69 protein-coding genes and 1 pseudogene (1 of these 70 running past the window's edge) are annotated in these 53,891 nt (G+C 64.8%); 37 read left to right on the top strand and 33 right to left on the bottom strand.

All coding sequences use genetic code 11. The features are described from left to right. The 12 genes and pseudogenes from AWB94_RS07235 to AWB94_RS07180 form a co-directional block, all read right to left on the bottom strand. Positions 1-3,168 carry the 5' portion of a helicase-related protein gene (locus tag AWB94_RS07235; protein WP_062656851.1) on the bottom strand. Its footprint begins 135 nt before the window's first position, so only the first 3,168 of its 3,303 coding nucleotides appear in the window; its start codon is at positions 3,166-3,168; the stop codon falls past the left edge of the window. A gap of 87 nt (positions 3,169-3,255) precedes the next feature. Continuing rightward, complete coding sequence (locus AWB94_RS07230) at positions 3,256-3,669, bottom strand: hypothetical protein (RefSeq protein ID WP_062656850.1); 414 nt, start codon at positions 3,667-3,669, stop codon at positions 3,256-3,258. Further along, entirely contained in the window at positions 3,666-5,810 is a 2,145-nt protein-coding gene (locus tag AWB94_RS07225) for a hypothetical protein (protein WP_062656849.1), read from the bottom strand. Before AWB94_RS07225 ends, AWB94_RS07230 begins: the two co-directional genes overlap by 4 nt. Further along, positions 5,807-7,465 (bottom strand): hypothetical protein, encoded by a 1,659-nt coding sequence (locus tag AWB94_RS07220; protein WP_234811650.1) that lies wholly within the window; start codon positions 7,463-7,465, stop codon positions 5,807-5,809. The genes AWB94_RS07225 and AWB94_RS07220 overlap by 4 nt, the downstream gene beginning before the upstream one ends. A 165-nt stretch (positions 7,466-7,630) precedes the next feature. Then, entirely contained in the window at positions 7,631-9,118 is a 1,488-nt protein-coding gene (locus AWB94_RS07215) for a site-specific integrase (RefSeq protein WP_234789552.1), read from the bottom strand. 37 nt (positions 9,119-9,155) lie between these two features. Further along, a pseudogene (locus tag AWB94_RS07210) lies at positions 9,156-10,001 on the bottom strand (type I restriction-modification system subunit M); the annotation flags it as partial. Positions 10,002-10,156: 155 nt separating this feature from the next. Then, positions 10,157-10,459 carry a hypothetical protein gene (locus AWB94_RS07205; protein WP_036372498.1) on the bottom strand — a complete coding sequence of 101 codons (303 nt, stop codon included), beginning with the start codon at positions 10,457-10,459 and terminating at the stop codon, positions 10,157-10,159. Between the two features lie 39 nt (positions 10,460-10,498). Then, positions 10,499-10,798: a hypothetical protein gene (locus AWB94_RS07200; protein WP_036372500.1), complete on the bottom strand. Its 300-nt coding sequence runs from the start codon at positions 10,796-10,798 to the stop codon at positions 10,499-10,501. 64 nt (positions 10,799-10,862) lie between these two features. After that, positions 10,863-12,167 (bottom strand): hypothetical protein, encoded by a 1,305-nt coding sequence (locus AWB94_RS07195; protein ID WP_051558470.1) that lies wholly within the window; start codon positions 12,165-12,167, stop codon positions 10,863-10,865. A gap of 62 nt (positions 12,168-12,229) precedes the next feature. After that, positions 12,230-14,482 (bottom strand): hypothetical protein, encoded by a 2,253-nt coding sequence (locus AWB94_RS07190; protein ID WP_165605326.1) that lies wholly within the window; start codon positions 14,480-14,482, stop codon positions 12,230-12,232. 462 nt (positions 14,483-14,944) lie between these two features. Further along, positions 14,945-15,184 carry a hypothetical protein gene (locus AWB94_RS07185; RefSeq protein WP_036372503.1) on the bottom strand — a complete coding sequence of 80 codons (240 nt, stop codon included), beginning with the start codon at positions 15,182-15,184 and terminating at the stop codon, positions 14,945-14,947. A gap of 2 nt (positions 15,185-15,186) precedes the next feature. Beyond that, positions 15,187-16,272: a transglycosylase SLT domain-containing protein gene (locus AWB94_RS07180; RefSeq protein ID WP_230022537.1), complete on the bottom strand. Its 1,086-nt coding sequence runs from the start codon at positions 16,270-16,272 to the stop codon at positions 15,187-15,189. A gap of 230 nt (positions 16,273-16,502) precedes the next feature. Between AWB94_RS07180 and AWB94_RS35715 the strand changes: the two genes are divergently transcribed. Beyond that, positions 16,503-17,267, top strand: coding sequence for a chymotrypsin family serine protease (locus AWB94_RS35715; protein ID WP_230022535.1), 765 nt, complete (start codon positions 16,503-16,505; stop codon positions 17,265-17,267). After that, positions 17,264-17,866: a hypothetical protein gene (locus tag AWB94_RS07170; protein ID WP_062656845.1), complete on the top strand. Its 603-nt coding sequence runs from the start codon at positions 17,264-17,266 to the stop codon at positions 17,864-17,866. Before AWB94_RS35715 ends, AWB94_RS07170 begins: the two co-directional genes overlap by 4 nt. Positions 17,867-18,276: 410 nt before the next feature. Here the strand turns inward: AWB94_RS07170 and AWB94_RS07165 are convergent, their stop codons facing one another. From AWB94_RS07165 to AWB94_RS35710, 3 genes are all read right to left on the bottom strand, one after another. Continuing rightward, the gene (locus tag AWB94_RS07165) at positions 18,277-18,747 is read right to left on the bottom strand and encodes a hypothetical protein (RefSeq protein ID WP_062656844.1); all 471 of its coding nucleotides are present in this window, start codon (positions 18,745-18,747) and stop codon (positions 18,277-18,279) included. Positions 18,748-18,886: 139 nt separating this feature from the next. Beyond that, complete coding sequence (locus AWB94_RS07160; protein ID WP_133058213.1) at positions 18,887-19,603, bottom strand: hypothetical protein; 717 nt, start codon at positions 19,601-19,603, stop codon at positions 18,887-18,889. A gap of 46 nt (positions 19,604-19,649) precedes the next feature. Further along, positions 19,650-20,282, bottom strand: coding sequence for a molecular chaperone DnaJ (locus AWB94_RS35710; RefSeq protein ID WP_230022531.1), 633 nt, complete (start codon positions 20,280-20,282; stop codon positions 19,650-19,652). Between the two features lie 501 nt (positions 20,283-20,783). Here AWB94_RS35710 and AWB94_RS07150 point away from each other — a divergent pair. Further along, on the top strand, positions 20,784-21,122 hold the full coding sequence (locus tag AWB94_RS07150) for a DUF732 domain-containing protein (RefSeq protein WP_062656842.1): 339 nt from the start codon (positions 20,784-20,786) through the stop codon (positions 21,120-21,122). A gap of 69 nt (positions 21,123-21,191) precedes the next feature. On the opposite strand, the gene AWB94_RS07145 is transcribed toward AWB94_RS07150, so the two are convergent. Continuing rightward, a complete protein-coding gene (locus AWB94_RS07145; protein ID WP_230022529.1) occupies positions 21,192-21,764 on the bottom strand; it encodes a 5' nucleotidase, NT5C type in 573 nt (190 codons plus the stop codon). Between the two features lie 129 nt (positions 21,765-21,893). On the opposite strand from AWB94_RS07145, the gene AWB94_RS07140 reads away from it, so the two are divergent. From AWB94_RS07140 to AWB94_RS07095, 11 genes are all read left to right on the top strand, one after another. Continuing rightward, the gene (locus AWB94_RS07140; RefSeq protein ID WP_062656841.1) at positions 21,894-22,241 is read left to right on the top strand and encodes a hypothetical protein; all 348 of its coding nucleotides are present in this window, start codon (positions 21,894-21,896) and stop codon (positions 22,239-22,241) included. Continuing rightward, complete coding sequence (locus AWB94_RS07135) at positions 22,238-22,615, top strand: hypothetical protein (protein ID WP_062656840.1); 378 nt, start codon at positions 22,238-22,240, stop codon at positions 22,613-22,615. The genes AWB94_RS07140 and AWB94_RS07135 overlap by 4 nt, the downstream gene beginning before the upstream one ends. After that, a complete protein-coding gene (locus tag AWB94_RS07130) occupies positions 22,612-23,148 on the top strand; it encodes a DUF262 domain-containing protein (protein ID WP_062656839.1) in 537 nt (178 codons plus the stop codon). The genes AWB94_RS07135 and AWB94_RS07130 overlap by 4 nt, the downstream gene beginning before the upstream one ends. Further along, on the top strand, positions 23,145-23,342 hold the full coding sequence (locus tag AWB94_RS07125; RefSeq protein WP_131805291.1) for a hypothetical protein: 198 nt from the start codon (positions 23,145-23,147) through the stop codon (positions 23,340-23,342). The genes AWB94_RS07130 and AWB94_RS07125 overlap by 4 nt, the downstream gene beginning before the upstream one ends. Beyond that, positions 23,339-23,764, top strand: coding sequence for a hypothetical protein (locus AWB94_RS07120; protein ID WP_062656837.1), 426 nt, complete (start codon positions 23,339-23,341; stop codon positions 23,762-23,764). The genes AWB94_RS07125 and AWB94_RS07120 overlap by 4 nt, the downstream gene beginning before the upstream one ends. A 39-nt stretch (positions 23,765-23,803) precedes the next feature. After that, entirely contained in the window at positions 23,804-23,941 is a 138-nt protein-coding gene (locus tag AWB94_RS35055) for a hypothetical protein (protein ID WP_165605325.1), read from the top strand. Between the two features lie 109 nt (positions 23,942-24,050). Further along, the gene (locus AWB94_RS07115) at positions 24,051-24,485 is read left to right on the top strand and encodes a hypothetical protein (RefSeq protein ID WP_062656836.1); all 435 of its coding nucleotides are present in this window, start codon (positions 24,051-24,053) and stop codon (positions 24,483-24,485) included. Beyond that, a complete protein-coding gene (locus tag AWB94_RS07110) occupies positions 24,482-24,721 on the top strand; it encodes a hypothetical protein (RefSeq protein ID WP_062656835.1) in 240 nt (79 codons plus the stop codon). Before AWB94_RS07115 ends, AWB94_RS07110 begins: the two co-directional genes overlap by 4 nt. Before the next feature lie 15 nt (positions 24,722-24,736). Further along, a complete protein-coding gene (locus AWB94_RS07105; RefSeq protein WP_062656834.1) occupies positions 24,737-24,955 on the top strand; it encodes a hypothetical protein in 219 nt (72 codons plus the stop codon). After that, positions 24,955-25,167 carry a hypothetical protein gene (locus tag AWB94_RS07100; RefSeq protein WP_062656833.1) on the top strand — a complete coding sequence of 71 codons (213 nt, stop codon included), beginning with the start codon at positions 24,955-24,957 and terminating at the stop codon, positions 25,165-25,167. Before AWB94_RS07105 ends, AWB94_RS07100 begins: the two co-directional genes overlap by 1 nt. Positions 25,168-25,219: 52 nt before the next feature. Beyond that, on the top strand, positions 25,220-25,618 hold the full coding sequence (locus AWB94_RS07095; protein ID WP_062656832.1) for a hypothetical protein: 399 nt from the start codon (positions 25,220-25,222) through the stop codon (positions 25,616-25,618). Positions 25,619-25,646: 28 nt separating this feature from the next. Here the strand turns inward: AWB94_RS07095 and AWB94_RS35050 are convergent, their stop codons facing one another. Next, a complete protein-coding gene (locus AWB94_RS35050; RefSeq protein WP_158498027.1) occupies positions 25,647-25,805 on the bottom strand; it encodes a hypothetical protein in 159 nt (52 codons plus the stop codon). Between the two features lie 898 nt (positions 25,806-26,703). Between AWB94_RS35050 and AWB94_RS35045 the strand changes: the two genes are divergently transcribed. The 10 genes from AWB94_RS35045 to AWB94_RS07045 all read left to right on the top strand — a co-directional run bounded on the left by AWB94_RS35045 (position 26,704) and on the right by AWB94_RS07045 (position 35,954). Then, positions 26,704-27,270: a hypothetical protein gene (locus AWB94_RS35045; protein ID WP_165605324.1), complete on the top strand. Its 567-nt coding sequence runs from the start codon at positions 26,704-26,706 to the stop codon at positions 27,268-27,270. 64 nt (positions 27,271-27,334) lie between these two features. Next, entirely contained in the window at positions 27,335-28,003 is a 669-nt protein-coding gene (locus AWB94_RS07085) for a helicase associated domain-containing protein (protein WP_165605323.1), read from the top strand. After that, positions 28,000-31,200: a DEAD/DEAH box helicase gene (locus tag AWB94_RS07080; protein WP_062656829.1), complete on the top strand. Its 3,201-nt coding sequence runs from the start codon at positions 28,000-28,002 to the stop codon at positions 31,198-31,200. Before AWB94_RS07085 ends, AWB94_RS07080 begins: the two co-directional genes overlap by 4 nt. A 41-nt stretch (positions 31,201-31,241) precedes the next feature. Beyond that, positions 31,242-31,991 (top strand): hypothetical protein, encoded by a 750-nt coding sequence (locus AWB94_RS07075; protein WP_062656828.1) that lies wholly within the window; start codon positions 31,242-31,244, stop codon positions 31,989-31,991. A 116-nt stretch (positions 31,992-32,107) separates the two neighbouring features. After that, a complete protein-coding gene (locus AWB94_RS07070; protein ID WP_062656866.1) occupies positions 32,108-32,404 on the top strand; it encodes a DUF6247 family protein in 297 nt (98 codons plus the stop codon). 91 nt (positions 32,405-32,495) lie between these two features. After that, on the top strand, positions 32,496-33,266 hold the full coding sequence (locus AWB94_RS07065) for a metallophosphoesterase family protein (protein WP_062656827.1): 771 nt from the start codon (positions 32,496-32,498) through the stop codon (positions 33,264-33,266). Between the two features lie 199 nt (positions 33,267-33,465). Beyond that, positions 33,466-34,095, top strand: coding sequence for a 3'-5' exonuclease family protein (locus AWB94_RS07060; protein ID WP_062656826.1), 630 nt, complete (start codon positions 33,466-33,468; stop codon positions 34,093-34,095). 61 nt (positions 34,096-34,156) lie between these two features. Then, positions 34,157-35,152 (top strand): nucleotidyltransferase domain-containing protein, encoded by a 996-nt coding sequence (locus tag AWB94_RS35500; protein WP_084395152.1) that lies wholly within the window; start codon positions 34,157-34,159, stop codon positions 35,150-35,152. Then, positions 35,153-35,551 carry a HepT-like ribonuclease domain-containing protein gene (locus AWB94_RS07050; RefSeq protein ID WP_084395151.1) on the top strand — a complete coding sequence of 133 codons (399 nt, stop codon included), beginning with the start codon at positions 35,153-35,155 and terminating at the stop codon, positions 35,549-35,551. Between the two features lie 13 nt (positions 35,552-35,564). Beyond that, positions 35,565-35,954 carry a hypothetical protein gene (locus tag AWB94_RS07045; RefSeq protein ID WP_062656824.1) on the top strand — a complete coding sequence of 130 codons (390 nt, stop codon included), beginning with the start codon at positions 35,565-35,567 and terminating at the stop codon, positions 35,952-35,954. A 41-nt stretch (positions 35,955-35,995) separates the two neighbouring features. Here the strand turns inward: AWB94_RS07045 and AWB94_RS07040 are convergent, their stop codons facing one another. The 4 genes from AWB94_RS07040 to AWB94_RS07030 form a co-directional block, all read right to left on the bottom strand. Continuing rightward, complete coding sequence (locus AWB94_RS07040; protein ID WP_131805289.1) at positions 35,996-36,283, bottom strand: hypothetical protein; 288 nt, start codon at positions 36,281-36,283, stop codon at positions 35,996-35,998. Next, entirely contained in the window at positions 36,276-36,581 is a 306-nt protein-coding gene (locus tag AWB94_RS07035; RefSeq protein WP_062656822.1) for a hypothetical protein, read from the bottom strand. Before AWB94_RS07035 ends, AWB94_RS07040 begins: the two co-directional genes overlap by 8 nt. After that, complete coding sequence (locus AWB94_RS34555; protein ID WP_131805288.1) at positions 36,578-36,787, bottom strand: hypothetical protein; 210 nt, start codon at positions 36,785-36,787, stop codon at positions 36,578-36,580. The genes AWB94_RS07035 and AWB94_RS34555 overlap by 4 nt, the downstream gene beginning before the upstream one ends. A 105-nt stretch (positions 36,788-36,892) precedes the next feature. Continuing rightward, positions 36,893-37,531 carry a hypothetical protein gene (locus AWB94_RS07030; protein WP_131805287.1) on the bottom strand — a complete coding sequence of 213 codons (639 nt, stop codon included), beginning with the start codon at positions 37,529-37,531 and terminating at the stop codon, positions 36,893-36,895. Positions 37,532-37,754: 223 nt separating this feature from the next. On the opposite strand from AWB94_RS07030, the gene AWB94_RS07025 reads away from it, so the two are divergent. After that, positions 37,755-38,219, top strand: coding sequence for a hypothetical protein (locus tag AWB94_RS07025; protein WP_131524833.1), 465 nt, complete (start codon positions 37,755-37,757; stop codon positions 38,217-38,219). Between the two features lie 234 nt (positions 38,220-38,453). Here AWB94_RS07025 and AWB94_RS07020 read toward each other — a convergent pair whose 3' ends face one another. Genes AWB94_RS07020 through AWB94_RS07010 form a run of 3 tightly spaced genes read right to left on the bottom strand, consistent with a single transcriptional unit; the run spans position 38,454 to position 39,109 of the window. After that, on the bottom strand, positions 38,454-38,639 hold the full coding sequence (locus AWB94_RS07020) for a hypothetical protein (RefSeq protein ID WP_036439645.1): 186 nt from the start codon (positions 38,637-38,639) through the stop codon (positions 38,454-38,456). A 6-nt stretch (positions 38,640-38,645) separates the two neighbouring features. Continuing rightward, a complete protein-coding gene (locus AWB94_RS07015) occupies positions 38,646-38,855 on the bottom strand; it encodes a hypothetical protein (RefSeq protein WP_036439648.1) in 210 nt (69 codons plus the stop codon). Further along, positions 38,855-39,109: a hypothetical protein gene (locus AWB94_RS07010; RefSeq protein WP_036439650.1), complete on the bottom strand. Its 255-nt coding sequence runs from the start codon at positions 39,107-39,109 to the stop codon at positions 38,855-38,857. The genes AWB94_RS07015 and AWB94_RS07010 overlap by 1 nt, the downstream gene beginning before the upstream one ends. Before the next feature lie 182 nt (positions 39,110-39,291). Here AWB94_RS07010 and AWB94_RS35040 point away from each other — a divergent pair, with 182 nt between their 5' ends. From AWB94_RS35040 to AWB94_RS07000, 3 genes are read left to right on the top strand one after another with little or no spacing between them, the layout of a single operon-like run. Then, positions 39,292-39,447: a hypothetical protein gene (locus tag AWB94_RS35040; RefSeq protein ID WP_163642400.1), complete on the top strand. Its 156-nt coding sequence runs from the start codon at positions 39,292-39,294 to the stop codon at positions 39,445-39,447. 18 nt (positions 39,448-39,465) lie between these two features. Continuing rightward, the gene (locus tag AWB94_RS07005) at positions 39,466-39,648 is read left to right on the top strand and encodes a hypothetical protein (protein WP_036439652.1); all 183 of its coding nucleotides are present in this window, start codon (positions 39,466-39,468) and stop codon (positions 39,646-39,648) included. Positions 39,649-39,656: 8 nt separating this feature from the next. Then, positions 39,657-40,226 carry a putative endonuclease domain-containing protein gene (locus AWB94_RS07000; protein WP_036439654.1) on the top strand — a complete coding sequence of 190 codons (570 nt, stop codon included), beginning with the start codon at positions 39,657-39,659 and terminating at the stop codon, positions 40,224-40,226. Positions 40,227-40,422: 196 nt separating this feature from the next. Here the strand turns inward: AWB94_RS07000 and AWB94_RS06995 are convergent, their stop codons facing one another. After that, a complete protein-coding gene (locus AWB94_RS06995) occupies positions 40,423-40,764 on the bottom strand; it encodes a hypothetical protein (protein ID WP_036439656.1) in 342 nt (113 codons plus the stop codon). Positions 40,765-40,931: 167 nt separating this feature from the next. Between AWB94_RS06995 and AWB94_RS06990 the strand changes: the two genes are divergently transcribed. Beyond that, complete coding sequence (locus AWB94_RS06990) at positions 40,932-41,180, top strand: hypothetical protein (RefSeq protein ID WP_036439658.1); 249 nt, start codon at positions 40,932-40,934, stop codon at positions 41,178-41,180. Between the two features lie 85 nt (positions 41,181-41,265). Here the strand turns inward: AWB94_RS06990 and AWB94_RS06985 are convergent, their stop codons facing one another. Beyond that, positions 41,266-41,466 carry a hypothetical protein gene (locus tag AWB94_RS06985; RefSeq protein ID WP_036439659.1) on the bottom strand — a complete coding sequence of 67 codons (201 nt, stop codon included), beginning with the start codon at positions 41,464-41,466 and terminating at the stop codon, positions 41,266-41,268. A gap of 134 nt (positions 41,467-41,600) precedes the next feature. Between AWB94_RS06985 and AWB94_RS06980 the strand changes: the two genes are divergently transcribed. Then, positions 41,601-41,891, top strand: a complete 291-nt coding sequence (locus tag AWB94_RS06980; RefSeq protein WP_051579172.1) for a hypothetical protein — start codon at positions 41,601-41,603, stop codon at positions 41,889-41,891. 7 nt (positions 41,892-41,898) lie between these two features. Here the strand turns inward: AWB94_RS06980 and AWB94_RS06975 are convergent, their stop codons facing one another. From AWB94_RS06975 to AWB94_RS06965, 3 genes are all read right to left on the bottom strand, one after another. Then, positions 41,899-42,339, bottom strand: coding sequence for a MerR family DNA-binding transcriptional regulator (locus tag AWB94_RS06975; protein ID WP_036439661.1), 441 nt, complete (start codon positions 42,337-42,339; stop codon positions 41,899-41,901). Between the two features lie 652 nt (positions 42,340-42,991). Beyond that, positions 42,992-44,182 (bottom strand): tyrosine-type recombinase/integrase, encoded by a 1,191-nt coding sequence (locus AWB94_RS06970; RefSeq protein ID WP_234811649.1) that lies wholly within the window; start codon positions 44,180-44,182, stop codon positions 42,992-42,994. Next, positions 44,128-44,760 carry a hypothetical protein gene (locus AWB94_RS06965; protein WP_062656820.1) on the bottom strand — a complete coding sequence of 211 codons (633 nt, stop codon included), beginning with the start codon at positions 44,758-44,760 and terminating at the stop codon, positions 44,128-44,130. Before AWB94_RS06965 ends, AWB94_RS06970 begins: the two co-directional genes overlap by 55 nt. Before the next feature lie 124 nt (positions 44,761-44,884). Here AWB94_RS06965 and AWB94_RS06960 point away from each other — a divergent pair, with 124 nt between their 5' ends. From AWB94_RS06960 to AWB94_RS06935, 5 genes are all read left to right on the top strand, one after another. Beyond that, positions 44,885-45,076, top strand: coding sequence for a helix-turn-helix domain-containing protein (locus tag AWB94_RS06960; protein WP_234811648.1), 192 nt, complete (start codon positions 44,885-44,887; stop codon positions 45,074-45,076). Between the two features lie 523 nt (positions 45,077-45,599). Beyond that, positions 45,600-46,835, top strand: a complete 1,236-nt coding sequence (locus AWB94_RS06950; protein WP_084395149.1) for an AAA family ATPase — start codon at positions 45,600-45,602, stop codon at positions 46,833-46,835. Next, complete coding sequence (locus AWB94_RS36250) at positions 46,808-47,236, top strand: helix-turn-helix domain-containing protein (RefSeq protein ID WP_084395148.1); 429 nt, start codon at positions 46,808-46,810, stop codon at positions 47,234-47,236. Before AWB94_RS06950 ends, AWB94_RS36250 begins: the two co-directional genes overlap by 28 nt. A gap of 12 nt (positions 47,237-47,248) precedes the next feature. Further along, on the top strand, positions 47,249-47,890 hold the full coding sequence (locus tag AWB94_RS06940) for a hypothetical protein (RefSeq protein ID WP_234811647.1): 642 nt from the start codon (positions 47,249-47,251) through the stop codon (positions 47,888-47,890). Between the two features lie 226 nt (positions 47,891-48,116). Further along, a complete protein-coding gene (locus tag AWB94_RS06935) occupies positions 48,117-48,368 on the top strand; it encodes a hypothetical protein (protein ID WP_062656816.1) in 252 nt (83 codons plus the stop codon). Here AWB94_RS06935 and AWB94_RS34550 read toward each other — a convergent pair. The 3 genes from AWB94_RS34550 to AWB94_RS06925 form a co-directional block, all read right to left on the bottom strand. Beyond that, a complete protein-coding gene (locus tag AWB94_RS34550) occupies positions 48,357-48,980 on the bottom strand; it encodes a hypothetical protein (RefSeq protein WP_131805286.1) in 624 nt (207 codons plus the stop codon). The two genes, AWB94_RS06935 and AWB94_RS34550, sit on opposite strands and share 12 nt — an antisense overlap. A gap of 43 nt (positions 48,981-49,023) precedes the next feature. Further along, the gene (locus tag AWB94_RS34545) at positions 49,024-50,214 is read right to left on the bottom strand and encodes a hypothetical protein (RefSeq protein ID WP_131805285.1); all 1,191 of its coding nucleotides are present in this window, start codon (positions 50,212-50,214) and stop codon (positions 49,024-49,026) included. 75 nt (positions 50,215-50,289) lie between these two features. After that, complete coding sequence (locus AWB94_RS06925; protein ID WP_165605321.1) at positions 50,290-52,044, bottom strand: DUF4209 domain-containing protein; 1,755 nt, start codon at positions 52,042-52,044, stop codon at positions 50,290-50,292. Positions 52,045-52,380: 336 nt separating this feature from the next. On the opposite strand from AWB94_RS06925, the gene AWB94_RS06920 reads away from it, so the two are divergent. Continuing rightward, complete coding sequence (locus AWB94_RS06920) at positions 52,381-52,965, top strand: hypothetical protein (RefSeq protein WP_062656813.1); 585 nt, start codon at positions 52,381-52,383, stop codon at positions 52,963-52,965. Beyond that, positions 52,958-53,095, top strand: coding sequence for a hypothetical protein (locus AWB94_RS35035; protein ID WP_165605320.1), 138 nt, complete (start codon positions 52,958-52,960; stop codon positions 53,093-53,095). Before AWB94_RS06920 ends, AWB94_RS35035 begins: the two co-directional genes overlap by 8 nt. A gap of 278 nt (positions 53,096-53,373) precedes the next feature. On the opposite strand, the gene AWB94_RS06915 is transcribed toward AWB94_RS35035, so the two are convergent. Continuing rightward, on the bottom strand, positions 53,374-53,891 hold a 518-nt coding region (locus AWB94_RS06915), incomplete at its 5' end, for a DUF4352 domain-containing protein (protein WP_207626219.1).

The following is a 53,891-nucleotide window of genomic DNA, read 5'->3' as shown; positions in this document are numbered from 1 at the left end:
GGCCTGGCTGAGCCGCATTGTTGCGTGCTCGGTGAGCGGCTGTGCGTGTAGCGCGTTAAGCGCGTCAGTTGCCTTCTGGGCGAACAATGTTCCAGCGAGGCGTTCCCACACCCACTTTCGGATTCCTTTGAGATTTCCGGCCGCGATCGCCTCAATCGTGAGGGGCCCGTGGACGAGTGCCGTTTGCCGGTCGAAATGATCGGGCCGGAGTTCCGCTGTCAGCGTGTCGATTTGGGCACGGAAGGTGCGCATCGCTTCCAGTGGCGTGAGTAGTCTCTCTGCGGTTGAGCCGTCGGGGTTCGTGGTCGAAGCAGCGAATGCGTCGACGCCGGACTCCGTACTGACAAAGCACGTGACGCTGCCAGCGTTCTCGTCGATGTATTGCTCGCGGGTACTGTGGACCATGTCTTGCATGCCGAGAACCTTTTTGGCGATCTGCGGGTGTTTGGTCTGTGCGTTGGACCAGACGACCCATGCCTCGCTGACGGCATCGGCCTCGTTGTCGGCTTCGTCAGCATCGTCGCTCACCTTGCCCTTGTAGAAGTCGTCGAGGATCTTGATTTCGGTGTCTCCGCCGAAGAACTGTTCGTCGGCACCGAATGCCTCGGCCGCGGCACCCAGCCGTGCGCGGATGCGCTGTCGGAGGTTGATCTGGGCTTCAACGTTCTCGTGGCTGATGAGGTAGACGAAGACTTGGTCTGACTTCTGGCCGACGCGGTCGACACGGCCGGCACGTTGGATGAGTCGGATGATCGCCCACGGCAGGTCGTAGTTGACGACGATGTGGGAGTCCTGGAGATTTTGGCCTTCGGAGAGCACGTCGGTCGCGACGAGCACGTCGATGGGGTCCGCTGGGTCTACTTCAGGAAGTTCTTCCTGCCCTGGGATCCGGTTGGAGTGCGGTGAGAATCGGCGGGCAATATCGGCGGGGTCGTCGGTGTTTCCTGAGACTACGGCAACCTTTTCCACGGTGGCTTCCTGTAGTGCTTGGGCAACGTATTCGGCAGTATCCACGTACTCGGTGAAAACGAGAACCTTCTCGCCGGGGTGGTCGTTGCGGAGCAGGTCGACCAATGCGTTGATTTTGGAGTCTCGGGTCGAGTCCCAGCTGCCAAACCGATCGAGCATCGTCGTGAGCATCTGGTTGTCGCGTTCGAGATCCTTGCGCAGCGTCGTCTTGAAGACTGTGGAGTTGACCCATTTCGTCTTTGCCGGGAGGTTTTTGCGGAGCTCCTCGTAGCGGCTTGCGAGCGAGCCGTGCGGTGTTGGGTCATCCTCGACGTCTTCATCGCTGACCGCGAACTGCTTGTCGGTGAACGACCCAATGGGGATGGGGAGCTCGTTGTCGATCGCATGCAGGAACAGCTCGTTGCGTGCCCGTTGGCGCTGCAACGACACGATGAACGAGTGCCCGGACGAGGACAACCGCTTGAACAATCCGGTGCGGACAAACCCGCTGACGTTTCCACGCCCGGAGCGAATGTCATCGAGGACCTTCGTGTCTGAGTCTGTGTGCGGTGCGCGTGGGTTGTCGTAGTCGGCTAGCCGGTAGCGTGGCAGCGCCAAAGTGCTCACGGCGTTGAGCGTGTCGTTGTCTTCCATGAGTCTTGCGGGATCGTCGTCGGCGAAGTCGTGGCTAAGCGGGCGGGCGATCCGGGTTGGGAAGTGGAACTTCTCACCGTTCGCAAACTGGAGGTACGGCTGTTGCTCGGTGGTTCCGTCGGGCAGGGTGACAGGTTCTGTCTTCGCCGTTCGCTTGATGAAGCTGCGGGTTCGCCGCACAAGGTGGTCGCTCATCAGCCGGCGCCAGTCCTCTGCGTGGTCGGAGCGTCGGAAGGCGGCGAGTGTGTTGATCTTCCCGTCGACTTTGTCGCGGAGCCCGGGCTCTGCGGCGAGTGCTGCTGTGGGGACGATGCCGAGGTCTTCGTCGTCATCGATATACAGCGCGATCTGGCTGGCGACGTCCTGGAACGCGAGGTTGTAGGGGGTTGCGGTAAGAAGCAACACCTTGGAGCTGTTGCGGCGGATGTACTCGTGGATGGCTTCGTAGGCAATGGTGCTGCTGTTGCGCAGGTTGTGCGACTCATCGCAGATGACCAGATTGAATCGTTTGAGCTCAGGAAGCACTCTGTCGGCCATCGAGTACGGGACCACACGCCCGTTGATCTCATACTTGTCGAGGTGCTTGGTCCACATGAGTTCGAGATTCTTCGGACACAACACCAGCGTCGAATAGTCCTCGGCGGACTGGAGCATCAACGCAGTCGCGATGGCCGTCAGCGTCTTGCCGAGACCAACAACGTCGCCCAGCATAGTTCCGCCTCGGCGAACAATGCGTCGAGCGAGCGTGCGGACTGCACTCTCCTGATAGTCGAGCAGCAGGTTCTGCATCGATGTGGGCAAGACGTAGCCGAGTCCATCCCGGGCATCTTGGGACAGTGCGTGGCAGACCTTGAGATAGACCTCAAATGGGGTGGGCTGTACGCCAGCCGCCCACGATTCGGAGATCAGCTGGATGATCTCAGCGGTGATAGGCAGCGAGAACCGGTCGGTCCACCGTGCTTCGAACCACTCGGCGATCTTGCTGTTGGCGTCGGAGTCTTGGACATCGATGTTCAGCTCTAGATTCGTCGTCAATCCGGCGTGAGTGAGGTTCGACGACCCGACGTAAGCCCATCGTGAGCCGTGGCTCTTTCCCGGGGCGTGAAACAGGTAGGTCTTTCCGTGCAGTGGCTTCTCGGTGAAGACCTTCATCTGCACTGCGCCGTCCTCCAACTGCCGCTTCAGCGCCTGGAGGGTCCGCTGTCCTTCGACGGTGGCCAGCCCACGCATCAGCTGGTTCCGTAGATGCTTAACGAGCTGGTCGCGGCGGGCAAGTGCCTTCTCCCGGTCGTGTATATCTGCCCCGTAGCCCGGGGGCTGAACCTCGCGCTGCAGGCCGTCGAGGATTTCCTGCGAGTCCGCTGGCGCGACCATCCCAATGAGTACCCGAGCAACAGGCTCTGCACCTGTTCGAGCCTTTGTGTCGACGATGTCGGCCATGGTTGACCAACCGCGCAAATCGAGGTAGCCGGTCGCCACGTCGACCGTGTCGAAGTCCTTGAGCGAGACGCGCAGTGCGTCCTTCAAGCGTGTGTCGTCGCTGAGGTTGTCAAAGAGGTTCGGCACTGGTGGTCATGTCCTCGAAGTCTGAGTGATCTGGACGCAAATCCGCCGCAACCCTGTCACTGCTGCAGGCGGTCACTTCACGGCGGGCTATCCCTTCCCTCCTGCCCGCAGCGGAACGATTTTGTCAGTTTGGGTCCGATTCAATCGCAGCTCATGGTTCTCGAGTGCCAGTACGTCAATGATTCGTTCGAGTTGATGGATCGTGGCGGTGAGAGCGGTGACGTTGGCGGTCAGTTCCCTCACCTTCTTCGCGGCGTCAGATTTCTCTTCGCGGAGCACCTGCAGGATCGGCGGCTCCGCGTTGGTGCTGGTGATCCGGGCACGAAACTCGTCCTGGAGGTCGGTGTGCCGGTGCGTAAGCACCCACCGTTTGACACGTGCCTCCTCGGCAAGGGACTTCACGGTGAGCTTGCCGTCGGAGTGCAGTGGTTTGCCGTCGATGAGTCGGTCCATCGCGTCGCGGATCACGCGGCGCACATGCTCGTCAGCGTGATCGGTCATCGCGACTTCCCATTGTTTTGATGTTCGTCGACGATGGCTTGAAGGGCAGTGATGCGTTGTTCGAGCCGGCCGCGTAGTGGTATCGGCGTTGTGGGAGAGTCGATCTCGTCCTGGTACTGCGTGATGGCGTCCCGGATCTGAGCGATGTTCTGGTCAGTTCGGGCGATGTTGCCGCATCCGGGTTGGCAGTGTGAGACATCAGGTGAGCGGTGCTGGCTTGCCGTGACCTGTCGGTCGGGGTGACATAGCGCCTTGGACTGGTCATAGCAGCAGGTGACGAACTGTTGCGGGTTGTCGTAGATGCGTAGTTTGGGGTTGGCGCGGAGTGCGGCCGCCTGCTTGGTGCTCATGTAGCGGCCGCGGAATTGCCTCTCGAACAGGTGGATGGCCTGGGTGTATCGGCCTGCGGCCGGGCCGCTGACCTGTTCACCGTTTTCGAGGCGTTGGTGTGCGTCTTCCAAGTAGTCGGCTCGGGCAAGGGCTTCCTCCATCGGGAAGACATCTCGTAGGCCGCTGGCGACCCGCGACCCGTAGCCGTCGGTGGTGTAGCCGCGCAGGTGTCCGTACTGCACTCCGAGGGCTACTCGGCCGCCTGGTTTGCGGTAGATGAACCAGGCCAGTGTTCGTCTGAACCGCTTGACGGTCACCGATCCCTCCGGATCGGCGGGGATCGCCTCGTACGTACGGCCGAGTCTTGTGGCGGCGTCATTGCTCCAGGCGATCAGGTCCTGGATGCGATCGCCGACCATGCGGGCGTGGACGGCCTTGCCGTTGTTGACCGTGCAGGGCCACAGTGAGAATCCCTCGATCGGGAACAGCAGTCGCGAGGATGGGTTCAGTGCCTCCATCGCCGCGACGGCTTTCGCTACGGGTGCGATGGCCAGCCAGGGTTGTTCTCGTTCGACGCCGGCGGGTATGGCGTTGCCCGACTTATCAAGTGCGCCTTTGAAGGTTCTTCCATGGATGCGGTAGTGGAGTTGCCCGGTGGTGGGGTCGGTGTGGGTTCGGCAGCAGCCGCGCTCCAGTGCGCGGCACTCCTCGCCTCGCATCCCGGTTAGGTAAGCGACGACGACAAACGCGGCGGTGGCCAGGTGGCGGCACAGCTCCTCGACCTCGTAGAAATTGATGGCCGGGATCCAGTCTGTTCCATCGATGGAACCCGTGATCGGCATGGGCAGGTGTGCTTCCTCGCTCAGCGTCAGGCTGCCGACCAGTGGTTGCGTGTTGATGACCTTGGTTTCTTCGGGAGAGAGACCGAGCTGCCAGCCGATGAATCCCTTTGCCAGAGAGCGTATGTGCGGTCTGTTACTGCTCACCCATCCGGGTAAGGTCTGTGATCCGTGGCGCCGCTGCTGGACATAGGCGCGAAACCGTGGATAGGGGTCGAGGATTTGAAGGCTGGGCGGGATACCGCGCGGTGTCGCTTTCAGTGCCTTTGCGGCGAGGATGTCGTCGCTGAAGTCGGTGACGAAACGCAGCGCCCACACGAGTAGGCTAGCCATCGTCTGCGGATGGATGGGTGTGGTCTTGTTTTCGCTCGACCAGTTCGCAGCGCCGAGAACCGAGTTGCGTCCGATAGGGCTGTTCTCCCATGGTGGGCGTACGAGGCGTTCAGCTTCAGCGAGGTAGGGCGCGTAGAGCCAGGCACGGGTGACGGCGAAGAGCATGTTGCCCACGTTCTCGCGTGAGCCGCGGTGTCGTTTGAGGTGCTCGGCATATTCGTCGTAGATGTCGTCGGTGACCGCGCTGAACTCGTGAATGTCCTTCTCTGCCAACCACGTCATCCACTGCCGCAGGAATCGCGCGAAGGTGCACACCGTCACTGGTGCGAGCCGACTGCGCGCGGCGGAAGAGCGTTCCAGATCCTCGACGGGTGTCGGCTTGTTGATGCTCGCCCAGATCAATCGCTTGGCCGTGGCGACGTAGCGTGGCGGGAATGTATCGAAGACGATGCTCAGCGTGCCCGACACGGTCTGTTTCTGCACCAACGGTGTGAGATCCCACCGGTTGTCGCCCACGGTCGAGAGATTTCCTCGCTGTGCTTCAGGCACCCGTTCGATGTCGGCGATCACCGGTTCGGCGTCGTCAAGTTCGAGTTGACCAGTCTGCTGCGGCCACGAGTTGGCTGGCGCGGTGCTCACGCGTCGAGATTCCTTCCGAGGAGCGCAGTGACGACTTCACGGTCAGCGTCGGTGACGTGGCGGCGGGCATCGCCGATCTCGGCCTTGGTCGCGTTCTGGTCGAGAATCGCTTGCAGTCGGGCGTAATGGTCCCGGTAGTCCGTCTCCCACCGGGCCGGCGCGACGAGCGTGGCGACATTATCGAGGGCATCCAGCAGTGTGACCAGGCGCGGTAGATGCGCGGGAGTGATAACGGCGTTCGTGCAGGTAAAGCAGGCGAAGAACGAGGCCGGGCACGGTTCGCCCGCGGTGGCGGCGAACGGGCTGTTCAAGAAGTCGGTGCACGCGGTGGTGGCGGTATCGAGGTGTCCTGCAAGCAGCAGCTTCAGTGTCGGCACCGGGATACCCAGTTGTGTCGCGGCGGTTTTCGGATCTCTGCGGGCCGCAATCACTTCGGCGGCACTCATCGAGCGGATGGCAACCGTGGCCCTGGCGTGGGCGACGGCATCGGCCTGCCCGTCAATGATGGTGTCGGCGGCCCCTTCTGCGGTGGCCGGGTCAGGGCTGCGGTAGGTGTCTTCGCTGACGGATTCGCTGTTCTGCCGGGCATGTTGGTTCAACACCTGCTCGGACAACCGCAACCGTCGCAGACTCACCCGCAACGGTGTGCCGTCGTCTGCCAGCAGGCCGGCATCGGCCATGTAGTGATCGCCGATGCCCGCGGTCAACCATTCCCGCCGGAACGGGCCCTCGTTGGTGAGGTTCTTATGCCGGTGGGCGATGAGCAACTTCTCCGACGGGGTTCCGAGTGCATCGAGTGCGGTGCGGCACGGCTCGGTCAGGCGGACGGCATTCTCCCAGAGCTTCCCGGCCTCGCCGGCGAGGATTTCGGCGCTGTAGCGCTTGGTTCCTCTTCTCGGTTTGTCGGTGTTGACGGTGTACACCGGGTCTTCTGAGGCACCGTCGGATGCCCTGAACGACGTCACGGTGAGGTTGTCCATCACGGAGAGGTTGAACCCTCGTTCGCACACGAGAAGGACCATCAGGCAATAGATTTCCCGGATCGACGGGAACAGCGCCTGCGCCGGACTCGACACGCCAGTCAGGTCGAAGCGGCCCTTCAATACCACACGGTTAGCGAGGTACTGAGAGGGAAGCATCCCGTTTCGCGACAGATATTCCAGGAGCGATCCGGTACTCCACCGTGCCCCGCCGACATTGAACGTGATCCCGTCACCGACATCACCGACCTCGCGGAACCGGTGCAGCTTCTCGGTGTTGGTGCGGATCCTGCGGAGCGCTTGGCGGACCTCACCCTTGGCGGCACTGCGGATCCGCTCGAACTCGTCGCGACTGTAGGAATCATTCTCCGGCAATCGTTTCCGAGGCTTGACCGCCTTCGCGCGCATCGCCTTCCGTGTGGTTTCGGGAAGTCGCGGGGACTCCGACAACACGGTTCGCATGAGGTTCACTTGCCCCGGCCAGCGGGCCTGGCTTTCCTTGACAGTCCGCCACGCCCACCACACCTCGGGCCCGAAATCGGCGACCGAGTGGACCTCAGGAAACTCCGTACCCAGGTAGGTGATCAGTTGCCGCGCGGCGCTCACCGCCGCATCAACGGTCGCCAGTGTGCGCCAACGACCACCGGATTGGGAACCGTTCGCCAGTGCGGTCACCAGGTCGTCGATCAGTTCAGCGGGCCCGTGGACGTCATCGAATGAGAATGTCCGTGTGCGTCCCGCCTCGTCGGTGAAACAGAGCTGCCGAAGCTCAGCGTCTACCGTGCTGGGGCGGGCGTACTTGCCTGCCGGGAGTGCCGCTGCCCTACGGGAAGCCACCGCTCACTGCTCCTCGGTGTCGACGATGCCGGGAGCCGCCGCCGCGATGTGCGTGATGAAATCGGCGATCGATGCGTCCTCGGCGAGGTCGTCATTGAGGAAGAGGTCTACCTGCAGGCCCGACACGGGTTCGAGATAGCAGTTGCGTGTGGTTTCCAGGCTTGCGTGGCCCAGCAGTGTTTGAACCAAAATCCAAGGATCACCGAAGATATGGCGGTACTCGCGCCGTTCGGCAGGGGTGATGCCCATCTTGCGTTCGTGTGCGTAGATCAATGTGACCAACATCCTCAGGGCGAACGAGTGGCGCAGCATATGCGGGTGACAATGGATGTCTACCCCAAGGGTCTGACACCGATCGTTGGCCGTGGAGAAGATCGCCTCCCAGGTGCGGTACGGCAACGGCAAACCGGCTTCGGACAGCCACACCATCCATGGTTCGAGCCCGCGATCAGTGGTGATGTAAAAGTTGAGCCGATCATCCGCGTCGAGACTGTCCAGCGGTACCGTCCCCTTACTGCCGTCCCGGTTGGTGAAGTGGACACGGCGGTGATGGTCCACCGTGTCGACGATCTTGATGTCGGTCAGTGCGTCGTAACGACCTTCAGAACGGGCTCGGTGAACGGCGGCCGCTCGGGTTGAAATACAGTAATTGTCAATGTGTTTCAGTGCTGCGGTACTGATCCAGAAATCACGGCCACGACCTTTCGCGACGGCTTGACTGACTCGGGCTTTCGCGTAGCGCACTTGGTTGTCAGCGTTGGGGAGTTCTCCCAGGACCAGTGTTCCGGCTTCACGCAGTCGCAGCCCGCTCGACCATAGCGCTTCGGCGAAAGCCAGGTTGCGGCCGTCGTTGCGTCCTCTCCAGGTCGCATCCCGTCGCCCGTCGCCGCGGTAGCCGCCGAGGCCGACGTCGCGCCAGCGTTTGTACGCTCGGGGCGTCAGCCACTTCAATTGGACCGAGCGGACAGCACTCGGTTGCAACCGCGTGGAGTCCGAGTCCCCAGTGGAGCTGGATTTGTGCCGGCTGACAGGAGAAACAGCCACGTTGCCCCGCCACTGCTGCCAGTCGTAGAACTTCTTGATTGCCGCCAGATCCCGTGAAAACGTCGCTGCACCAACACGATCCGGGTTCTCCTGGTCGCGTCGCCGCCAGAACTCATAGTCGGCAAGATGCTCGAACGTCGCTGTTTTCCAGTCGATGCCTTGAACGGACAGGAAGGAGAGAAACAGCTGGATGTCCGGAGCGTAGGACTCCTGCGACCCGGCCGCCAACGATTGGAACGCTGCTGACCGGAAGAATTCCAGGACCTCAACGTCCGGTCGACCATCGGCCATCAGGAGGAACGGCTGCCCGGGGCGAATTCCGAGCGCAGCCTCACGCTCGGCTAGGTCCGGGAAGTCTGCAAGGACATCGGACCTCGCGGTGTACGGCCGGCTAGGCTGCCGCGCCCAACACAGCCTCCAGCGGGAGCCGTCGTCGTGTTGTTCCACAGCAACAGAACCTGCCACAACACACCGACATTTTACGGAACGGCGGGTTCGACATGCAGTAGTCGAAGGTGCGGTCCCAGAACTGATCATCGGACAGGGTGTCACCGAGGCGGATATTGCCGGCGTCCTGGCCTTTGGCGAGCATGTCGGACTTGCAGATGGCATAGGACTGGTCGTTGATCTCCTGGCCGTAGAGGCGCAGCCGCGCATCGGGGTTTCGCTCCAGGAGCCGTTCCTCGGCGACCGAGAGCATGCCGCCGGTACCCGCGGTGGGGTCGTAGATGGAGCGGATGGTGCCCGGCTCCAGCAGTGCCTCGTTGGCCTCGGCGAACAGCAGGTCGACCATCAGCCGGATCGCATCGCGCGGTGTGTAGTGCTCGCCGGCCTCCTCGTTGGAGGCCTCCGCGAACTTGAAAATCAGGAACTCGAATAGGTCACCCATCTCAGCGTTGGGCACCGTGTCGGGGTGCAGGTCGACCTCGGCGAACTCGGAGGCGATCAGGTAGAGCCGGTTCTTCTCGTCCAGGGTGGCCAGCTCGTTTTCGAACTTGAAGCGCTCGAAGACGTCGATGTTGGCCGAGAAACTGGTGATGTATTCCATCAGGTTGGCGCGCAGGCCCTCGGGCTCTTTCAGCAGCAGGTCAAAGTCGAAGGCACTGGTGTTGTAGAACCCGAGCTTGGTCTTCTGTTTCACCTTCACGTCGAGTGCGCCGCCGCTGTACTTGTCGGCCAGGGCGCGCACCTCGTCGCGGGTGGGTTCCAGGATGCAGTCCAGTCGCCGCAGGATCGTGAACGGCAGGATCACCCCGCCGTACTGGTGCGGCTTATAGACCCCGCGCAGCTGATCAGCGATGCCCCACACGAAATTGCCCAGCTTGCTCAAGCTGATCTTCCCCTCTGTCACGTCCTGCGTGGATGAACTGTAACCGCAGCCGGTGGCGGTATGGGGGAGGTCGGCGCACGCACTCCGAACAGCAAAGAGCCCCGCAACGAGTAATCGTTGCGGGGCTCTCGGGGTTTGCCGGAGGGGGAGGTCGGCTACGCCCCGGTCATCTTGCCGCCGGCGATGCTCTGGTCGTAGCCGATGGTTTCGGCGATCGCCTGGTTGGTCGTGGAGGTGCACTGCTTCACGACATCGTGGACGCTGTTGATCGCGGCGTTCTGCTGCTGGGAGAACTCGGTGGCCGAGTCCATGCCAACACCCTGAACGGAGCCGGACAGCTTCTGATACGAGGTCAGCTGCTGGCTGGCCTCGTCCTGCAGGATCGCGAGATCCTTTTCGAGGTCCGCGACATCGGAGCTGGCACCGGGGATGTCGAGGTGGAGTTTTCCTGCGGCCATGTTCTAAGTCCTTTTCCTAGTTCGGTTTCGGTGGTTCCGCTACACCCGGAGGATCGCGGCGCCCTCGTTCTCCTGGCGCTCCATCTGAACGCGGATCACTTCGCGGGTACCGGCGACCGCTGCGTCGGCGGTGTTGAGGACGTCGGTGAGCTGCTTGCGCGACTCGGATTCGAACTTCGTCTGGAAGGCGGTCATTGTCGCCGAGATGTAGTGCGCGCCGGCCAGGTCGGCGATGTTGGACCCGAGCGCGTCGAGGCGGACACGCATCGCGTCGGTGTGCCCCTGCAAGTCGTCGCAGATGGCGAGAGCTTCTTCGGGGGTGATGCCCACAAGTGACATGGTGTCTCCATTACCTTTGTCGATCGAGGATGTTCCTGGTCACAGGGTAACGCAGGATGCAGAATCAGCCCCCGTTGTAAGCATCGATTAACGCATTTATCCCGTGTGTGATACCGGTCGCGTTGCCGGACGTGTAGGTGATGCGCCGAAACTTCCCTGAACTGGTCGGGTAGGACGCCACGATCCCCTTGCCGCGCAGAAACACCAGCGCCAACGCGCCGGGATCACCGCGGGGGACATCAACATTGCTGGTAGACACGGTTATTTGTGCCAGCGCGTGAGTGGTTGACGCGGCGATTTCGGCGATGGCTGTCTGTGATGCTGCCGGCGTTTTGGCTGCCCGCAGTAGCCGGGTAGTGGCCGCACGGGTGCGCTCACGAGCTGCGGTGTCGTCGGCAAATGCGTCTGCATCTACATCGGTATCTACATCGGCATCAAAGAGCGCGGCGGCGGCTTTGTCGCCGGCCAGTTCGTCGACGACCGCGGCGGGCAGCACGATTGGGCGCGGCAGCGGATAGGCCGGCCAGCCCCCGTCGGGGTTCAGCAACTCCAGGATCGCCGATGCGGCGTCGGTGGCCTCGTCGGCGCGGCGCAGTCGGCGGGTGAACACCACGCTGATGTTGTTGACCAGCGCGCATACCACTTCCCGCGTCGTCAGGCCGATCACGAACGTCACCCGGGGCACGTCGCGCACGGCGGCCTCCAGTCCGAACTGTTTGAGCTCTGGCGGCACCTGGGCGCGAGCGCGTCGCTGTGCGTAGAGCAGTACGGTGCCGTACACGGTGAGGTTGGCGTGGCCGGTGACTGCGCCGAACATCGCTTCGGCCTCGGCTGTCAAGCGTCCCTGTGGATCCAGCGCGCCCCACGCGGTGAGGTCGTGGGTGATCTGGGCTTCGGAGGTCAGCAGGTGCGGAAACGTCGGCCCCAGCTCGGCGGGCATCCGGCGGACCTTCCCGGTAGCCGCCAGCCAATGCCAGTGCGACACCGTGAAATACGGCGATGTCTCAGTGACCGGTGCGGCTGCGGCGTTGTCGGCCGATAGCCACTCGCCGATGCTGCGGTGCGTGCCATCGGTGGGCGCCTTGTCACGTCCTGGGACCAGTGCGCGCATCGCTGCGCGCAGGGCGGGGGAGACGATCAGCGTTCCGTCGGCGCCCATGCGGATCTCGGACTTGGCTGCCTCGGCGATCGGGGCAATCTGCGGGTTGTGTTCTGCTGCCAGGTCGATGAGCGAGTGCCGGCGGGCCTGTGCCTCGTCGCTGGGGCGGCCTCCGGCCGCCTCTGCTGCCGTTTCGGCGGCGCGGTCTGCAGCGTCGTCCGGGGCGGGGGCCGTGCTGTCGAGTAGGGCTTGCAGTCGCGGATCAATCACGGCGGTGATGATGCCCAGAAATGCAGCCGGTCAGCGCAGGCGGCGCGCACACCGTGAGGAGGTCAGCCCAGTGCACGGCCCTGGTAAGCGACCTGCTGCGGCAGCCCGCCGGTACCGCGCGGTGCGGACTCATCGGCGGGTGCCTGCGCCGGCGGCGCAGGTGTGGCCACCGGCGGCGCGGGCTCGGCGGGTGCGGCGGGCTCGGCGGGCTCGGCGGGCTCGGCGGGTGCGGGCGCAGGGGCGGGTGCTGTACCAGCCTCCGGCGGGGTGGGAGCTGCAGGCGCGGGTTCAGCCGCGGGAGGAGGCGCTGTCACGTCCGCTGCGGGAACGGCTGCCTGGGGCGGCAACGGCTCCAGCGGGGGCAACGGGGCCGCACCGGCCGATGACAGCGCCGTCGGCGCGTCGCCGGCGGGTGTCTCGTCGGGAAGCTCGGGCAGCGGCACCTCTGCGATGAACCCGTCTTCGCCGACGACGGAGTCCAGGTCAGTCACTTCGCCAGTGGAAGTCAGCACGCGGCCATCGCCGAGGTAGATGCCGGACTTCTCCGTACCGATGACGGCGTTACCTGTCTCGGCCAGGGCTGGGTCGATCGGGTCTCCGAGCGATGTGATGTCCATGCCGGCAGCCTTGGCGGCGTCGAGCACGGAGACCGGCCGATCTTCCCCGGCACCGGCCATCTGCAACATCATCTCGCCGATACGTGGGTCAGGCACACCGGCGACCTGCACGTTGGCGCCGTCAACAGGAACCGCCAGGTCGAACGGCTTGACCGTCTTCTTTGACAGCGGCACGGCATCCTTGTCGACTTTGCCGTCCCCGTCCTTGTCGACCGGCTTGCCGCTGGCATCGAGCTGGTGGGTGCGCGCCTCGCTGCCCGGAATGCCTAGTCCGGACACCGGGGCAGCTGCGGGCAGCACCACGGTTGGCGAGGTGGCGGCAGCTCGGTCGCTGTCGGCGGCCCGCGACGCGGCGGTGTCGACGGCGGCTGCCTTGTCGTTGGCCGGATCTGCACCGCGCAACGCTTTGAGCAGTTCTTCTGGCATCGTTTTGACCGCCTGATTGAGCGGTTCGGCGGCTTGGGCCAGCGGCTTGGCGGCCTGCTGTGCAGCCTGGGCCAGGGGCGCCATGGCCTGCGCGGGGTTGGGAATCTGCGGCATCGCGCTGCCTCCGAGCCCGGAGAGCAGCTTGGCCAAGTCGTCGGTGGATTTGCCGCTGCTGGCGTTGCCCGATCCCGCACTCGAGCCGGGGCCGCTGACACCGGCAGGTGCACCGCCCGCCCGCGCAGCGGGGGCAGCCGAAGTGGGTGTGGCTGAACCTGACAGCGGACGAGCCGCCGTCGGCGTAGCCGGGGCGGCCTGGGCGTCGGGGGCTGGAATGCGGGCCGCCAGCGCGCCGATGTCACGTCCCCGCTGTTCTGCCGCGTCCGCCCTGTCCAGATGTGCCGCGACAGCAGGGATTTCAGTCAGCCGGCCTTCGCGGGTCGCGACGATCTCGCTGATCTGGCGGCGTTTATCGAGTGCTTCGCCGCGCATCTGATGGAAGGTGTCGTTGGCTGCGACGCCGGCGGAGGCGACCATCGTGTTCAGCGGGCGCGAGTCCTCCGCTGCGGTGCTGAGCCGGGTGATCGGCTCCCGCAGCGAGTCGAGCTGCTGATTGATCAGGTACTCGCCACTGCCTTCCAGGGCCGTGCGCAGTTCTTCGATCCGCGTGCGCCACAGCGGGATCAGTGTGCTGGCTTTGTCGTACGCCCCGCCGAGGGTAGAGACGTTGGTCCCAGTCACTGGCAGCTTGGCCCCGTCGGGGAACCACGCGAGGCCGGGCTCCACACCGAACAACGCGGTGTTGTGGGACTCGATCGCCGCGTCGAGCCGGTCGAGTGCAGCGGAGGCCTCATCGCTGAGGAGAGGCAGTGACGAGTTGCCGGGCAGCCAGAGTCGGCCGTCACTGGGGGCATCGGCTGGCGCCCCGGCCGCGACGGGCGCGGGTGCTGCCGGCGCAGGCGCTGCGGGTGCTGGCGCGGCGTCCAGGCGCGGATACTGCTCGGCGAAAGTGTTGGCGAGCTTCACCGGGTCGATGAGCGTGTGGCGGTCCAGCTCCCGCGCCATGTCTGCTGCCGCCCGGTCGCCGTAGGCGGTGCGTGCCCAGTCGATGAGCTGGCGGCGCTGCTCGGCTGTCGACATCGCCAGGATGTTGGCCAGTGCCGGCCCGCTGTGGTTGCCGCGCGACACGTCCCCGAGGATCTGGTTGTACGCGATGGCGCTTTGCAACGCGGCTCCATCGGCGCGGATCTGCTCATCGGTCATCACGGGCGGCATCGCATCTCCTGGGGTCCCCGGCCCGGCCGCCGCGCGGCAGCCGGATCTTGTCTGCCGATTCCTACACCCGTGCGGGTGTGCGTGGGGGTCACGGCGCGGAAACCGACCACAACTGTCGAACAGGTGTTCGACATCGCGGTATCGTGAAGGACGTGACAGATCACGGTCTGCGGCGCACCCGGCTCGGCTGGGCTGAGCCGCCCCCGCCGCCGCAATGCGTAAACGGCCACCCGCTGCGCGGAGGAAACGGAATGGTTGTCGGCGTCGCTCACTGCGCTCACTGCGGGCTGCACCGCGCGATCAGCTGTGGTTTCTGCGATGCGGTGATCTACCGTCCGCCGCGGACCGAACAGTGCAGTTTTGTCGCCATGGACGGCCGGCGCGGCTGATCTTGCTCGAACAGCAGCACGCCCCGCACCGATGTTGGGGGGAGGTCGCGGTGCGGGGCGTGCTGGGTCTGGGCTATCCGTTGTCGGCGAAGAACCGTCGCACCCACTCCGGGCCGAACTCGCCGAAGCGGCCGGGGTCATCGACGTGGGTCTGCATGCCGCTGGCGGTCACCATCGTCACGGGGCCGCCGTAGGTGCTGCCGACAAACTGCACCGTGCTCGCGGATTCGCCCGGATAGGTGACAGCGACCGAATAGCTGATCTGGCCTGCGATTCCGTTCTCTCGGCGGATCTCGCCGAGCTGCGGGGCCATCGTCAGTACCCCACACCGCGGCCGGTGCCGCGTCCCATGAACGCATCGAGCCCACTGCCGGTGTGCAGATCCACCTTGTAGCGGGTGTTGATGTAGCGCCACGCTGCGGCGATGTTGGCGTGCGGGTCATAGATCGACAGCGACGTCCCCGGTGCGTGATAGGCGGCGAACGTGCCCGGAATCGTCTGCATCAGGCCACGGCTGCTGTTTCCCGGAGCGCCGTCGGGCTGTGCGGCGCCGCGGGCATTGGAGTCCCACCGGTTCACCGCGTTGGTTGAGCCGCCCGACTCGCCGCCGATGATGACGCGGGTCGCCTCGACGAACGTACCCAGCAGATCGGGGCTGACCCCCGCCGAGAGCAGGCCGGCGTGGATGTCGGTATCGGTCACCTGCTCCACGGGGTGTGCGTCATAAATGATCGCGGACTTGTCCACCGCGGCCTCGGCCACCAGCGGATGCACCAGCAGTGTCGGAGCCGGCACGGGTCCGGGTGTCAGCACCAGCGCCCTCGACGGAGCCGGGCCGGGGATCGCTGCCGGTACGACGACCGCCCCGGGGATCGCTGTGGGATCGGGGACTACCACGGGTGCAGCGAGCGGCGCATCGATGCCGGGCAGCGCGCCGGCAGGCACCACCGCCGAGAGCAGGGTGGGCACGGTGGTCGTATCGGCCGGGACCGGTACGAGCACGACCGGCCGCTGCGGTTCGGCCACGACCATGCCTGGCGCGGGCACCCCGAACGACTCCGGGGCCGGTCCGGCAACGGGCAACGCCGCGGGCACGGAGGCAGTCGGCTGTGTGGGAATCGGTGCGGGTGCGCCGGGTGGCGGCACAGTCAACGCGGCCGCCATCAGTGCCGGGGGAGCGGGCGGAACTGGACCTGTGAACTCTGCTGGGCCCGGTGCTGCGCCCGCGAACTGGCCGTGTAGCGCCACCGGAGCAGCGGGAAAGACAGCGGTGTCGGTGACCGGGACTGGGGCCGGGGCGGAGGTTTCCGCCGCGGCTGTCCCCTCGGCGAGAACGGTCAGGGCCGCAGCCGCCGCCGCAGCGGCCAACCCCGACAGAGCCAGTCGTGTGCCAGCAGACATAGGTTCGAACTCCTACGTTTCAGTTGCCCATCAGCGCGGGCGTGTACGGCAGAAACTAGACCGAAGCCCGTCGCGGACACGGTCGCGGCGCGGGCGCAATGCCGATATCGATGCCGCGTGTGATGCACAGGGTGATAGATGCAGGCGTGGGTATGCTGCGCGCCATGACACCTAGAAACCGACGGTGCGGCAGGAATACTCGTGCCAGTGTCACGTCCGCGGCTTGTGCCATGGTGGCTGCCGCGCTGGCGCTATCCGGCATTCCGGCCGCTGCCGCTGCACCGATCGATGCCGGCGCGGTTGGTCCATGGGTATCCATCGCGGGGGTGTACGGCACCGGGCGTATCGCGGACTTCACCGCGGCGTCAGAACCCGCACCCGGAGTCAGCATCCTGCAGCCGGCGCCCGACGGGACCGCCTCGCTGTGCACCGCCGGATGGCCGGTGATGAGCGTGCGCCGCGACATCGGCTACCTCACCGCGGGACACTGCGATCAGGACGAGGGCTCACCGCTGTGGATGTACACCGACACGCACGGCCAACAACGGATGTCCCTGCTACCACTCCAGAACGCCGAGCGTGGCGCCGATGATGACGGTCGCTCCTATGACGCGGCATTGTTCTTCCTCTCGCCCGACCAGCAGTCCAGCGGATTCGGCACCGACGTCGCCGACGGCGTGCACCTGCGCGGGGTACTCACCGTCGACCAGGCACAGACGCTGGAACCCGGAACCCCGATCTGCATGCACGGTTCGCGATCGGGCATAACCTGCGGCCCGCTGATCGCCGCCGGCAGCGACGAACTGCTGTGGGGAGGCGCGGCGGTCAAAGGTGACTCGGGTGCACCGGTTTTCGTGGTCAACGCCGACGGGGACGCCATGGCAGTCGGTACCCTCGCCGGTGGTCCGGCGGTTGATCAGAACTACGCGACCTACCTGGCGCCGGTGCTGGACCGACTCAAGCTGCGTGCCATCGTCGAACAGGCCGCCCAGTGACCGCCACCGCCCGGCGCCACCTGAGCGCGCACGGGGCACAGCAGCTGTACGACACCGCTGCCCACGCTGCGACCACCGCGCTGACAGTCGCCGCTGCGCTGGCCGATCCGGTGCGGTCGCAATCCTCGCGCACCATCTATCCGCTGATTGGCGCGGCTGCCAGTGGCGACGGGGCACAGGCGCGGGCCCGCTGCGGGCCGCTGTGCACGCTGGTCGCCGACGTCCTTGGTGCTGTCGGTGACGATGATCCGCGGGCGAAACTGGTGCTGGCACTGGAGCGCTGGCTGCTGCACCCGGGTCGCCGCACCGCCGAGGAACTGGTCGAAGCTGCAGCTGATGTCGTCGGTGCGCTGTGGGCCGCCGATCCCGACACCATGGACCAAGCGTGGCTGGTCGGCGCCGGAACCGATGCGGCACTGGACGCTGCACGAGAGAACCGCCTCGATCACTGCGGCGCGCAAGTGAGCCTGATCGCCGCGGCCACTGCCTCGCTGGTGCCTCTGGTATGGGTGGCCCGCGAACTCGACGTCACCCGCGCGGTGATCTACCGCCACGCCCGCAGCGCAGATCTCACGCGCTGGCGCGAACTGCTGCCCTGAACAGCGCGGAACTCGAAGACTTCATCCCCCGCAGGGAACCATCGGCCGCCACGACCCCGACGACGCCGGAACGGCAGCAGGTCGGACGCGCAATCCAGAACACGTTCGGCGCCGCTGCCCAGGGCGGCGATGAAGCTCCCATCGTCGCTGGTGAGTGTCCAGGTGTAGTCACCGGTACGGGTCAAGACTGCGATCGGCGCACCGCGATCAGCGCACACCGCGGCGGACCTCCTGCACACAGAGCGCGCAACACGCCGTTCCGTGATGCAGCCAGTCGCCGCATCCGGGGCAGGTGTGCCGGTCGAGATCGCATGCGCCGCAGAGGGGATCACGCGGTGCAGGCTGACCGTGCACAGTCAGTGGCGTGACCACCGTCGTCACGGTGGCACCGTCGTGCGCTGCCTGAACGCTCACCTGAGCTTCGATTCGCCCCGGCGCTTATCTGCCCGTTCACGCAGGCTGTCACCGCCGTTGCGGGCGATGACCTCCGCCAGCGTCATCGGCGGCTGCAGCGGTGCCGGCCACCAGCTGGGCCCCTGCTGCCAACTACGCTTGCGGTAACACCAGTCGTTCGCGCCGCGCTTGCGGTAGAAGCCGAGATTGGCGCCGCTGTCGATGTCGTACGGCGCGAATTCACGCAGCCGGCTGCGGTAACTGGGGGAGTACCAGTAGGTGCAGTAGTCCTCGAGATGAGCGGCCACCATGCGCACCTCGTCGTCGGTCGGCACGAGTCCCGGGTCCAGGTAGGGGCTGTCGGTCACGACGATCCCGGTGACGTAGTGCCACTGCGGGTAGGCCGAGGTCAGCAGCGGCACCCGCAGCTCGGTCGCCAGTGCGGTCTGCGCCGCGTCGATGTCGGTGCCGGGATGATAGGTGCTCACTGGGTGTCTCCGTTGGGTGTTGTCGAGGCGGTCACCACCGTGCGATCGCCGGTGGCGCAACGGGGTTGTCTGAGCTGCGAGGCGCGCGGGTCATGGGTGGCTGCTTTCGCGGGAATGGTGTGAGGAAGGTGCGACCAGGTCAGGCGTCTGTACCAGGGAGGGTGACCCACCCGGCGTCCGTCGCTGCTGTGGTCAGGCGCTCCCGCGCTTGTTCTTCGGTGTATGCCTCACTGTTGCGCAAGGCTGCAAGCTGAGGGAGGTGGTCTACCGCGTTGCGGACGAAGACGCCGAGAATCAGCGAACCACCTGTGCGCGAATACTGCACAAGCTCGGCGGCGACGCGCGGCTGCGCGATCATCACATCGTCGTGCCTGCTCGTTTCGTCACTGAACGGGTTCCATGCCAGGTAGTCGACCAACGGCGTGCCCGTTACGGAGTTTCCGTAGCTGCTCATGCGCGGATTGGCTTCTCGGATATGAATGAGCAGCGGTACCCCCATGTGTTCTTCGAGAATGCCCACGCCCACTTCCGGGAGCGGCTTCTGTGGTCGCCGGCTTTTCAGCTCCGCACGTACCGCCTCGGAGACTGCCTCTGCGACTGCCTCGGTTATGTCCGGCGTGTTCTGGAGATGGTTGTAAATCTCCTGCTGGAATGCAGACACCATATCCGGCTTCTTCAACCACCCGAACTTCGGATATTTTTCGAAAGGCGCGGTCTGGGCGACGTGCAGCGCGTCGCCGCACATGACCAGCGGCCGGCCGAGTTTGTCCCAACCCAGAACGTCACGTTCAAAATTCGGGTAACCGTTGGCACTCCCATAGACGGCGACAAGTCCGGTGGTATCGGGGGTGTGCATGACTGCCATGGTGCGCTCCTATGGTTAGGGTTTCCGTCTGGGCGGTTCAGGTCAGGCGTCCGTGCCGGCGCAGTACATCACCGGCGGCCTCGACTGCATCCCAACCGGCGCGGTCACCGCCGCGGTCGGTGTGGGTGTTGGCGCGGGCCACGCGATACACCCGGTTCAGATCGGTTTCGTCGGCCAGTCCCGACACCCGCCGCAGCTGTGCCTCCGCGTCCTCGGCGCCGGTGGCCGCGACTGCCCCGGCTGCCGGAAGCGCCTTCCATCCCGCGTACTGCTCGTTGGCCGAGGTGATCCCGTAGCGCTCCAGGCGACGCAAGCCGTTGAGTCCGAGCGTGATCGCCCGCAGATTGTCGGTCCAGCTGTCGAACTTGGCGCATGGGTAGGACAGCGGCCCCACCATCGACTCGATGTAGAGCACCACGCCGGGGTGATCGGGACGTGCGTTGGCCCGCGGCAGACCATCGACCTTGCGGAAGTCACCTTCGCTGAGTGCCATCGCCAGCACCGACGGCGCGTTGCGGCTGCCGGTGCCCAGGTACCACAGCTCGCGGTCGAGTTCGCTCAGCGTCGTCGACAGCGGTGCCGAAAACGGTGAGCGCACGTGCTCGGTCGGGAACGGGCCTGGCCAGCTCTGGCTGGGACGCAGAACCATTCCGTCGGGGTATCGACTCACGGCTTTTGCTCCTTTGCAAGGTTCTCTAAAACAGAGAATATCTCACAAGCGGTGGACAGGTGATGCCGAGTGGCGAAATCGGCTACGACGACCACATCCGAACGGCAGACGGACCGGCGAACGGGGCTTGAGTGCCCAGCCGGGCGGTGATCGGAGTCGTCCGAGGCTAGTCGCGGGGCGCGATCCGGTGACCGCTCCGGACGCTGTTGCTGGCGGGGTCACTCGAATGGGGTCTCTGGGGTTCACGATGGGGTCTCTCGGAAAAGTGTCCTGACCTGAGAAGTTGCAAAAATGGGGTCTTTGGGGTCACCCACGGGGTGCATCCAGACGCGGCGATTTCGAGGCCTCCAGGTGGCTGTCACGTCCTCCTGATGTGGTCCGGTTCGGCACGCCGAAACGCTGATGTCGCGGTTCGGAGGGCGCGGGCCCGTTTAGGGCGCAAGATGCGACTCCCGGTGCCGCTACGGCGCCGCCATCCGTCACGAGAGAAGAGAGAACGCCATGTCCCGTACCCGATCCCAGATGCTCGTACGTGCCACCGCGGCCGCACTCGCCGGCGCCGCCGCACTGACCGTCACGGCAGCTCCCGCCTCGGCGTGGCCAATCCCGATCACGGGTGAGCAGCAGAATTTCATCAACCAGGCGCGCAACGCAGGTTTCCCTGGCGGTGACGACAACATCCTGATGGCGGGCATGCAGGCCTGCCGGGTCCTCTACATGCGCCAGGGCCACGACGCGGCGGTCGCCTCGGTGATCGCGCCCTACGGCGCGAGCCCCCAGCAGGCCGCAGCACTCGTCGGTGCAGCGCGCGGCATCCTGTGTACGCAGGCCCCCGGATGACTTACGCGCAACACGGGACGTGACAACGCCGGGGACGCAACTGCATCCCCGGCGTTGTGCTGTCTGCGCTCAGGCTGCGTAGCGCCCGAACATCCCGGCGTGCACCATCGTGGCGAACTCGGCCAGCGACGACACACGGTGCCCGTCCACGTGCCGGTTGTACGTGGTGTCGCGAACTACGCAGTGGCGGCCTGCGGCGCGAATCTCTGCAATGTTGTGTGGGGCGTCGTCGAGGTAGACATCGCAGCCGGAACGACTCTTCAACGTCTCGAAATGCAGCTCGTCGAGGCCGATCCCGTGCCGGTGCAGCCACTGCGAGAGAATCCCTCGTCCGTCCGGCTCAGGGTGGCGCGCGGTGACCACCGTGACGCGGTGCCCGGCGACGCGCAGCCCCCGCACTGCCATTGGAGCGGTGGCGTCGAGCAGTGCCAGGCTCGCCAGCCCGTCAAGATGCACCGCCCGCATGGCAGCCGCTGCCGACTCGGCGTCGGGAAACCAGCCCGGCTCCACCAGCCCGTACGTCGACGGCGTGGTGTCGGCGATCGCGTGTCCATGCGCGCGGCCCATCTGCGCAGCGGCACTCATGTAGTCGGCCAGGACGCCGTCGACATCGATGCCGATATGCAGCCTCTCGGTGTGCACGGGATTCTCCTTCTGGGTCGGGTGTGGCTAATCGTTGCCGGGCGGTCCGACAGCGCGGCTTGCGCAATTGTCGGCCGCCATGTGTATTCTCTGTTTTAGAGAATCATAGCTGACCGGAAAGGGCTGACTGTGACCGCCACCGTGACCGTGTACCTCAATGACAAGACCGATTTCTTCGGCCCATTCGACGCCGCCACCGCCCAGCTTCGCGAGGCCGCGCGATTCGACGTGGACGCACCGGCAACCGCCACGGAGCTGAACTGGTTGCTCTCCTCTGTCTTCGAACAGCTCAACATCGACGCCCCCGCCGCGGACTGGGCACGGCGCTACCGCGATGAGCGCAACCGCAGCCTGTCGGTCGGTGATGTCGTGGTGGTCGGTGAAACTGCCTGGGCAGTCGCGCGGCTCGGATGGGACCAGATCACCAGCGATGCCCTGGCCGCCGGACTTGGACGCCAGACCGGAACGGCCCGATGAGCGCCCCCGCCCTGCCGGTCCTGGACACCTCACGTGCGGACCTCGTCGCCGCCATCGCCGCCGTCGGCGCCAAACACGGTGTCGCGCACCTCGACGCGCACCCCGAAGGCGACGTCATCGAATGCGTCTGCGGCTGGTTCTACGTCCGCGAGGACCACGAGCTGCACCGTGCCAAAGAGATCGCCGCGGCACTCGGCGCAGCGGCGATCCACGCACCGGTGATCGTTGCCGAGGACGGCACGTGCACGCCGCGCTTCTTTGAGTTCTTCGACGACCACAGCCAGGCTGCGAAAGCGGGTGACGACGAGGGCCTCCCGGTGGGCACCGCCTACATCACCGCCTGGACCACTTCTCATGGCGGGACTGATCAGTGAGCGCCATCCTGCGCCAGTACCGCGTCACCAGCACCTCGCGGCCCGCCGAGTTCTTCTGCGACACCTCCGGTGCGCCGCGGTTCGACCTCGACCAGCCCTACCAGCGCGGCGTCGTGTGGGGCCTGCGACGCCAGCAGAACCTGATCAAGTCACTGCTCATGGGCATCCCCGTGCCGGCGATCATGCTCAACGACCGCTTCGGCGCCGAGTTCAGCCACCCCGGATACTCCCGCGACCGCTGCTGGAGCTACGCCGTCGTCGACGGAAAGCAGCGCATCACCGCCCTGCGCAGGTTCCTGAACAGCGAGTTCAGCGTCCCCGCCGGGTGGTTCGCCGACGGTGCGGACGGCGAGGTGCGCTTCGCGGACCTGCCCGTCACTCAGCAGCGCCGCCTGCGTAACACGCCGATCGCGGTCACCGAAGGCCAGTTCGCCACCCTCGACGCGGAACGCGAACTGTTCGATCTGCTCAACTTCGGCGGTCTCGCGCAGGGCGAGGCAGACGACGACGACGACACCGGATGGGCGCCATGAGAGCGAAACTGAACTGCATTGAATGCCTGGTCACCGGCGCGGGGAAGCAGCGCGCGGAATTCATCGTCAACGGTCAGTCGGTGTGCGAACGCCACGTCCTGGCTCCTGTGCGCGACCGGGGTGAGGGCGCGTACGCCTACACATTCGCCGCACCCGATGGGCAGATGACGCTTGAACCGGTGTATGCATCGTGACCGAATCGACGCGGTCGGGGTACACCAAAACCGCAGCGCAACTGGATAAAACCACAGAGCCGGCCGCCGTGCTCGCCGACATTTTCTGGAGAAATGCGCACCAGGCTGGCGCACCGATCACCTCGCACAAGGCTGAGTCTCTGGCAGCGGCCGTACTGGCGGACCTGCGGGCGCACGACTGGAGGCTGGTCGGACCGCTGGCTGTGCCGGACATGATCGGGGCAGTCGGCAGCGTGTGGACCGCCAGCAGCGAGCAGCGGTTCGACGGGCCGATCGGCGACGTGCAGTATCGCCCCGACACCGGACACATCGAGATCCGCGACGACTACGAACGCGACTACGCACGCGATGACGTCGAACGCGACGCCCTGGTCCTGCTGGCCGCCGTGGCGGTGGGCAGATCGGCAGCGGGGGACGTGTGACCTCATGAGAGTTGTGCAGATCAGCGAGGCTATTTCGAGGTGTCCGACGGCGATAAGTGGTGGACGCTGCGTAGCAACGGATTCGGCGGGTGGCTCATCTGCAACCGGCGCGGTCAGGTGGTCGCTTCCGGCGGCCCGACGGGCAAGAAACTGATCCAGGCGGTGCTGACCCGATGACCGCCACCGACACCGCGTGTCCCGAATGCCTCGATGGGCCCGTGGATTCAGACGGGCTCACCACCGGAAACTGCGCCGCACCCGGCGGCCCGATCGACCCCTGTCCGGCGTGCTGGGCCTGCACCTGCGACGGGAGCTGCTGATGGATACGCAGGCGATCCGCGATTCCGTCGCCTCAGCGCACCAGCCGCGCCGGGTTTCGCATTACCCCGGCGCACTCCTGTGCTCCTGCGGCAAGTTGGAACCGCTCGACAAGCGCCCGGTCTACATCGAGTTCACCGCGGCCCATGTGATCGACGCGTACCTCGCTGAGCTGCAGACTGCGGCGATCGAGCTGGTGCAGCGGGCCGAGTTTGCGCCGCCGCGCGCCGCCGGCGACTACAACACCCCGCGATGCCCTGCCAGCTGCGACTGCTCCTGCTGCTACGGCTTCGCCGACAAGTCGTGTCACTGCTTCGCCGATCCGTGCAACTGCGGCGGTGACCGCGCTGACCATGGCCAGAAACCGCTGACAACCGACCCCGAGGAGACCACCGGCCGATGAACGACGTCGAACAGGCAACGCCCATGCCGACCGGCACGGTCGAGGCGACCAGTGCAGAGGCGAATCACAGCCGCGGCGATGTCTGGATCGCTGCCGGGTGCACGTACCCAGTCGGCACTGTCTGGTGGCTCTACGCAACGGGAGAGTGGGCCGGCGGGTTCGTGCGCTCCATCGACCGCGCCGTGTCACGCGACGTCACGCTGCGGGTGCCCGCCATCGGCGCCGAACGTGTTTGAGCGGGGAAGGTTTTCGTGCGCGGCAGGCTGACCGGACCGTTGCCGCGCTGGTGGCGCACCGATAACCAGCTCATCGGCTTTCAGCACCACACCACCGAATCAGCGGCGCAGCTGTGGCACTTCCTCGCCGAACAGACCGCCAAGCACCGCTCGACGGTCAGGGTCTGGCACACGCGCCGGCTGATGATCGTCTGGGATACCGAACACCGCGACGACGAACGGGAGCGCAACTGATGGCGGCCTGCGAGGCATGCTGGACCGCCGCCTACCCGATCGCCCGGCGCACCGGCCGATCCCAGGTCGAGGTCTATCACGAGCTGGTCGCCCAGAATCCGGTGCACGACGGCGACGAGTGTCCCCGCTGCGGTGGGACCGACACCTGGGTCGCACGCGGCGAGGACGAGGAGCCCGACCTGGTGTGCCGCAGCTGCAGACTCGGCCGCTGACGCGCACGGCGGTCCGCTGTACTCCGACCGTGCACCGCGCGAGACTGGCACCGTGACCGACGACCCGCCGCACATCATCGAAGCCGTGCCTGTCGACGAGGCGGGGCTGACCTGGATCCGCTGCTCGGACGAGAGCACAGCCGAGATCTCCACCGGCCCGGTCTCCACCGTCGGCGAGCTGCTGGACCGGCTACAGCACGTGCCGCGGGCCACGCCGCTGCTGACCGACGGTTACGAGGGTGGATACACCGGTGCGGGAGTCCGCGTCACCGAGGTGCAGGAACTGGCTGGTCTGCCCACGCACGTGGGATCGTTCCTGTTATCAGCCGACGCGGCAGCTGAGGTGGCCGGTCGTGGCATCAGCGGCTGGTCGCAGATGCAGGATCCGCAGCGGCCGGCACCTGTCGGTGATCCCGTCACCGCGGTGGTGCTGTACCGGCAGGGCCGCTGACCGAACGGTCCTGCCGCCGCGGCGTGGATCAGCCGCCGCTCACCTGCACGTGGCGGTGCACCTCGGCGGTAGCCATCCCAAGCAGTTCGGCGAATCGCTCAGCGGCGGCTCCGCGAGCTGAATCGGCGCATTCGGTGTCGACGCTGACCGGCTCGGCGATGTCGGGGTGGGTGGCGACGTAACGCATCTCAGATCACCTGCTCGAGTGTCACGCCGGGGGCGAACGCCTCGGTGCGCACCGAGGCGGGTCCGTTGATGTTGGCCGGTAGTGCTTGGTGGAACACGCGGTAGGTCGGCATGGCTGGCATCGTGGCAGCACCGCGGGCCGATCAACGCCTGCGACGCGACCGGTCCCAGCTAACGCCACCGAGGCTTTGTACGCCGCGTGTGCTCCGCAGTGGAGACGCCACCCGTCACGAATCTATTACCCAGCTCACAGGATTTCGTAGACAGTTGTCGGACGCCAAACCGCTGACGCAGAACGCACGAATATTTTCGGTTGACGCACCTTTGACCAGCGCGAACTGCCAGCACGGCGTGCAATCACGGCGCTACCTGCAGTGCAGCATCCATGTCGCCAGAAGGGGGAGGGGGTCGTCAATCATGAAGAAATTCACTGAAACACTTCTCGCTACAAAAACGGCCTTATTGTCGGATGCGTAAAAGTAGAAATGCCTGATAAATACGTATAACTAGATACACGAACTAAAAACATGAACGAGTAAAAGAAACTGTCACCAGTCACCGCCTCGATAAACCGCTGTGAGACACGTCACATGTCACCGTGTAGAGACGGTTACCGTCAGACCCCCTCCCCCCTCTGGCGACATCAACGCAACTGTCCAGCTCGCGCCGAGATCACCGAAAACTCTGACACTTTCCGCAGGTCAACGGTGCGCCAACTGGAAAAGTTAGTGCGACCTGCGCCAAGGGATCGGCAACGCTGCGAACGTCGATGCGGTGCCACCGCATCGAGATCGTCGGCGCCGTCGCCGGTCTCGGCAAAGAGGAACAGTCCTGTACATCGCCGCGTGGAGGTCGCGCCGCGTTGACCGCCTCTGCCTATGCCGGCTTAGCGTGCGCACATGTCATCGAGTCGCCCGCCGCGCACTGGCACAGGGAACGTCGCGGCGGTCTCCGCGCGGCCGGGGCGACTGCCCGCGATGCGCTCAGCCGCGGCTGTCTTGGCGGCCGCCGGTGCCGTAGCACTGAGCGGCTGCGGGGGAGCCGAGACGCCCGCCGAACCACCGCCGGCGGTCACGGTCACCGTGACGGTCGCCGTCACCTCGACCGTGCGCGTGCCGGCCGCCCCGAGTGAACCGACGCCGTATGAGCGCACACCGGCCCCGGACGCCCAGCGATGGGCGGTGCGCACTCCCGCCGGCATGGTGTGTGGCTTCGATTCGGCGGAGATCACCTGCCGCGGCGACTACGACTCCGGCGCAACGGCAATGCGGTGGCGGGTCGGCGCTGCAGCAGCGGAGCCGGATGAGGACGTGACAGTGCCCGATGACGGACAGGAGCTGGCCTACGGCACCCAGCGCAACGCGGGACCGTGGTCGCTGCAGATGTCGGAGGACGGGATTACCTTCACGCATACCGGAACCGGCGCGAAGGCGATGTTCAGCCGTGCCGGGGCGAAGGTGGGGTAGCGGCTGCGTCGGCGTGTCGTCGCCGACTGCGATGCACGTGCATCAGGACGTGCATAATGCACACATGCCTATAGAAGATCGTGCTGGTCGTCGCCAGTGGGGGCGGGGATACGTGGCGCTGGTGGATTTCGTCTCCACCCATGGCCATAGCCGAACCCCACGCGGGTACCGCACCGCCCAGGGCTTCGACCTTGGCATGTGGGTGGCCAATCAGCGCCGCGCCTATCGCGAATCGACACTGGGCGCCGATCAGATCGAGCGCCTGGAACTGTTGCCCGGGTGGGTCTGGGAACCGCACAGCCAGCGGTGGGACGAGATGTTCCGCGCCGTAGCCACACACCTGGATACCGACCAGGAGATCCCCGCCGCTGCGGTGTCTGAGGGCGGACACCCGCTCGGCGCCTGGGTGGGTGCACAGCGCGTCGCCTACCGACGCGGTGCACTGACTGCAGAACGGATCGCCCGACTGGAAGCGCTCCCGGGATGGGTGTGGTCGTACCGGCAGTCCACCTGGGAGGCCGGATTCGAAGCACTGCGCCGGTACGCCGCCGAGCATGGTCGCACCGACGTTCCACGTGATCACGTCACCGCCGACGGATTCCGCCTCGGCGACTGGGTGCACCGACAGGCGCTGGAGATCAACTCCGGTCGTATACCGCTGGGCCGATACCAGCAGCTGGTGGCGCTGCGCCGCACCTGCGAATCACCGACCGAGACAGGGGAATCCGCATGACATCTGCCGAAACGCTCAGCCCGCCGCCCCGTGAGCTGCGCCCGCACCAGCGCGACGCCGTCAACGCCGTCGACACCTCACTGGCCCGCCAGCAGGTGATCATGGCGTGCGGCACAGGTAAGACAATCACCGGCATGCACGCGGTGGCCAAGCTGCTCGGCGGGGCGCGGGGGCGGGTTTTGCTCCTGGTGCCGACGCTGACCCTGCTGGAGCAGACCTACGCCGCGTGGCTCGCGGATGCCCCGTTCGACTTCGACGCCTTGGCGGTCTGCTCGAAGCTCTCGGCGACGGATCGCCGCGCTGTCGGGGTGGAGTCCGACGCCGATGTCGATGAGTTGTCGCTGCGCGCCACCACCGAACCAGATGCGGTGGCCGCATTCCTGACCGGCGCTGGCACCCGCATCGTGTTCGCCACCTACCAGAGCCTCGGGGCGATCGTCAACGCCCACCGCGACGGTGCACCCCACTGGAACGTGATCGTCTGCGACGAGGCACACCGGACCGCCGGAGCGGCCGGCAAGGCGTTCGGCCGCGTCCTGCGCGACGAGCACGTGCCGGGGGACCGTCGGCTGTTCCTGACTGCCACACCGCGCGTGCACACAGTCGCGACGAAGGCGTCCTACACGGGCGGCGAGACGCTGCTGATGTCGATGGACGACGAGAACGTCTACGGGCCGCAGGTGTACACCTTGTCGGTCGCCGAGGCCGTCGAACGCGCCATCCTGAGCCAGTACCAGGTCGCCGTCATCGGCGTCTCGGACGCCGAGCTGTCTAGCGCGGCCCAAGTGCTCGACACCATCATGGTCGACGGACACGAACTTAAAGCCGACCACGTCGCCTCAATCATCGCGCTGTCGAAAGCGGCCCGCAGTAACGGTCTGCATTCGGTGATCGCCTACTTCAACAGCAAGGCAGCGAGCAGGGCGTTCGTGAAAGCGTTCCAGATAGTGCACGCCGCCAGGTCGATGCTGCTGGCCGGCGGCACCGCCGAACACATCGACGGCGACATGAAACTCGCCGATCGCGCCGCATCGCTGTCCCGCTTGGCGGCCGTGCACGACGACGGGTTCCACCTGGTGTCCAACGCACGCTGCCTCACCGAAGGCATCGACGTCCCGGTCCTCGACGGTGTGCTGTTCGGGGAACCGCGCAGCTCCCAGATCGACGTCGTGCAGTGTGTCGGGCGCGCCATCCGCAAGAATCCGCGCACCGACGATCCGGCGCTGATCGTGCTCGCGGTGCGCACCGGCGACGGCCAGGACGTCGAAACCGCGATCGCCGAAGCCGGTTTCGCCAAAGTCCGCCAGGTCATCGCCGCCCTCGGCGACCACGACCCGCGCATCGCCGAAGCCGCCCGCACCCTGTCCCGCCACCGTGGCGACGACACCGACCACAGCGGGGACCGTCCCACCCGCGAAGAACTGGACGCCGCCCGACAGCTGATCAGCCTGAACATCCCGGAGGAACTGCTGCACAACGGTTTCGGGCTCAGGATGCTACTGGACGAGGACGAGCAGGCGTGGGAGCGGGGGTACGCGGCGGCACTCGAGTTCACTCGCGCGAACGATCACGCCCGTGTTCCGCTCAGACACGTCACCGTCGATGGCATCCGTCTGGGCGGGTGGGTAAGCAAGCAGCGTGAGGCTTTCCGCGACGAGGCGCTGTCGGTGGAACGTGTCGCTCGGCTGGAAGCACTACCCAGCTGGGTGTGGGACGTGTTCGGTGATCGTTGGGCGCGCGGGTTTTCTGCAGCTAAAGAGTTCAGCGACCGCAACGGCCACGCCCGTGTGCCGGACGGTTACACCACCGTTGATGGTTTCCGACTGGGCGGTTGGGTCAGCGAGCAGAGGAAGGATTACCGTAACGGGAGGCTGGCGGAGGATCGCGCAGCGCGTCTGGAAACACTGCCTGAATGGTCATGGGATGTGCGCGATAAGCGGTGGGAGTTGGGGTTAGCCGCCGCGGAAGCGTTTGGCCGCCGCAACGGTCACACCCGTGTGCCGGATGGTCACACCACCGTTGGTGGTTTCCGACTCGGTGGCTGGGTCAGTAAGCAGCGCGAGGCTTACCGATGCGGGACGCTATCGGAGGATCGCGCAGAGCGGCTGGAATCCCTTCCGAAGTGGTCGTGGGGGGTGCGCGATCGGCGGTGGGAGCAGGGCTTCGCCGCCGCTGGCGATTTTGGTCGCCGCCATGGGCACTCTCGCATCCCCCGCCGACACGTCACAGTAGGAGGCTTCCGTCTCGGGGCATGGATCGGCAATCAGAAAACTGCGTTTCATGGCGGGAGGTTGTCGGCGGATCGTATCGCGCGACTGGAATCCCTCCCCGGGTGGTCGTGGAACCAGCTCGATGAGCGGTGGGAGAGTGGGATTGTCGCAGCACGCGAGTTCGGTCGAATCAACGGCCACACCCGTGTGCCGGGAGACCACATCACAGCTGAGGGCTTCCGCCTCGGTCAGTGGATCTGCAATCAGAGGACCGCATTTCGTAGTGGGGCGTTGTCGACGGAACGCAAAGTGCGGCTGGAAGCACTGCCCAAATGGTCGTGGGATTTGCTTGACGAACGCTGGGAGCAGGGCCTCGCGTCGGCGATCGAGTTCGGTCGGCGCAACGGCCATACACGTGTTCCCCAGCGGTACAGAGCAGCTGACGGCTACGGTCTTGGGCAGTGGATCAGTCATCGCCGCAAGGAGTATCGCGCAGGGAGTCTCCCCGCGGATCGTATCGCGCGACTGGAATCCCTCCCCGGGTGGTCGTGGAACCAGCTCGATGAGCGGTGGGAGAGTGGGATTGTCGCAGCACGCGAGTTCGGTCGAATCAACGGCCACACCCGTGTGCCGGGAGACCACATCACAGCTGAGGGCTTCCGCCTCGGTCAGTGGATCTGCAATCAGAGGACCGCATTTCGTAGTGGGGCGTTGTCGACGGAACGCAAAGTGCGGCTGGAAGCACTGCCCAGATGGTCGTGGGCTGTTCTCGCTGGACAGTGGGAGCATGGGCTCGACGAAGCTCGCGAGTTCGGTCGAATGCACGGCCACACCTGTGTGCCGGGGGACCACATCACAGGTGAGAGTTTCCGTCTCGGTAAGTGGGTGAGACGCCAGCGTTCGACATACCGTGCCGGCAAGCTCTCCGCTGACCGGGTGGCACGTCTCGAAGCGTTGCCGGGCTGGGTCTGGGACGCCCGCGCATGATGAACTCGACGGGCCCGCAGTCCGACCCGGCATCTGAGCCAGTGACGCTCCCGCCCGTCCCGTACACCACAGAAGAGTTGTGGGACGACGGCTATCCGACCGACGCGGCACTGGATCTGATCAACAGCTTCACGGGCACGCACGCGGAGCTGTTCGCGCTGGTGCGGATGCTGTGGAGTCCGTACGGTGTCATGCACGTCACGCTGACCGAAGACGGTAGTGAGATCTCAATCGTGCTGGCCACCGGGGGCTGGTCGGGCAACGAGTCGATCATCGGCGCCCTGGAGAACTCGTTCTACGTGCAGATGCGGCTGTGGCATTCCGCGACGCGCGGCGGCCGCCACGAGTATCGCATTCGGGCCGGCGAGTGGAACTCGCCGCTGCCGGCGAACCTGATGGGCACCCGTGCTCACGTGCTCAGTGCCGAGGCCCTGGTGCCGTCGCTGGCCGCCGTCGACGAGTTCGTCGCTGCGGGTGCGGTGTCGGATGCTGTCGCCAACCGCACCCGGACGCTGCTGACCCAGATCCTGGTCGACGTCGTGGTGCAGCCCACGGTGGCGCCCAGCGGTGAAGATGCGCTCTCGGTGTACTGGGCGGCCGAGGAGATGTCGTTGACCGCGATCGTGCACTCCGGCGGGCATTGGTGGAGCGTGCGTTTTGGTGACGAGCACACGACAGGGGAGGGCGCCCGGTTCCCCGTAGCGAGCTTCGTCGGCTGGCTCGGGGAGTTCAGCGGCGAGGTGTATCGGCGGCGGGCTCGGGGAGAGCTGCATCGGCCGGAACGCCGGTAAGACACACGAATCCGGCGGTGCCGCAGCAACGGGTGCGGAGTGACGAGTGCGCAGGCGGCCCACCGGCATAGCAGCAGCGGCCGGCGCAGCGGATGAACCATGCAACACTCGAGCGCATGCCGTCGTCGATCGGAGTGGAGCGCACGGGCCCGTCCATCCGCGCGGTCCTGGCCGAGCACGCCGCTGATCGGTGCGCAGAGTTCGAGGCGGAGTTCCGCATCGCCCTGGCCGAGGCTGACGATGACTTCGATCTGGGCCGGGTGCAGGCTGTCATCGACAAGTGGTGGCCCATCGCTTACTCGGTTCTGCACCCGCCGACCGCCGAGGAACGTGCTGTGGTCGCCCGAGCCCGGGCTGGTGACTATTCCGGCCTGTGGGAGCGGGATGATCACGGGAGATGGGTGCGGGTCTAGCTGCTGTCACGTCCTCCATCGGCAGCGGCGCGCTCCGCGTGTCACCGAAACTCGCTGGCCCACCGTCAGTCCCAACTGCGACCCTGGACAGATGACGACGACCGTTCTGCAGGAGCCGGGCCCGGACATGGTCATGCTGGCCGGCGACTGGCACGGCAACACAGGCTGGGCCACCTCGTTGATCATCTCCGCGGGCGTGCGCGGTATCCGAGTGATCCTGCAGCTCGGCGACTTCGGATTCTGGGTGCCGGGCCTGCGCCGCGACCGCTACCTCGACGAGATTGAGACCGCCTGCGTCCGCCATGATGTCACGGTGCTGTGGGTGGACGGGAATCACGAGTTCCACCCGGGGCTGAACGAACTGCCGATCGACCCGGCCACGGGGCTGCGCCCGATCCGGCCGCACATCTTCCACTTGCCGCGCGGCCTGCGCTGGCGCTGGCACGGCAAGACCTGGATGGCGTTGGGTGGCGCGCACTCGGTGGATCGCCCCATGCGCAAGCCCGGCGTGAGCTGGTGGCCCGAGGAACGTCTCACCGCAGCTGATGTCTCCCACGCGATCAGCGGCGGCCCGGTGGACGTGATCGTCGCGCATGACGCGCCGGACGGCTATGAAATCCCGGGCCTGCCCGGCGGTTTCCCGCCCGCGGAGCTGTATCAGGCCGACCTGCACCGGCAGCTTGTCGGCGAGGTTGTGGACGCCACCGCGCCGACGGTGCTGTTTCACGGGCACTACCACGTGCGGTATACCGCGTACCGCGGCGAGACCCGCGTAGTGGGCCTTGCCGACGACAGCGGAAACCTTGCCGACGACAGCGGAAACTTCGTCAAGAGCGCCATGCTGCTGGATCTCACGGTCTGACAGCAGTTGCGTCGGGCCGCGGCGAAACCGCTGCTGCAAGTACGGGTGCTGGTTCGGCGCCGCGCAGCGCGGACACTTCCGCTCTACCGGAGGTGTTACGTCCCGTATGTCCCGCAATGTCCGGCCTATGTCCCGCGATGTCCGCGTGTCGGCCCGTTTCCCCGCCGCGGTGTCACACCCGCCGTGCACAGTGAGGTCCATGTCGCACAGCGCAAACCGTCTTGCCGTCATCGACCTGGAGACCACGGGCCTAGAACCGTCCACGGGTCTAATCCTGGAGATCGGTGTCGTCATCATCGACGAAACCCTCACCGAGAGAGGTGGGCTGGCGGTGCTGGTCGACTCGCCGGATGCGGTCGCTTGGGCCAAGGATGCGCGTCGCCGTGACGGGGACGGCGGATGCCTGACGGTCGCCGAGGAGATGCACCTGCGCAACGGGCTGATCGATGAGCTGCTGGCCGGGGCGGGCCCGACACCGCGTGCGGGTTCAGTCGAGGCAGCCGCAGCGGTGATTGCCGCGGGTTTGGATGCGCACGGGATCTGCGAGCCGGTGCCGATGGTCGGTAGCTCGGTGCGTTCCCTGGACGCGCCGTTTCTGGAGGTGCACGCCCCGGCGCTGGCGGCGCGGTTCACGCACCGCACCATCGACGCGTCGGCGCTGACCGAGTTCGCGTTCCTGGTCGACCGCGACGGACTGGAGACGGTCATGGCGGGACTGCCCGGGTCGAATCACCGCACGCTTGGGGACTGCCGGCGCTCGTTGGAGATCCTGCGCCGGTTTGCGACGCATTACGGCATCGGCGCGGTCGCTGCTGCATCTGTGGGTTGATCATGCCGATGCGCCGCGCTGACCCTGGAGTTTACGCAACTCGTAATCTATATTTCTAGATGTGAAAACTTCCGCGCTGCTCCCCATTCTGCGGTCCCAGATGCAGGGTGAGCTGTTGGCGTTGCTGTATCTGCACCCTGAATCCGAGTACAGCCTGACCGAGGCGGCCGCCCAGATCGGGGCCAGCGTGCGTGCGGTGCACCACGAGGTGGGCCGGCTGGCCGACGCCGGGCTGGTGCAGGATCACCGCCGCGGAAACATGCGCCTGGTGCGGGCTGCTGACACCCGCCTGTCACGGCCGCTCACCGAGCTGCTGGCACTGACCTACGGACCGTTGCCGGTGCTGGCTCAGGAGCTGTCGAGTGTCGCGGGAATCGACGAGGCGTACGTGTTCGGTTCCTGGGCGCGGCGCTTCACCGGCGAACCCGGACCCCCTCCCGCCGATGTCGACGTCCTGGTCATCGGAACCGCCGATCTCGATGACCTCGACGACGCTGCACGTCACGCCGAGAAGACGCTGCAGCGGCCGGTGAACGTCACTCGCGCGCTGCCCCACCAGTGGGCCGATCCGGCGCAGGACGACGGGTTCCTGGCAGATGTGCGCGGAAAAGCCCGAGTTTCGATCGAGTGGGGTCCGCGCCGCGGAGCGGGATCGAACTCCGCACCCTCCAGCATGGAAACCGGAGAGAGGAGTGAGCCGATGTCGGCGGTTGCCGTTGATTCTGCAGCGGTATGTGGGATGCCTGTTAGCCGGTCTATGACGGACCAGGAGCTGCAGGCGGTGCTACCGGTGCAACTCGACGAACTGCGCCGCGTGCTGCGCGCGCAGCACGTGACGTCGGCGTACCTGTTCGGTAGCAGGTCCCGCGGCGTGCATCGCCGAGATAGTGACATCGATCTGTTGTGCGTGCTGTCGCCGGAACATCGGACACTGGATGCGCTCGTCGCGCTGCAGGACGCCGCTGATGTGCTGTCGTCCGTCGACGTAGATATAGCCACCGACATCAATTCGGCGTTCAAAAATGCAGTTGCCCCTGATCTGGTGAAAGTGATGTAGATGGGTCTGAATAGTGTTCAGCGAGAGAGGATTTGCGGGCACCTGGAGTTCGGGGTTTCCCGGCTTCGCGACTTAAAAGCCTCAGATGTTCCGTCCCGTGCGGCGCTGGAGAACGTCGATGTCCTCGACGCCGTCCTGATGAAGCTGCAAGGCGCCGGAGAATCCTTGCATGGAGTTGAGCGTGCGGTCAATCCGAAGCGCAAGGAGGATTCCAAAGATCCGCACTATCTCGATGTGCGGTACCCGAGCGAACACTGGAAAGGTGCGCGCCACCTCCGAAACATCATTTCCCACGGGTACGTAACGGTCGACAACGACATCGTGTGGGACGTCATCCAGAACCATGTCGACGGTCTGATCGCGGACATGATCGCGGTCATTCGCGACCTCTCGCCGTAGCACGGGAGCGCCGGTGACGCGCATCGACCAGACCCGCCGCGCTCGCGCCCTACTGGACCGTGCGACAGAGAGCGCAGCGGCGGCGCAGCGCTGCTTGGACGTGCAGATGTGGTCGGCCTCCGCTGCGGCTGCTATCCGCGCGGGCGAGTCGGCCGCTGATTCGATCGCGGTGTCGGCGGCCGGGCGTGCCGTCACACACCTGCCCGCCGTGCCGGCAGCCGACGAGCTGCAGAAGGCGCTAAGTGGCGATCGCGAGAGCGTGTTCGCGATGCTGGCCCTGCATGAACTGATGAGCAGCGAGGCCGGGGTCTGTCGCGGGCACGAGCCGACGACCGAGGAGGTCGCCCGGGCGCTGATGTCGCACGCGCAGACGCTGATCGCGGTCGCGGGCCGGCGAGTGTGACTGCCAATCGGGGACGACGAGGTATTAGATCGGCGCAGTGATCAGACTTCGAAGGTGACGATCCAACGGGGATCGCTCTGCTCTATCGCAGCGGCGGCCTCCACGCACACCGCGCGGGCGCGTTCCTCGTCATCGAGCCCGAAGCGGTGTGCAATCGCTTCGGCCACAGCTGCAGTATTGGTTCCGTCCCACTGCCCGGTGGCCCGCTGCCCTTGCGGTGGGTACGCGTCGGCGCGTCCGTGCCGTGATACCCGGATGGCCTCGGTTTCCCGGTGGTCCCACACGTCGTAGTCCAGGTGCACGGTGACGTGGACGGTACAGCTACTCACCGGACCACTCCGCGAAGTTGTCCGCGGTGACCATGAACTGGGTGTGGTTGATCTGCACCATGTCGCCTTCGCGCAGTTGGCCGTCCCCGCCGTGAACTTCGGCAAGGGCCACTCGTGTTGGTGCGACGAACCCAGCTGGGGTCTCGTTATTGATCTGGCCGAGAACGTATTCCATCGTCAGCGCCGTGGATCCGACGTTGGGCAGCGAGAACTGGCCGACGATGGTCAGGCGGGCGGTGCGGTCGGTGAATGGGCCGGCGACCTCGTTGGCGTAGATGCAGACGCGGGTGTCGCTCATGAGAAGAACGCGCCGCTCTTGTCGGCCACGATGTGCGCCGCGGTGGCCCACGCGAAAGTGACGACCCCGCCGCGGCCATCACTGCGTGTCACTGATGCAAACGAGTTGGCCCAGCCGCTGATGCGTGCGGGCTCCCCGTCGAGGGTCACCTTCGTTTCACAGAGTCGTTGGCGTTGGGTGTCGTCGAGTCCACCGTGTGTTGGCATGCGCGCGATGATGGCAGCAGCAGCGCGGGAATCGGGTGCCCGGCACGGAGGCACCGTGTCCGCGTGTCTCGTGCAGGATCCGCGGCCGACGCCGCTGCGCACCGCCTATGGAGCGAATGTGAATTCGACGCAGCTGATACTTGTCACCGTTCCGCCGTTTGCAGCCGAGCTGGCAGCTTCGACGATCTGCATCGCGCGCTGCTCAGCTCCGGCTGAATCCCATGCCTTTACCACGAGTGTCACGATATGGTCTCTCCCTGTGGCTGAGTCGATGACCGCGTCAACGTGCGGGTCGATGCCTGGACCTGCGGCGGACCTGCTGGCGAGTGACCCCAACTGGCGCACGAATTCCTCGAGGTTTGTGACGTCGCACAGCATCTTCGCGCGCCACAGTGGTGCACCCGGGGCGTGCAGAGCACGGTTGTGAAAATCGCGCCAACGCAACCCGTTCTCGATCACGCCACTGCGCGAGCCATTTGTGCGGTGAGTGATCGATCGAGGAACGCCGCAGGCCGAGACGAACTCGTCGATGTCGAAGTTGGGATCGGAATACGCGAGAACCTGCCCCACTACCCACGCAACGTTGGTTCGCAACCGGTCAGTTTCAACGTCTTCGAGTCGGCTGGGACTGGGGCGGCTATCAAAACTGCGCTGGTGTCCTGCACGGTCTAGTCGATACGGTGCGTCTGACCAGTCGTGGTCAGCGATTTCGGCGGCAAACTCGCGCGCAAGACGGCTCAACATCAGGCCGCCTATAGACCGAGTCACTGCCCTCTCCCTAATGAGGTGGCACAGGTGACTCCGTGCGGTACTCAGCTTATCTCGATGAACGGGATTGAGTCGCAGCTGCGGGCACCGGATAGCTGACAATCACAGCCCCATGCCGTGGGTCAATTGATGGGTGCGCTCGTAGACGGTGCAACGTAGCGTCCCCGACAACCCACCAAACAGGCGAGAGGACACGATGATGGCAAACGAGCACTGGAAGACAATCGGGACCACCGCGTTGGCTCCGGGGATGCATGTCTACGTTCACCCGGACCATCCCCGGCCGGTGGTCGCGCTACTGCACCAGCACCACCGCGAGAATCCCGAGAGAGAACGTGTTGTTCCTGGCTACCTTGACATGAACGTGGAAGTGCAGCCGGTCCCGGAGCTGACGGGGATGGTCGCAATGGAATCTCCGTGGGCACCAGCCGAATCCGCGCCACCGGCGGCCCAAGAACCCGAGTCACTGATCCTGCCCGCTCCTGCGGGCCTGACTGCCACCTCGAAGGACGGTGACAGCCTTCCCATCGTCGCATTCGAGGTCCGCGCGCCCGGGAACGCCAACAGCCTCGTTCCACTGGTGCTCTCCTCTAGCGGCTCTGTCGGGCGCCTCTTGGCCGACGCTGAGACGGTGTCGGCGGACTGGATCGCGGATCCTGAGTAGCGCAGCAACCCGATCAACGAACACGGGGATCGGGTTGCTGCAACCGTTCGCGCCGGACCAGCTATAGCCGATCCGTTAGCCGTTCTGCCACTTCCCAACTGATGCCCCTCGCAGCTGTCAATCGCGCCACGCTGTCGGCGATGCTGTTCTGGTTCGGCCCAGCTCGCAGAAACCGCACGGGAGGTTGGGACTGCGAGGGTTGGTGTCGGGGCAGGTAGACTCCGCCGATCCGGCTCACGGCAGGATGATCAGTGCTTCGGCCTCGGCTCGTGTCCAGTGGCGTGGGGGAGCTTCGCCCGTGAACGTCACCTCGTCCCACTCGATGGTGAAAATGCCCGGGCGCATCCCGTGGTCGAGCCAGTCGACGACGGCGCCGATCGCACCGTCGGCCGTCTTGACCACATTGCCGAGTTCGACCATGGCGCTTTACCGTTCGACTGAGTAGATGCGGGTGTAGCTGAACCGTTCGAGGTTCTGCTGCGATTTGATGGCGGCGAGCTGGCCGGCGGATTCACCGTCGGCGATGATCCCGTACAGACGCAGTCGCCCATAGGCGTCGTAGCCGGGCTCGGCCAGGATCGCAGTGGCCTCCTCGTAGGTCAGGGTCTTCTCGACGCCCTCACCGATGATCGACATCAGCAGTTCTCCTCCATCCAGCCCCGAGCGGTGATCAGACCCAGCGGGCCGTCAGCCACCGTCTCATCGGGTTTTCCGTAGTTCTTCACGACACACGTCGCGGTGTTCAGTGGTGTCCACGCGATCAGGATCTCGACGCCCTCGCGGCCGTAGATGACCTGCTCCCGGTCTTCGAAGCACGGAGTCACAGAGACGGTGGTCCACCCGTGTTGTGCGGCGACCTGTTCGAGCACCGCGCGTCCGTTGTAGGTCATGCCGGGAATCGTGTCAGTGGCACACAGTGCAGCGGGTACGCGGCGCGATCCACGATGGCCACCGGGTACTCCGGCCCATCCGTCCGCATCGTTCGGTCGGTGTCACGTCCTGCGGACGTCCCGGCTGGACAGTGCGCGCCGCACCTCGCGAGACCTGCTTGTTCTGGCCTACGGTCGGCGCCATGGCACACGACATCACCGTCAGCTTGACCCTGTCCGACAACGGCGACGCAGCTCAGCTGGTCGGTGAGGTGGCCGCAGGCAAGCGTGCGTCCGTCGACTTGGAGGGCACTGACCGCCGGTCCGGGACGCCGGTAACGGTCCGCGTCTACCCCTGATTCACGAGAGGCATTCGGATGGCATCGATCACGATGACGCTGCGCTATCGCGCCGACACGTCGAAGTACCCCGCTCATGTCCAGACGCAAGCCCAGGCCGCCCAGCATGACATCGACAACTACGCGAACGGTGAGATCAGCCTCGCTGAGCTGTTCGACACAGTCGGCGAGGATCAGCTGACGTTCGTCGCGGGGGACTGAACGACTGCATGATCGAGTTCCTGCTGCACCCGGTGGTGCCGCTATCGCTACTGGTGGTGTGGGCGGTATGGGCGCACAACCACCGCAAGACGCCGCCGGTGTTGCCGAAGATGGATCGCGGCCGGGCGAGGCCCGGTGACTTGTCCGCCGGCGGGTCGTCCGCGACGTCGAAGACTGAACAGCGAGTGCGAAAGGTGCTGGAGGACGCGGGATATGCGACGTACCCGCAGGGAACGATGATGTGTATGGGACGTGACAGCGCCGGCAAGAACCGGTTCTTCACCCCCGACATCCTGATCCGTCGACCGTTCGCTGCTGTCGAGGTCGATCCGGACCACTGGCACGGCACACCGGACAAGATCGCTGAGGACATCATGCGCAACCGGTTCTACGCTGCGCGGGGTCTGCGCGTGGTGCGGGTGCGCATCGACGGCACGCAGGCGCTGAGCCCCAACGACGTGGTGATTGCGCAGTCCGATTTCGATCCGGCCCGCGATGGGACAGCGGTGCTGCGCGCGGTCGCTGGCGCGCGGATGCTGCCGCCGACGTTCTGGACAGTTCCGGCGGTGCGGCCGTGACCCGCGATCCGCAGCTGCGACTGTGTTCAGCTTGCCGCGCGCCGGGCCCGCACTATTACCCGCCAGATCCGGACTTTCCGCTACCCGTTGTGTGGCTGTGCGATTCGTGCGTGGACCCGGAGGTGGTGCGGGCCCGGTTGATGAGGAAGCCGCGCGAGGCCGTGAGACTTTCCGGGTCCATGCAACGAATCGACGATCAGCGACGGTAGACCGCGGAGTACCAGGTTGTGCAGCCTTCCACGTACATGCCGACCTCGCCGAGAGCGTTCTGCAGGGCTTCGTGCGACTGGTGGTCGCCGTAGTCGAGGTTGAACGCCCGCGCATGGTCGCCGCCGTCATGGGTGACGACCAGGAGCGATTTCGTGCCGTAGTCCTCGCCGCGATCGGCCCACTGCTCAGGGGTGTAGAACCGTCCACCGCCGCCGTGCTCCATCAGGTCGTGTTTGTCGAGAAACGCGCGGATCGTCTCCGCCGCGGTGCGGCCGGTGCCGCGCAGGTCATCGGGGATCGGCCACAGGGTCTCGGCTGCTGTGCTCATCAGATGTCTCCTCGGATATTGGTCGGCCGGCGTCGGTGTCCGGTGCCGTCACCGTGCCGCGAGGGCGGAAGCGGCGACCGTCGCGGCGCGTGCGCGCCCCACTCGCAGGCAGGGGACCGGCGCAGGCACAGTCGCGCTGCCATCAGCTGACGAGAGGAACCACCGCCATGGGCAGCCCCAACCACGAACAGCAGCGCATCGACGTGCTCAACGCCGCCCGCGAAGGCCGCGCTACCTATCTGCCGGCCGGTGCGCGCGACAACTCCACCGCTCAGGTGTTCATCGACGGTCAACTGATCGGGCAGGCGTCCACGCTGATGCACTTCGTGCGCGAGGATCCGGACAACACGACGCGGTTCGGGGAGCGCAAGTTGATCCCCGGGTACGACCACCAGATCCCGGAACAGCTGCGCTAACCCACCATTCTTTTGAACGCGAATCGGCCCCGACACCGTCACTGGTTGTCGAGGCCGCCTGCTGTCCAGGACCCGCGGGCTGCTGTCACGTTGCTGCGAAGCGGAATCCGTCGCCGTCGGGGATCCACTGACCCGACGGGTACCCGTGATCGGCGACCAGTGAAGCCAGCGCCGGCCCGGTCACAGCATCCGTGGCACCGCCCAGTCGCACCAGCACGGTGCCCTTGTCGTCGACCACTTGCCAGTTCCATTCGGCGTCGCCGGTCGGTTCCAGTCGTGCGTGCATTCTCGTCTCCTCATGGGCGTGGTTCGACCGGTGTACCAGTGCGTGCCCGCAACGTCCGCCCGAGCCGCGCCATGCCCCTGATCTCGCAGGGACCGCTGTGATGCTGCTGGCCACAACGAGGAAGGACACCCCAGGTGAGTGTGCAGCAGGCCCTTGAAGAATTGACCGCGGTGCAGGCGCGCTATGTCCGGTTCGGCGCGTGCGACACCGAGCCGCGCGGCGTGGTGGCAGAGCTGCTGGAGTCGGTGCGTCGCGGCGATGTTCCCGCGGTTCCCACCACCGCGGCGGGATGGCAGCTGTTCAGCGAAATGGCCGGTAGCGAGACGGCAGCTGCGGCACTGCACGCCGCCGGGGCCGCTCTGGTGGAAGCGGCCAAAAGCGATGCGGCCGGGCTCGCGCGTTACCTCGCCAGCGGCGGACTCTGAGCCGGAATCAAGTCCTGTCCGCGTCGATTACCTCGGTGAGTGCGCGGTGGTACAGCTCCACGTTGATGCGGGCGTGCTCAAACTGGGTCATCGCTGCTGCGAGTGTCGTCTGTCCGGATCCCGAGCCATATCGCGATGCGGCGGTGAAGTCGATGCCCAGCGGTTCGGTGGGGTGCTCGCGAGCTTCGGTGATGTCGTTGCGCACCGCCTCGAGTTCGAGGAGCACCCGGTCGAGCATCTTGGCGGCCTGCTGTAGGTGCCTGTCGCGGTGTTGTTCCAGCAGTGCCCGGCATTGTGCCCAGGTCGGCACGGCGTCGTCGGGGATCAATGGATGGCCCTGCGGTGTGCGCTCGGCGGGCAGCAGTCCGTCGGCCACCAGAAACTGCAGTGTGCGCACTTTAATCCCGCACCGTTTCGACACCTCGGAGAGTTTCAACGGCTCGCCCATCCTCTATTCCCCCCTTCGCGTCCGAGCCTCGACGGTAGCGCGGCAAGCCGCAGCGTCGGCACGTCCGGCGAACCGGCCCGCAGCTGTGGGTGTAGTCGTCGGCGGACGTCCGGCGGCCCGGTGCCGGCACGCACCGAAACGGTCCTAGCGTCAAGCACGCAGACGTGACACGCTGAATCGGGCCCGTCGTTTGTCGGCGCAGTTCAGAAGCCATTATGCGCTCGGTTAGAGTGACACATCGGTGACACTCAACAGCTATTCCGATAGCGATCTGAACGAGCATTTTCCCAGTTCAGCGTCGTTGGCTCAGTTGTAGCGAGCTGGGAAAACAGTGCTCTACACTCCTGGGGGTCAAGTGGTCGCAGGTTCAAATCCTGTCAGCCCGACGCAGGTCAAAGGCGGTTTCCGGAATCCGGGAGCCGCCTTTTTCGTGCCTTTACCCAAACGTTTTACCCAAACGGGCGCGCCTTCTGGCGTTTCCCTTTACGATGGGTGTTGTCACTCCGACGTGAGGAGGTGGTGATGTTCAAGCTCAATTTGAACGCTCTCCCGGAGGGGCAGGGCCGCCCCGCCTGAGCCTTGGTGCTCACGCCCCCGGTTCCACGCCTGATTCGATCAGGCCCCTGCCCCTTCGGTTATCCTCCAGAAAGCCTCACAAGCCCAGTTGCACCGCGAGTCCGTCGACCGCGGCTCGCGCGGTGTTATCGCTCGTATGCCCGTACAGGTCGCCGGTGATGGCAATCGACGAGTGTCCGAGCAGGTCTGCGGCCGCCTTGATGTGCACGCCGTCCTCCAACCAAGCCACGGCCGCGCTATGCCGCATCGTATGTGCGCCGACGTTCTCTATTCCTGCTTTGCGCGCGGCCAGCTCTACCGTGCGCAGCAGGTTTCGCGGGTCGACCATCGTTCCGAATTCAGTCGCGAAGACCGCGCCGGTGTCGGTCCACTGATCACCGGCCGCGAGGCGCTCTTTGTCCTGCTGGGTGCGCCACCCCTTGAGCGCGGTGACGACCCCGGCATGCAGTGGTACCCGCCGTCGTGAGCGTTCGGTCTTGGGCTGGGTCAGCTGCAATGTGCCATCGACACGGGACAAGGTATGTCGTACACGAAGTTCGGCGTTGTCTAGATCTACGTCAGTCCAGAGCAGCCCACAGACCTCGCCCCGTCGCAGCCCTGTAGCAGCCATCAGCAGCACTGCGACGTAGTACCGCAGATCCACCGCGCACACGAGCAGCCGGGCGACGTCGGCCGCTGGGAGGTATCTGGCCTCGGATCGTGCGACGCCTGGTCGTTTCACTCTGGCCGCGGGGTTACTCGCCAGCAGTCCGTCACGGACGGCGACATCGAGTGCCTGCCGTAGGACCGTGTACACCTGCCGAACTGTGGAGTCGGATAGCTTCTTGCTTCGCAATGCGACTATCAGCGCCTCGATGTCAGATGGTTTGAGTCGATCTAGCCGTTTGGCGCCGAACGGGTCCGGCTCAAGATGTGTCCGGCTCAGCGTGACGTACAGCGATTTGGTGGTGGCTTTGCGGTCGGAGGCAGCCAACGAAGCCTCTCGCCACTGCGCCAGCCACGAGGCGACTGTGTCGGGCGCATCCTTGGCGGGCTTACCCTCCTCGATGCGCCCCCGAACCTTCTTCAATTCCTTCCGACACTCTGCAGCAGTAGCCCCGTACACCGACACCGACTTGCGTTTGTCGGTCATTGGGTCGACGTAAGACACCCGCCCCTCCCAGCGGCCGTTGGGCCGCTGCCGGACACTTCCCTCACCGTTCGCGCGCTTGCTCATGCCTGCTTCTTTCCTTGCTTCGTAGAGGGGAGAAAGCCGCGACGACGACACTCCGCAACGATGTTGCCGCCCTGCCTAAGTCCGACACGGAAAGCGTCGGCCACGGCCTGCGTGGGCGTCCCATCGAAGTTGTCCCGGTATACCTGTGCGGCACGCTTGTAGTCGTCCGTTTTGAGGCGCTGTCGTCCGGTTCGGCGGCCTTCGAGGAACTCTGCAATGCGCTTGTCATCGGCAGGGTCAGTGCGATAGATCGGCTCTCCATCGGGACCGATTTCGCCGCAGAATGCCGAGTAGAACACGTAAATAGCTGACCGAAGCCGTTGAAAGTCAGACGCTTTGACCTCCCGACCGTGGTCGAGCGAACTGAACCCAACGTTCGCGATCTTGGGCACTCCATTTCGCAACTCGATCCGAGCTCCCCACAGCGGCTGGTCGATGTTCTCCTCATGAACCGCTCCCTCAATCTCGAGCCAGGCAGGCATCCGTTTGCCGTCGACAACCGAAAATGATGTCGAAACTCGGTAGATACAAGGCGACTCGGTTCGATCGCCCGGGTAGAACTCACCCTCCTCGTATCCGCCGGCCGCGCACATCTCCGGCGTGGACTTTCGGAACCAAACTAACTGCATAGTAGATAACTATGAACCTAACCCTGCAGAGTTGCAAGCGTCCCTCGGAACACCGGGGGACGAAGGCAACAGCAAGAGTGAGGTAGAGGGGATGGCTCGGTTACTTGTCCCGATCCCTGAGAGCATGGCGATGCTCGGCGACGTCGGCCGGACAACTCTTTGGAAGTTGGTGAAGGCCAACGAATTGGAGCAGGTGAACATCGGTCGGCGATCGTTCATCACCGCGGAGTCATTGCAGGCCTACGTTGATCGTCTGCGTGGGTCTGCGACCAAGGATGACAAGTCGGCTTCAATCACTTTGGGCGCGGCGGGGTAGCCGATGCCAGAGAAACGAGAAAGCCGCCCGGTTGCCACCCGGACGGCTCCCCACAACAACACCAGTGCTTACGATTCTACGGCACCAAACCGCTGCACACGCTGCAGACGCCCACTGACCACCGCGGTGTCAGTCACCCGAGGCTGCGGTTGGCGGTGCGCAGCCCACCTCCGCAAGTCGGAGGTGGAAGCATGACAGAACGTTATGCACGTCAGTGCGATCACCGCGCCCTGCCTCACCCATCACAGGATCGCCTCAGCCAGTCTCAGCGCCGGCTGGCGTCCGCCCGGCGGATGCCAGCACTGGATTGCGGATGCAGCCCGGATCCGTGGTTGTGCCACTGCACTGAGCCGCCCTTGTCCACACGCGCGGTCAACGGTTGGCGCGATGCCGCTAACTACCTGCTGGCTCAGGGAAAAACACCTCTTCTGCCCGTCGAGGTGTTACAGGCGCTCTGGCGGCGCGGAGGCGCGGACGGTGCCCTCGCGGAGGAATTGCACTCCCTCTCGGGTGGGGAGGTCGCATGACCTCAGAACACAACGAGACAGTCCGCCTGACACGGCTTTCCGACGTGAAACCAGAACGCCTGGAATGGCGCTGGCCCAAGTGGATCCCCGCAGGCAAACTTGTCACCCTCGACGGCGATCCCGGGCTTGGCAAATCGACGCTCTCCGACGACATAGCAGCCACGATGTCGACTGGCGGAACGTGGGCTGACGGCACCCTATGTGAACGTCCCAGCGACGTCCTGCTCCTCAGTGCAGAGGACGGCCTGGCCGATACCGTTCGCCCCCGACTCGACGCCGCCGGAGCCGACGTCACCAGAATCCATGCCATTGAGGGCATTCCGATGGTCGACGAGGCCACGGGGGAGAGGTTCCTGCGACCTCCCAGCCTCGCCGATATCGCAAGTCTTGGTGACGCAATAACCGACACCAACGCGGGCCTCCTCATTGTGGATGTCCTGATGGCCTACTTGCCCGCCGGCACCGATGCCCACAAGGATCAGGACGTCCGGCGAGTGCTCACCCGCCTGGCGACGCTGGCCGACAAAACAGGATGCACCGTCCTGCTCCTGCGTCATCTCAACAAGGCAAAGGGCGGTGATCCCCTCTATCGCGGTGGGGGATCGATCGGCATTGTCGGTGCCGCCCGGGCCGGGATGCTAGTTGCAGCGGACCCTGACGACCCGGACCGCCGCATCCTTGCGTCGGTCAAATCGAACTTGGGGCCGGCGCCCGAGTCGTTGGCGTACCGACTTGTCGGTGCAGGCGACTACGGTGTCGCGCGCGTCCAGTGGGAAGGTGAAACGACCCACACCGCCAGGTCGCTGCTCTCTGAGCGTTCAGATGACGGTGATGATGCTGACATCGACTTGTGGCTTACGGAATTCCTCAGGCTTGGTCGACGTCGAGCGACCGAGATCTACTCGGCCGCCGACGCCGCAGGCTTCTCGAAGGACAAGGCGAAGCGCGCCAAGAAAACCCTGGGTATCGACGCCGTACGCGACAACGACGTTTGGTATTGGGTGTTGCGGCCCGGGCAAGGGAGCAGAGTCGATACCACGTCTCAAAACAGCGCTCCCTTGCACCCTTGCTCCCTTGCTGGTCAAGGGGTTGAAAACCCCTCTGAAAACGGGCAAGGGAGCAAGGGAGCGGGATTTGAGAGACGGTGCGCCTGCGGCGCCGTCCTCGTGAACGAGGAGTCGCTTAGGTCCGGCCAGTGCCTGGAATGCTACTTCTCTGGCGGTTCTCAATGATCCCGGCAGCCCCGTCGCTGGAGGTGCGCATCGCCCAGCGCATCACCAGCGACGGATCGGCGATCATTCCGCCCCGCGTAGCACGGTGGCTTGAGGACACCTGCAAGCTCACCGCCGACCGCCGCATCAGGCTGCGGGACACTGACCCAGAGGCGTACGTGGCTCTGGCTGCACTGCACCTTTCGGCGCTCTGTTCCGACTGCGGAACAGAACCGGTTGCGGGACAAACGAACACGACACAATCAGAGATGTGGTTAAGCACCAAGGAAGCAGCCCAGGCGTTGAACGTCACCGACCGTTGCGTCCGCAAGTGGTGCTCGACCGGACAACTACACGCGAAACTCGTCGGAGCCAGGTGGCTCGTAAACCCCAGAAGTATTGCACTACAAGACATCGCATGAGGAGAGCGCATAATGAGCCTTGAAGACCTCCAGGCCGAAGTCCAGGGATACAGAGACCAAGCCGGGCAACTCACTGAAGAGTTCTCCCAACTCCATGCCCAGATCGAATCCGATCCCAGCCTCACCACCACCGGAAAACGGGATCGACTCGAACCCCTCCACGCCGAAGTCGTCGAGCAGATCAGCGCACTGCATGCGCGAGAGAAGGCCGCCGTGAAGACTGTGAAGGAAACCCTCGAACGCCGCGTCTTCGGGCTTTCACCTTCCGCCAGCAGCGACCCAGCCAAGGTCGTATCATTCCGCGACGCACAGGCCCGCGCCCGCCAACTCGAAGACGCCGACGACGCAGCCGAACTCTACGAGTCCGCCAAGCGCTCCGGTGACTCCGTCCTCGCCGCCGCCATCCTCGAAAGGGCACTCATCCGAGGCTGGTCCGCAATCAAGCAGGATTATCTGGAACGTAACGCAACGACCCGCAGCGACCTCGACGACCTCGAAGCCCTTGCCAAGTACGGGAACAACGGCTTCTCCCACCTGACCCACTACATCCCGCCCAGCTTGAACTTGCCGCACTCCTCGGGCATGCCCGACGTACCGCCTCTGAACACAACCCGTGAGCCGCAACGCCCCTCGTTACCAGACTGGATGCGATAGCCATGAACTTGCGGCGGCCCGCGTCAAACCCCACGATTTCTTCCTTTCGAGTGGGGCAAAGGACGTCCACCGGCTGGCACAACTCCTGGTGCCCGGTGGACGCACCTGCGCGGCCGTCGCACCCCCAGGGGGAGTGCCCCCCAGCCGCCGCGCTGGCCGCCTCTGGCCGCATAGGCGAGTGTGTGTGTGAACCCCCCCTACCCCTACCCCCTCGGAAGGCGGGTTGATGGCCAAGTACACGTCGCTGAATGACGCGATGGTCGCCAAGGACGAGTTGGCGGAAGCGGAGATTCGGTATCGGCTGCTAGCTGAGACGTTCGAGGAGAAGCCGCAGCTCCGCGCGAATCTCAATCCTGCATTGGAGCGGGCCAAGGCCGAGATCCTTCGCCTGCGGGCGGTCAAGAAGACGCCGGGTGCAGCGGACAGCGGCATGGTAGTGGCGTTCGATGCCGCCCGCTTCCGGAGGTCAGGTGGTTAGGTCGCTCACGATGTTGACGCCGCGCACCATGAATCCGGGTGCCGTGACGTCATGTTCGCCGGGCCATCTCGGCTCGATCAGTTGGCCTGTTGGCACCGGCTCGGGTGGGTATGGGTCGACAAACTCCTCACGTGCCGTCACCCAGACCTGGCGGCCGCTTTGTAGGTACAGCGGACCGCCGACGTGGCCGTGCCGAGTTTCCAGGTCGATGCGAACTTCGGTCATCCAAACGTATAGGACTGTTAGTCGATCCCAGCTGTCTGCTATCTCGATGACTGTTTCGGTCGGGCTGGGCCTAACGGGGACGAGGCTGTTCCGTGGCACTGCGATGGCGAATGCCAGTCGTCCTCCGTGTGCGAATGGAGTCGGTTCGAATTCCCAGGCTGTGGCCCGCCCTCCGGGCACGATCGGCATCTTCCCAGACGTGACGTGTTCGTTGATGACTGCCACCCGCCACGAGGCGTCGGCGTGCAGAGATGCCTTCCACGGGTTGCCTTTAGCCGTTATGTAGGTGTCCTCGCGGTGAGTCCAGATTCGCCACCCTGCGCAGCCCAGCCCGGCGTTTGGGCCGTCAGTTATGGCGAACGTGTACCGCAATCGTGGGTTGGGCATCGGGCGTCAATCCCTTCGTGAGTTGCGGGGTTGCAGGCGATTGTCATTGCCTAGTTTCGAATCCAGGCCATTCGCGATCAAGGCCGAAGATGGCATCGGGTGTCGCACCGGCTTCTCGGACCAGGTGCACCTCGCCGGCATCTTGGGCTGTGTATGTCTCGAGAAGTGGAAAATCAACTAGGGGCTTGTGGGCCCACGGGTTGATCCACAACTTCGGTAGCTCAGGGCATATCCGCCACGGATAGATGTTCTGCCCGACGAGTACCGCCGACACCCTAGAGCCCCGCGCCGGAGGTCCTTTGCGCCAGTAGCCATCCCGCTTATCTACCAGGTGAGCGGAATTGGGTTGGCCGACGTAGTAACTCACTCCTTTGGTACCGAAAAGCGCTTCGTTGATCTCCTTAGCTTCGGCGAAGCCTGAGGTGTTGAGGATGGCGAGCTTCAGCGGTTTGTCGGGGGAGCCGTACCGTCCGCCTTTGTGTTTCATCAGGTCCCTGATGCGTAGCATGTCGTTGCTGATGAAAGCAGTCACAGTCGGGTAGACGCCGATCAGTCGCCCGCCCGTGCCGCGATGTTCTGGTCGGACAGGCCAGGCACCATATTCGATTTCCCAGCCGCGGACTTTCAGGATGAGGTCAGGGCGTCCACCGCCGCGGCTAATCTGGTCCGCCACGTCGTCAGGATCAAGCGAGGATAGCCACTGCTGCACTGGCCCGATGATTTCAGATGCTTTGGGCCGGTCTGTCCCTGCACGTCGAATCTTGATGTCTACGAAGAAGTTCGGGTCGCTTGCTTGATTGGTGGCTTCGAATATCCAGCTTCGCTCGCCAGCACCGTTAGGGGCCGATCCTGCGCGTGAGAGGTATACGGCGCATTCGACGTAGGCTGCCGTATCTCCGCGGGAAACCAAGAAGTCTGGTTGCCGTGGAGTGCCTGGCAGCGTTGGATGGATTGTTACCTCATATCCGAGGCGCCGATGAAGTGTGTAGACATATAGCTCCCACCATGCCCCGTAATGCTGTGGTGCGGCTACTTCGCGGAATCGACTCCGCAGGTCGGGTTTTGCGTGATCTGGGTAGTCGGCAAACCAAGATTCGACGAGATCGCGGACCCGCTGCCAAGGTGCCCCGGCCGCACGATTGAGGAAGTGGAACGAATCTTCGGTGTCGTATGCGGGAGCCGAATCGGTGCGTTCGACTGCATCGAAAATGCGCGATTCCGGAGCGTGCGTCACGGGCAGACGATTCTCCCTACGCGGAAAAGTGGCGAGGCCAGGTGCCAGGCCTCACGTTGGTGTCAGCGACCGGAGTCACGGCCGCGGAGAATCTGACTTCGGCGTTATGAGGCTCACCGTCAGGAGGGTATGGAGTACAAGCGCCGCGGCGGCCGAAGTGCTGTACAGAAGGATGCCGTGAGATAACTGGTTGCGGAGGTTGAACCCTAGCGGGTGTGTCAGTGTCGCCTTCAGGAATCGATGTCGGCTCTGGCTCAGCGTGAATCGCTCAGGCAGCAGGTCGATCATTGCTCCGAGCCCGGGATACTGGCCACGCTTATGGGTCTTCTGCAGTATGAACATGCCCTGATTAGCATCTAGTATTATTTGGCGTATCGCGTTCTCAATCCATGGCATTGTGGTGTATACGGCGCCTTCATAATCGCCGCACCAAAACCGTTGGAGCCCAAAGGTAGCCGCCCTGATGGTTTGTTGGTTCAGTGATGGCCACTGGCTAAGGAACTCGACCAATGCGGCTTGGTCGGGGATGCCCGCGAATCGTTCGGGTATGGAATGAAGCGCAGCGGTAAGTGGCCGCAAGTTAGACGTGATCACTTGCACTTCAACTTTGGTGAGATCGCCGTCAAGTCGGTCCTCCGGGCTGACGGCCTCATAGATCGGTAGCCCATCTGGTCCAAGGACCTTATCTGGCAAAACTGCTAGGAGTGGCGCGGCGTTCCGCAGGTGCTCGACTGTTTCAAGGTTGTGTTGATAGTTGCCACTGAGTGGGCCGCTCTTAGCAAAAGACAGTAGAGCTTCTTGCCATGTCGAGCCCGATGCCATTTCATCGCGGGCCTGTTCGAAGAGTTCTTCATACATGGCGGAGCTGGTTCCGACGCGGACCATTTCTAGGTCCTCATAGCGGGTGGCCTGGAGTGCAGCTCCCGCCCGTTCTTTGAGCTCAGGTAGCGACGATGCCTCAGCGATTTTCAACGCATCGTGTCGCAGCGTCATCTGAATGATTCCTGACTGACCGTCTGCCGCGGTCAGGTAATTCTGTACACGTCTCTGCCACAATTGTTTTCGGCATGCGTCGTCGCTGCAACGTTGAAATATGAGTTTCAGCGCGTGATCGCGATCGCTAGGTGCAGCCAGTTCGGTAGCAGCTCGCTCCAGGAGGCCGGCGACTCGGACAGGGCAGCCGGGTTCATTTACTGCATAGCCGAGGGGCCGCAGTACATAGCCCGGTTTGTGGCTCGGTTCGTCCGCAAGGGCATTCTCGGCAAAGTCGAGTAGCCGGTCAATAGCCTGCTGGGCCGTGGCGTTGTCGCCCGTGATTCGCGCTAGCCTGGCCGCTATCCGGAGATACTCGTCTGAGTCGGAGGGACGGTCCCAGTGCTCTGCCGCTTCGAGGTAGTTGCTGACAGCGATTCTGGCGTTATCAAGTCCGGCTGATCCTCCGCAATGAAACAGCGCGTGGGCGAGGCGAGCCTTAGCCGGCGCGGTCACGACGAGGTCGAGTAGATCTCGCCATATCTGGTGGACGTCACTGCTGACTGCTTTGATGGCTGGAGGGTACGACGGGTCGGACTCGTCAGTTGACTGGATTCGCGGTGCTAGGCGGGCGTTGCGGCCGTCACCGAACTCGACGACGTAATCGAACGCCCAGCACACCGCCTTCAACTCAGCCGTGGCGTCCGCCGGAAGGTCGCCGAACATGGGGACCCCGATATCATCACGAATGGCGTGCGCCATTGAATAGACGCTCTCCGCAGCAGCGGCGCGGTCGATTGCGGCGGCGTACCACGCCAGGTCACGCCCGCTGGCTTCTTCGACCGCAGACTCACTCATGGCCATTGAGTCTCGCAGAAACAACGGACGGGCCGGCTCCGATCGATTACATCGTCTGTTCGGTGGGAACCATGGAATGCCGATGAGCGTCGATAATGCTGCTCTATGTCGCCGACGTCATCACCTGAGCCGCCGCCAGGGGCGGATGATCCGAGCATTGCCGTCACGGTGACGCCCCCACCCTCCGGCGCGGGTCACGGAACTGCGACCATCACTATTCCGCAGGAGACCTGGGACAAACTCCTACCTCCAGACGGGAAGCCGCGTTGCCCGACAGAAGGCATCGGACGATTTTTCTGCGAACACGGCGAAACCCTGAGTCACGTAGCAGGCGCCGTGTCGAGCATCGTCACGGCAGTGGCCGTGATCATGGGCGGCCTGTGGGCGTACCACAGATACGTTCGTGGCCGCATCTACAACCCGAGGTCCGCAGTCGTAGTCAAAGCCCAGTGGCACCTTCTCGACAGCGTCGGGCATGTACTCCAGCTGCGAGTAGGTGTCACAAATATCGGCGCATCCAAGCTAGAACTTGTCCCGGATGAAACGGGCGTAGAGATAGATTTTCCCGCAGCTGCGCAGTCCACCGCGGAGCATAGGACGTCGGATGAGTGGTGGGCCGATGTACGATGGGATGCGGTGAAAAAACTGGAAGGCCAGGACCAGCCCCGAGCCTTCACGATCCTCACAAATCATGCGTTTATCGAGCCGAACGAGCAGGTTTTTGACGACCTGCTGCTGAATCTGGGCCGCAAACCGACCATCGTGCGGGTGCGAGCACAGCTGTGCTGGAAGGGCTCAAGATTTCCGTGTCAGAATAGATGGCTATACGACTACGTAGACCAGATCATCCCGCCCGGGACGGCAATCTACGAGGGCGACAACACGCTCGAAGCGGGGTCAGGAGGTAGCCGAGATGGGTGACAAGGCGGCGGCGGAGTACGAGATCAGGAAGCGAACTGACGCCGCGATCCCGAACATCAGCGCCGGCAAGCCAAAGGGCAAGGGGCCGCAGCCAGTCGACAACAAGGTGCGTACGCCTAGCCGCGGCTGACTTGGGGCCGGAACGCTGTGGCCCAACCCTGGGTAAACAACGCGGGGGCCTGACGGTCTGAAAATAGACCAGCAGCCCGCGCCTACCTGTAGGCGAATCTTCCTGCTGGCTGGCTCACCCAAGACGGGCACCCCCTAGTGCTCGACATCGCCGACATGCGCCCAGTCGCGACTGACGGCAGGCTCAGTCACCGCGACATCCTGGATCTACGGATGCGGCAAGTGTTGGACAACGCCAAGAACTTGCCGGATGACCAGGCGGACCCGGTGTGACGCGGGTTAGAGGCTGACCTTCGCGCCTTGGGAGAACATGGAGTCGTGGAGTTCGATCGCGTCGGGCACGGTTCCGGGTGGGACCTTGAAGCCGAGCACGGCGTCAGCGCTCAGGCCCGGATTGAGTTCGTCCATCGTTGAGCCGTCGGTCTCCCACAGGTCGGACTCAAATTCTGTCCCGCCTGCGAGCAGCTTCTGATTGCTTGAGGACCAGTGTTGCGCCTCGTTGCCGATGTTGGTCACGTTGACGTGCACCCGGATCAAGGCTGGGTCGGTGGTGTCGACTTTGCTGACGATGAATTCGAACTTGCCGTCGCGGACTGGGGTGCCGATGCCGGCGGTCGCCGCGGATGGGTCGGACTTTGTTGACGAGGTGGCCATTGAGCAGCTCGACAGCAGGAGTGCGGCCAGCAAGGCAACCAAGACACGAGCAGACGTGCGCATAACGGGCTCTTCACAGATGAGGGTGTAGAGGTGGTTGGCGCGTCGTTGCCGGGATAGAGGTCGAGGTCTCTCGAAAATGA

Origin of the sequence: Mycolicibacterium canariasense, assembly GCF_002101555.1 — a bacterium.
GTDB lineage: Bacteria > Actinomycetota > Actinomycetes > Mycobacteriales > Mycobacteriaceae > Mycobacterium > Mycobacterium canariasense.
This window is presented reverse-complemented; position numbering and strand designations above follow the sequence as displayed.

Excerpts from the sequence above, each read along its gene's own strand:
- AWB94_RS07230 (WP_062656850.1), bottom strand. The coding sequence starts at position 3,669 with ATGACCGATCACGCTGACGAGCATGTGCGCCGCGTGATCCGCGACGCG.
- AWB94_RS07205 (WP_036372498.1), bottom strand. The coding sequence starts at position 10,459 with ATGGCCGCAGGAAAACTCCACCTCGACATCCCCGGTGCCAGCTCCGAT.
- AWB94_RS07200 (WP_036372500.1), bottom strand. The coding sequence starts at position 10,798 with ATGTCACTTGTGGGCATCACCCCCGAAGAAGCTCTCGCCATCTGCGAC.
- AWB94_RS07190 (WP_165605326.1), bottom strand. The coding sequence starts at position 14,482 with ATGCCGCCCGTGATGACCGATGAGCAGATCCGCGCCGATGGAGCCGCG.
- AWB94_RS07185 (WP_036372503.1), bottom strand. The coding sequence starts at position 15,184 with ATGGCCCCGCAGCTCGGCGAGATCCGCCGAGAGAACGGAATCGCAGGC.
- AWB94_RS07180 (WP_230022537.1), bottom strand. The coding sequence starts at position 16,272 with ATGTCTGCTGGCACACGACTGGCTCTGTCGGGGTTGGCCGCTGCGGCG.
- AWB94_RS35715 (WP_230022535.1), top strand. The coding sequence starts at position 16,503 with ATGGTGGCTGCCGCGCTGGCGCTATCCGGCATTCCGGCCGCTGCCGCT.
- AWB94_RS07160 (WP_133058213.1), bottom strand. The coding sequence starts at position 19,603 with ATGCACACCCCCGATACCACCGGACTTGTCGCCGTCTATGGGAGTGCC.
- AWB94_RS07150 (WP_062656842.1), top strand. The coding sequence starts at position 20,784 with ATGTCCCGTACCCGATCCCAGATGCTCGTACGTGCCACCGCGGCCGCA.
- AWB94_RS07135 (WP_062656840.1), top strand. The coding sequence starts at position 22,238 with ATGAGCGCCCCCGCCCTGCCGGTCCTGGACACCTCACGTGCGGACCTC.
- AWB94_RS07125 (WP_131805291.1), top strand. The coding sequence starts at position 23,145 with ATGAGAGCGAAACTGAACTGCATTGAATGCCTGGTCACCGGCGCGGGG.
- AWB94_RS07110 (WP_062656835.1), top strand. The coding sequence starts at position 24,482 with ATGAACGACGTCGAACAGGCAACGCCCATGCCGACCGGCACGGTCGAG.
- AWB94_RS07100 (WP_062656833.1), top strand. The coding sequence starts at position 24,955 with ATGGCGGCCTGCGAGGCATGCTGGACCGCCGCCTACCCGATCGCCCGG.
- AWB94_RS35050 (WP_158498027.1), bottom strand. The coding sequence starts at position 25,805 with ATGCGTTACGTCGCCACCCACCCCGACATCGCCGAGCCGGTCAGCGTC.
- AWB94_RS35045 (WP_165605324.1), top strand. The coding sequence starts at position 26,704 with ATGTCATCGAGTCGCCCGCCGCGCACTGGCACAGGGAACGTCGCGGCG.
- AWB94_RS07085 (WP_165605323.1), top strand. The coding sequence starts at position 27,335 with ATGCCTATAGAAGATCGTGCTGGTCGTCGCCAGTGGGGGCGGGGATAC.
- AWB94_RS07080 (WP_062656829.1), top strand. The coding sequence starts at position 28,000 with ATGACATCTGCCGAAACGCTCAGCCCGCCGCCCCGTGAGCTGCGCCCG.
- AWB94_RS07070 (WP_062656866.1), top strand. The coding sequence starts at position 32,108 with ATGCCGTCGTCGATCGGAGTGGAGCGCACGGGCCCGTCCATCCGCGCG.
- AWB94_RS07065 (WP_062656827.1), top strand. The coding sequence starts at position 32,496 with ATGACGACGACCGTTCTGCAGGAGCCGGGCCCGGACATGGTCATGCTG.
- AWB94_RS07060 (WP_062656826.1), top strand. The coding sequence starts at position 33,466 with ATGTCGCACAGCGCAAACCGTCTTGCCGTCATCGACCTGGAGACCACG.
- AWB94_RS07050 (WP_084395151.1), top strand. The coding sequence starts at position 35,153 with ATGGGTCTGAATAGTGTTCAGCGAGAGAGGATTTGCGGGCACCTGGAG.
- AWB94_RS07035 (WP_062656822.1), bottom strand. The coding sequence starts at position 36,581 with ATGAGCGACACCCGCGTCTGCATCTACGCCAACGAGGTCGCCGGCCCA.
- AWB94_RS34555 (WP_131805288.1), bottom strand. The coding sequence starts at position 36,787 with ATGCCAACACACGGTGGACTCGACGACACCCAACGCCAACGACTCTGT.
- AWB94_RS07030 (WP_131805287.1), bottom strand. The coding sequence starts at position 37,531 with ATGTTGAGCCGTCTTGCGCGCGAGTTTGCCGCCGAAATCGCTGACCAC.
- AWB94_RS07025 (WP_131524833.1), top strand. The coding sequence starts at position 37,755 with ATGGCAAACGAGCACTGGAAGACAATCGGGACCACCGCGTTGGCTCCG.
- AWB94_RS07020 (WP_036439645.1), bottom strand. The coding sequence starts at position 38,639 with ATGGTCGAACTCGGCAATGTGGTCAAGACGGCCGACGGTGCGATCGGC.
- AWB94_RS07015 (WP_036439648.1), bottom strand. The coding sequence starts at position 38,855 with ATGTCGATCATCGGTGAGGGCGTCGAGAAGACCCTGACCTACGAGGAG.
- AWB94_RS07010 (WP_036439650.1), bottom strand. The coding sequence starts at position 39,109 with ATGACCTACAACGGACGCGCGGTGCTCGAACAGGTCGCCGCACAACAC.
- AWB94_RS35040 (WP_163642400.1), top strand. The coding sequence starts at position 39,292 with ATGGCACACGACATCACCGTCAGCTTGACCCTGTCCGACAACGGCGAC.
- AWB94_RS07005 (WP_036439652.1), top strand. The coding sequence starts at position 39,466 with ATGGCATCGATCACGATGACGCTGCGCTATCGCGCCGACACGTCGAAG.
- AWB94_RS07000 (WP_036439654.1), top strand. The coding sequence starts at position 39,657 with ATGATCGAGTTCCTGCTGCACCCGGTGGTGCCGCTATCGCTACTGGTG.
- AWB94_RS06995 (WP_036439656.1), bottom strand. The coding sequence starts at position 40,764 with ATGAGCACAGCAGCCGAGACCCTGTGGCCGATCCCCGATGACCTGCGC.
- AWB94_RS06990 (WP_036439658.1), top strand. The coding sequence starts at position 40,932 with ATGGGCAGCCCCAACCACGAACAGCAGCGCATCGACGTGCTCAACGCC.
- AWB94_RS06985 (WP_036439659.1), bottom strand. The coding sequence starts at position 41,466 with ATGCACGCACGACTGGAACCGACCGGCGACGCCGAATGGAACTGGCAA.
- AWB94_RS06975 (WP_036439661.1), bottom strand. The coding sequence starts at position 42,339 with ATGGGCGAGCCGTTGAAACTCTCCGAGGTGTCGAAACGGTGCGGGATT.
- AWB94_RS06965 (WP_062656820.1), bottom strand. The coding sequence starts at position 44,760 with ATGCAGTTAGTTTGGTTCCGAAAGTCCACGCCGGAGATGTGCGCGGCC.
- AWB94_RS06960 (WP_234811648.1), top strand. The coding sequence starts at position 44,885 with ATGGCGATGCTCGGCGACGTCGGCCGGACAACTCTTTGGAAGTTGGTG.
- AWB94_RS06950 (WP_084395149.1), top strand. The coding sequence starts at position 45,600 with ATGACCTCAGAACACAACGAGACAGTCCGCCTGACACGGCTTTCCGAC.
- AWB94_RS36250 (WP_084395148.1), top strand. The coding sequence starts at position 46,808 with ATGCTACTTCTCTGGCGGTTCTCAATGATCCCGGCAGCCCCGTCGCTG.
- AWB94_RS06940 (WP_234811647.1), top strand. The coding sequence starts at position 47,249 with ATGAGCCTTGAAGACCTCCAGGCCGAAGTCCAGGGATACAGAGACCAA.
- AWB94_RS06935 (WP_062656816.1), top strand. The coding sequence starts at position 48,117 with ATGGCCAAGTACACGTCGCTGAATGACGCGATGGTCGCCAAGGACGAG.
- AWB94_RS34550 (WP_131805286.1), bottom strand. The coding sequence starts at position 48,980 with ATGCCCAACCCACGATTGCGGTACACGTTCGCCATAACTGACGGCCCA.
- AWB94_RS06925 (WP_165605321.1), bottom strand. The coding sequence starts at position 52,044 with ATGAGTGAGTCTGCGGTCGAAGAAGCCAGCGGGCGTGACCTGGCGTGG.
- AWB94_RS35035 (WP_165605320.1), top strand. The coding sequence starts at position 52,958 with ATGGGTGACAAGGCGGCGGCGGAGTACGAGATCAGGAAGCGAACTGAC.